Source organism: Brachybacterium sp. SGAir0954 (genome assembly GCF_005490785.1).
GTDB lineage: Bacteria > Actinomycetota > Actinomycetes > Actinomycetales > Dermabacteraceae > Brachybacterium > Brachybacterium rhamnosum.
The window spans coordinates 1-57,671 of sequence record NZ_CP027295.1 but is presented as its reverse complement, the minus strand read 5'-3'; the positions used below and the strand labels follow the sequence as shown (position 1 = coordinate 57,671).

Below are 57,671 nucleotides of genomic sequence, written 5' to 3'. Positions count from 1 at the left end.
CGAGCGAGGCGGAGTAGAAGGTGTCCCAGTCGAAGGACGAGGTCATGGGGGTGTCTCCCGGGGAGAGGGACCCGCAGGAGCTCAGCGGGTCGAGGGGTGGTGGAGGACGGCAGGGGTCAGCACGGTGACAGCCATGGGGTCCTCCTCTCCTCGGGGCGCGCCCCGCACGGGGCGGCGACTGCGCACACCGTAGCCGGCGACCGTCGGCCCCGTCGAGCGAATAATCGTTTACGGCGGGATCGGGCGGAACGGACGCGGCTCAACCGATTCAGCGGATCCCCCTTCCTCGTGGGAATTGATCGTTGGGTTCGTCGCAGCCCGACCCGCAGGAGCCACATCCCATTTCCCCTCAGGAGGAGGCGACGATGACGTCAGCCCCGCACTCCCGCTCCCTTCCCGCCCTCCGCCGCCGCCCCGGCCGACGGGCCCGGCCGCGGCGTCCGCTGGCGCAAGGACCACGTGTTCCCGAGCTTCCGCGGCGCCGGCACCGTGCGCGTCGCGGACCTCCGCGAGCTCGACGGCTTCGACCGTCTGCTGCTCATCACCCTCCAGGGCCTCGCCAACCGCGAGAAGCCCCAGCTGTACCTCATCGCCGACCCGGTCGACGAGACCTGGGTCGAGGACCTCGGCGTGCGCACCCTGCGCGAGAAGGACCCGCTCGATCTCGTGGACCGCTACCGCGAGCGGATCGGCGGCGCCGTCGTCCACGACATCGACGTCCCCCACACCATCAACCTCGCGACCACCATCGCAGGCCTCCAGGGCCTCGTCGTCGCCACCGCCGAGCAGGCGGAGACCCACGGGATCGAGATCGTCGAGAACCTCCGCGGCCGCTTCGAGGACGATCCCGCCGCGATCCACGACTGGGCCATGGCCCACCTCTGGGAGCAGTGCACCCACAAGATCCTCGTCGGCCTGCCGCCCACCCACACCGTCGCGGTCGAGGGCGCCCGGTGGACCGAGCTGCTGCGGGAGACCGAGCGCGTCACCGACTCCTCCAACCTCGACACCTACACCCTGGACCTCACCGGACACGGCGGCGAGGGGGCCTGTTCCTCAAGGTCGGCGACTCGTTCTCCGACGACGGCTGGGGCGGCGCCGTGCACCACGTCGAGATCACCGCCGACGGCGAGGTCCTCGCCTCCTTCGTCCCCGGCACCGCCGAGGAGGAGCCCTCGAAGCCCTCGCAGCGCCGGCCCGAGGACCGCGTTCTACGTCACCCTCACCGTGGGCGAGGGGGACAACATCCAGTACTGCCAGCGGCACATGCGCGAGCTGTGGGACGACCCGAACCGTGGCCAGGTGCCCCTGAACTGGACCGTCACCCCGCTCCTCGAGGACATCGGCCCCGCGATCCTCCACCACTTCCAGCGCACCGCCACCGAGGACGACCTGCTCGTGTGCGGGCCCTCCGGCGCCGGCTACACCTACGGCGACTCCTGGCCGCAGGACGAGCTCGGTGTCTTCACCCGGCTCTCCGGCCTGTACCAGGAGCGCACCGGCCTCGACGTCGTCTACGCGTACTCGACGCCCGAGCCCGGCGAGGCGCCGCTCGTGCTGCCGGACCGGGTCCTCGAGGCCTACGCCCGGGACGTGCCCCTGCGCGGCATCATGCAGACCGACGAGGCCGGGACGATCTCCGAGCCCGACGCCGCCGTGCCGCTGATCGGCATGTTCTACCCGCCCGGCGGCGTCGACGTGTTCCGCGCGGCGCTGCGGAAGAAGATCGAGGAGCACGGCGGGACCGGGCCGCTGTTCATCGCGGGGCTCATCAACGCCTGGAGCTGGACGCCCAGCCACGTGCTCGAGCTCGTCTCCGACCTGCCGGGCGAGGTCGAGGTCGTCCTCGCCGAGAGTTCTTCGATCTGTTCTCCCGCACGGCATGATGCCCGGGTGACCACTCCTGACACCGCCCCCGCGCAGCTGCTCGCCCTCTACGACGCGCAGCTGCGCGAGGGCACCGAGGTGCTCGGCGCCGGGTGGTCCGCGCGGCTCGGTCCGCTCACCCTCGCCGTGCATCCCGGCGGCGGAGGCTTCGTCACCTACCGCACGCTCGCGGGGGAGGCGGACCTCCCCGCCCTCGTCGGCGCCGCCGTCGAGAGGCTGCGGGAGGCCGGCGCCGGCGAGATCGAGTGGAAGACCCGCGGGCACGACCACGTCCCCGGCCTCGAGGAGGCCCTCGCCGGCCACGGCTTCGCGGCGGAGGAGACCGAGGCGATCATGATCGGCCCGCTCACCGGACTCACCGGCGAGGTCCCGCTCGCTCCGGGCTCCCGCGTGCGGCGCGTGCTCGCGGCGGAGGACGTGCGCGCCGTGAGCGCCATGACCGACCGCGCCTTCGGCCAGCAGGTCGACCCCGCCCGGGCCGACGCCCTCGTCGGGGCCGTCGCGGCCGGGGACGGCACGCAGCTCTGGGTCGCCGAGGTCGACGGCGAGATGGTCTCCGCCGGGCGGCTCGTCACCGTGCCCGGCACGGACTTCGTGGGCCTCTGGGGCGGCGCGACCCTGCCCGCGTTCCGTGGCCGCGGCCTCTACCGCGCGCTCACCGCCGCCCGCGCCCGCGCCGCCCTCGCGCAGGGCTTCCGCTTCGCCCACAGCGACTCGACGCCCTTCTCCCAGCCCATCCTCGAGCGCTCCGGCCTCGCGCGAGTCTCCACCACCACGCCCTGGGTGCGCGCGAGGAGTCGCGATACCTTCACGGAGTGAGCTCTCCCGACCGCCATCGCCGTCTCCTCGCCGTCCTGTTCGGGGGGATGGGCGTCCTCCACTTCGCCGCGCCGTCCGTGTTCGACCAGATCGTGCCCCGTGCGCTGCCCGGCCGCGCGCGGTCCTACACCCTCGCCTCGGGCGGTGCCGAGCTCGTCGTCGCAGGGCTGCTCATGTCGCCCCGGACCCGGGGCTGGGGCAGTGTGGCGGCGGTGGCCCTGCTGGTCGCCGTGTTCCCGGCGAACGTCCAGATGGCGCTGGACTCCCGTGACGCCTCTCCGCTGCGTCGCGCGGTCGCCCTGGGTCGACTGCCGCTCCAGGGGGTTCTCATCGCCCAGGCTGTGGGAGCCGGGAGACGCTGATCGGCCGGCGACCTCCGACCCTCAGCGGGAGAAGGCGAGGCCTCCGGCGACGAGGGTCGCGAGCGGGCGCACCGCGCGGAGCCGCGCCGCCGCCTCGCGGGCGGCGGTGTCCACGAGGAGACCATCGGCCCCGAGGGGCACGTCACCGAAGGGATCCTCCGCGAGCAGCACGAGGTCCGCGGGGCCGCCCACGGCGAGGGAGCGGATCCCGTCGGTCGAGGCGGCGAGCGCCTCGCGCGGCTGCAGCTGCTGGGCGGGGAACCAGCCGGGCCGGTGATCGGCGCTGCGGTGCACCGCCGCGGCCATCGCGAGCCACGGGTCCACCGGCGCGACCGGCGAGTCCGAGCCCAGCAGCAGCTCCACCCCCGCCTCCGCCAGGTCGCGGAAGCGGTAGGCGAGGTGCGCGGCGCCCGGCAGGAACTCCTCGGTGGGGTCACGGTCGTCCAGCAGGTGAGCGGGCTGCACCGAGGCGCGCACCCCGAGCGCCGCCATCCGGGCCACGTCCTCCTCCGCGAGCAGCTGCGCATGCTCGATCCGGCCCGTGACGCCCGCACCCGCGAAGGCGTCGAGCACCACGCCCACCGCCGCGTCGCCGATCGCGTGGACCGCCGGCTCGAGACCGAGGGCCGCCGCACGGCCCAGCAGGGCGGGCAGCTCGTGGGCGTAGTCGCTGAGCACACCGACCGGACCTCCGGGATGGCGGCAGTAGGCGGAGCGGGAGCCCAGGGAGCCGTCCGCGATGACCTTGAGCGGGCCCATCGTCACGAGACCGTCGGCCGTGAGCGGCGTGCCCGTCGGCCCCGGCACCGTGGCGAGCCCCGAGGCGTAGGTCGCCGCGCGCACCCGCATGCGCGCCCCGCGCCCCTGCCACAGCCGCCAGTTCTCCGCCCACTCCATGTCCGTGAGCCCCACGAGCCCGCAGGCCAGCGCGTCCTCCTGCAGGCGGACGATGCCCGCGGCGAGGCCGGCGGCGACGCCGGGCAGGTCGTCGAGGTGCGGAACCGCGTCGAACCACTCGTCCTCCGCGACGATCCCCGTGCGCGGCGGCAGGCCCAGGCCCCGGAGCGCGGCGGAGCTCATCCAGGCGTGGTGCGCGTCCCCGCCGATCAGCACGATCGGCACTCCGCTCCCCTCGTCACCGCCGATCGCGTCGAGCGCGGCGACCGTCGGCTCCCCGGTGAGGTCCACGAGCCGGTGCCCGAAGCCCACGAGCGCGGAGCGGTCGTGCGGCTCCCGCGCCGCGAGCGCCTCCTGTGCCAGTCGCACGACCTCCTCCGCGGAGCTCGCGGCGGAGGTGTCGAGCCGGGCGTAGCCCTGCGCCGTCTGCCCCGCGTGCACGTGGTGGTCCCACAGGCCGGGGATCGCGATCGCGCCGCCCGCATCGAGGATCTCCTCGCCCTCCCGCGGCAGGTCGGGGCCGATCGCGGCGATCAGGCCGTCACGCAGCAGCAGGTCCACGGGGGAGGAGGCGCCGAGCAGGCGCACGTCACGCACGAGCACCCCGGCAGGGTACCCATGACAGCCGTCATGGGCAGGTCGTGACGGCGGCCGATGGGCCCGCCCCGCCTCCCCGGCGGAGGGTGGAGCCATGAACGACACGACCCCCGCCCTCGCTCTCACCGGGCTCACGAAGAGCTTCGGCGAGCTCACCGCCGTGGACCACGTGGACCTCACCGTCCCCCGCGGCCAGATGCTCGCCCTGCTGGGCCCCAACGGCGCCGGCAAGTCCACCACCACCGAGATGATCCTCGGCCTCGCCACCCCGGACTCCGGCACCGTCGAGGTGTGCGGCACCGCCCCCGTGACCGCCGCCCAGGAGGGACGCGTCGGCGCGATGCTCCAGAACGGCACGCTGCTCGAGGACGTGCCCGTGCGGTTGCTGCTCTCGCTCGTCGCCGGGGTCTGCGCGCATCCGCTCCCGCTCGACGACGTCATCGAGCGGGCCGACGTCTCCGGCCTGCTCCTCAGGAGCACCTCCCGCCTCTCCGGCGGCGAGGCCCAGCGCGTCCGCTTCGCCCTCGCCCTCCTGCCGGACCCGGAGGTGATCCTGCTGGACGAGCCGACGGTCGCGATGGACGTCGAGACCCGCCGCCGCTTCTGGGAGCGCATGCGCCACGTCGCCGCGGAGGGCCGCACCGTCGTCTTCGCGACCCACTACCTCGAGGAGGCGGACCAGGAGGCCGGCCGCGTCGTCGTCATGGACCGCGGCCGCATCGTCGCCGACGGCACCGGCGCCCAGATCAAGGAGCGGATCGGCGGGCGGGTCCTCACCCTCGCCCTCCGCGGCGGCGCGACCGACGCCGCCCCGCTCGCGGCCCTGCCCGGCGTGAGCGCCGTCGACCTGCTCGAGGACGGCCGGCTGCGCCTCGCGACCACCGACTCCGACGCGACCCTCGCGGCCCTGTTCGCGCCCGGGGGCCTCGGCGCGACCGGCGCGGCGCGCGACATCGCCGTGACGACCCCGAGCCTCGAGGACGCGTTCCTCCAGCTCACCACTCACTGACCAGCCCGCATCCCGACACCCAGGAGCCCGTCATGACCGCCGTCCCCGCCGCCGCGGAGCCCGTTCCCGTCTCGCACACCCTCGCCGGGCCGCGCACCGTCCCGCAGCTCGTGCGCACCGCCCGCTACGCCGTCGCCACGACCCGCACCACCCTGCGCAACGGCATGTTCGTGTTCTTCACGATCGCCCTGCCCGTGCTGCTGTTCCTCATGTTCAACCAGATCTACGGCACCCAGGCCTCCGGGGAGGCCGGGCAGAGCGTCGGCACCTTCATCATGGTGAACATGGCCGCGTACGGCGGCCTCGGCGCCGCGATCAACGCGGGCGCGATCATCCAGACCGAGCGCAGCAACGGCTGGCTGCGCCAGCTCATGGTCGCCGGGCTCATGCCCCGCAGCTTCGTCGCCGGGAAGCTCGTCGCCGCGATGGTCGTCGTGCTGCCCGCCCTGTTCGGCGTGTTCCTCGCGGGCATCCTGCTCGCCGGGATCAACCTCAGCGCCCTCGAGCTCACGCGCTCCCTGCTCACCCTCTGGGTCGGCATGGTCCCGCTGGTCCTGCTGGGCCTCGCCGTGGGGCTCGCGCTCAAGCCGAGCGCCGTCGGCCCCGTCACCACGATCGGCATGATGATGCTGGCCCTCGTGGGCGGCCTCTGGTTTCCCTTCGAGATGTTCCCCGACTGGCTGCAGAGCGTCTCGCTGTACACGCCCACCTACTGGCTCGGCCGGCTCGGCGCCTGCGGGATCATCGGAGAGGACCTGCCCGTGCGCGGCGTCGTGACGCTCGCCGCGTGGGCGGTCGGCCTCGCGCTGGTCTGCGCGCTGCTGCTGCGCCGCGCCGCCCGCGGCGCCTCCCGACGCTGACGCCCCGCCACCGCGGCGGAGCAGGAGAGGGGAGACTGGGGCCATGACCACCGAGACCGCGCGCCGGCGACGACGACGGTCCCGCACGGCCGGCGCCGTCGGGCTCGAGTTCCCGCGCACGCCGCGCGGCGTCCACCAGGCGGCGCGGGCCTCCGGGGCCCTCGCCTACAACGCGCCCTCGCTGCTCTTCCTGCTCTACGTGCTGATCCCCGCGTGGACCGAGCTGTCGCCCGTGCGGGCCGTGGTCGTCACCGCGCTGTGCCTCCTCTACGCGCTGCTGTTCGCGTACACGGCGGGGATGCGCGCCTACCCGGTGCGGGACCGCCTCGTCTGGCTCGGCGCGAGCTGGGTCGTGCTGGGCCTGCTGGGTCTCCTGATCCACGGCGAGATCCTCTACATGATCATGTTCGTGCAGGTCATGCACGGGATCCTGCTGCCGATCAGGGTGGCGAGGTTCGTGGTGCCGGGCCTCGCCGCGGTCGCGGTGCCGATCGCCGTCGTCCTTGAGCAGCCGATCGCGATCATCCTCGCGCTCGTGGGCGTCGTGCTCTCCCTCGGCGTCGCCGAGGGGATCGAGCGCTCGATCCTGCAGGAGAAGCTCGACGCGGCGGAGCGGCGCAGCGCCGTCCTCGCCGTCGCCGCGGAGCGCGAGCGGATCGGCCGCGACCTCCACGACATCCTCGGCCACTCCCTCACCACCATCACGGTCTCCGCGCAGCTCGCCCAGCGGCTCCTGGACGCGGACCCCGCCGCGGCGAAGGCGCAGCTCGCCGAGATCGAGAGGATCTCCCGGCAGTCCCTCGCGGACGTCCGCACCACGGCGAGCGGCATGCAGCAGGTGCGCGCCGCGAGCGAGATCGCCTCCTCCCGCAGCGTGCTCGAGGCGGCGGGCGTGAGGCCGGAGGTGCCCCCGGCCCTGCCCGCACTGCCGGACGACCGCGCCGAGCTGTTCGGCTACGTCATCCGCGAGGGCGTCACGAACGTGGTGCGCCACGCCCGCGCGTCCCGCTGCATGATCCGTCTCGAGGAGGACCTCGTGCAGGTCGCCGACGACGGCGCCGGCATCCCCGAGGGTCGCGCCCGCAGCGGCCTCGCGGGCCTCGCGCGCCGCGTCGAGGAGCACGGCGGCACCCTCGACGTGGACTCCGACGACACCGGCACGCGGCTCACCGCGCGCCTCCCGCGCCTCACCGAAGGAGTCCCCGCATGACCGCCCCGCTCCACGTCGCGCTCGCCGACGACCAGGCCATCCTCCGCAGCGGCCTCGCCGCGCTGCTCCGCCTCGAGAGCGACCTCGAGGTCATCGGCGAGGCGGCGACCTGCGCGGAGACCCTCGACCTCGTCGAGGAGGCCCGGCCGGACGTCCTGCTCCTGGACGTGCAGATGCCTGCCGGCACCCGGGCGGGCGGCGAGCCCGGCCCGGCCGACGGCCTCGAGGTCGCCGAGCGCCTGCACGCCTCCGGCTCGCCGACCCGCGTGATCGTGCTGACGACCTTCGGCCGCGCCGGCTACCTGCGCCGGACCCTCGAGGCCGGCGCAGGCGGCTTCATGGTCAAGGACGCCCCCGTCGAGCGGCTCGTCGACGCGGTGCGGCGCGTGCACCAGGGCCTGCGCGTCGTGGACCCCGAGCTCGCCGCACAGTCCCTCGCCGCCGGCCCGAACCCGCTCTCCGCGAAGGAGACCGAGGTGCTGCGCGCCGCCGCGCTCGGCGGGACCACCGGTGACATCGCGGCGCGCGTGTTCCTCTCCGAGGGGACCGTGCGCAACCACCTCTCCTCCGTGATCGGCAAGCTCGGCGTCACCAACCGCGCCGAGGCGGTGCGCTCCGCCACGGACAACGGCTGGCTCTGACGCCCGGCACCGGGGCCGCGTAGGCTTCTGCGGTGCGTGCGATCGAGGACATCCTGGTGGGGCTGATCCATGTCAGCGTCCCCGTCTTCGCGATCGCCTCGATGCTGTCGATGGGGCTGCGCACACCGCTGCGATCCTTCGGCGCCCAGCTCCGGGACCGCCGCACCGTGCTCGCGGTGCTCGGCGCGAACTTCGTCGTCGTCCCCGCCGTGGGCACGCTCGTGCTGTGGCTGCTGAGCGGGATCCTGCCCGCGCAGACGGGGGAGGGCTTCGTCATCGCCCTGTGCGCCGCCGGCGCCCCCTTCGTGCTGCAGCTCGGGGCGATGGCCCGCATCCCCTACGGCGAGACCGCGGGGCCGATGACGGTGCTGCTGCTCGGGTCGATCGTCTTCATGCCGATCGTCGTGCCCTTCCTCCTGCAGGACGTCGAGGTCGACGGCTGGGCGGTCGCACGGCTGCTGCTCGGCACGATGCTCTCGCCGATGATCGCGGGGATCGTGCTCGCCGCTGTGTTCCCGCGGCGCGCGGACCGGATGGCCCGCGTGGCCGGCGCCGCGGCGGCGGTCTCCGCGGTGCTCATGTTCCTCTCGGGCTTCGGCGCGAACTCGGGCGTCGTCATCGAGCTCATGCTCTCGCCCGCGCTGCTCGTCGCCGCCGGGCTCGTGGCCATGGCCTTCGTCGCCGGCCGCGCCGCGGGGGACCTCGCCGGCCCCACGCTCACCGTGCCCGATGGCCCCGCGATCCTCTCGAGCCAGCGCAACATCGCCGCCGCGCTGCTCGTCGCCCGCGGGGACGGCATCGACCCGTCGGTGGTCGTCGCGATCCTCGTGCTGAGCGCCGTGGGCTTCGTCCTGCTCGTGCCCTACGCCCTGGTCACCGGGACGGTGCGACGCCGCCGCGACGGGGAGAGGATCACCGTCGGCGTGCTGCTGGGGATCGTCGGCCCCCGCTCGGACTGACCGCCCCCGCCCGCTCACCCTGCGGTCGAGCGACGTCTGCTTCCCCTGTCGGGAAGCAGGCGTCGCTCGAGTGTCCGCGTCCCCGCGCCGTGCCCCGTTAGCCTCGGTGCATGCCGTCGCTGTCCGTGCTCGTGATCCTCGAGGGCATCTTCACGCAGGCCACCTACGGCCCCATGATGCAGGGCCTGCTCGCCGGCCACGACGGCCCCGCGCTCGTCTACTACCTCGACGTGAGCCTGCCCGAGACCCTCCGACGCCATGCGACCAAGCCCATCGCCGGGCACGTCGACGGGCCGACGGTCGCCTCCTGGTACGAGCCCCACGACCTGCTCGGTGCGCCCGGCGAGGTGGTGCTCGGCGAGGAGCTCTCGGAGCACGCCATGGTCGAGCGGCTGCTGGCGGACCTCGCCGCGCTCTGAGCCGTTCCGCGCTCGGTGAACGGGAGGGCCCGGCCGCGTCGCGGGTCGGTCCCAGCGCCTAGCCTGGGACCGTGTCGTCCCTCCTCCGCATCGTGCGGTTCACGCGCTCCCTCACCCCCCTCTACCTGACGATCATCGCGGCCTCGGTGCTCACCGCCGTCGCGAACCTCGCCGTCCCCTTCATCATCGGCCGCGCCACGGACACCGTCGCGGGCGCCGTCGGCGGCGACCTCGCCACCGGTGACGCCGTGCGCACCGTGCTCTGGCTCGCCGGGGCGCTGCTCGCCGTCGAGCTCGCCACGACCGTCGTCTCCAACGTCGGCGGCTGGTTCGGCGACGTCATGGCGAACCGCCTGCGCACGATCCTCTCGGTCCGCTACTACGACAAGCTGCTGCATCTGCCGCAGCGCTGGTTCGACACGGAGCTGACGGGCACGATCGTCGCCCGTCTGAACCGCTCCATCGCGGAGATCTCGCAGTTCGCGAAGACGATGTCGAACTCGTTCGCGACCATGCTCATCACGACCGCGGCCGTGCTCGGCATCAGCGCCTTCTACTTCTGGCCGCTCGCGGTGCTGCTGATCATCGTGTTCCCGATCTACGTCTGGCTCACCTCGCTCACCTCGGTGAAGTGGCAGAGGCTCGAGGGCGAGAAGAACACCGAGATCGACATCGCCTCGGGGCGCTTCGCCGAGGTGATCGGCCAGATCCGGGTCGTGAAGTCCTTCGTGCGCGAGCGCGGTGAGCTCGGCGATTTCTCGCGCCGCTTCCGCTCCACGGACGCCACCACCCGCGCCCAGTCGACGCACTGGCACTCGATGGACGTGCTGCGCCGCGCGGTCCTCAACATCATCTTCTTCGCGGTGTACGCGATCATCTTCACCCGCACCGTGCAGGGCCACTTCACGCTCGGCGAGATGGTGCTGCTGATCCAGCTCATGAGCATGGCCCGCCAGCCGGTCGAGTCGATGAGCTGGGTCATCGACGCCTCGCAGCGCGCGATCGCCGGCTCGAAGGACTACTTCCGCGTCATGGCGACCCCGGTCGACGCCCGCACCGCGGCGATGCTCGCCGCCCAGGAGGACGCCGACAGCTCCGACGGCTCCGGCGGGGCCGGGGCCGAGGAGCCGCGGCGCGCTCCCGGCTCCGCGGCCGTCGGCACCCTCGACTCGGTGCCCGGTGCTCCCGTCATCGCCTTCCGCGGCGTCGACTTCGCCTACGAGGACGGCGAGGACGTGCTGCACGGGATCGACTTCGCGGTGGACCGCGGGGAGAAGGTCGCGCTCGTGGGGGAGTCCGGCGGCGGCAAGTCCACGATCGTCAACCTGCTGCTCGGGCTCTACGAGCCGCGCGAGGGCCGGGTCGAGGTGGGCGGCCTGGACACGGAGCAGCTGCCGCTGGACGCCCTGCGCTCGCGGATCGGCGTCGTCTTCCAGGACGCCTCGCTGTTCTCCGGCACGATCGCGGAGAACATCGCCTACGGCCGCCCGGGGGCGAGCCAGGAGGAGGTGGCGGACGCCGCGCGCCGCGCGAACGCGGACGCCTTCATCCGCCGCTTCCCCGGCGGCTACGAGCAGCTGATCGGCGAGCGGGGGCTCAAGCTCTCGGGCGGTCAGCGCCAGCGCATCGCCGTGGCCCGCGCGATCCTCAAGGACGCGCCGGTGCTCGTGCTCGACGAGGCGACCTCGGCGCTCGACACGAAGGCGGAGCGGCAGGTCCAGCGGGGCCTGGACGAGCTGATGGAGGGGCGCACCTCGCTGATCATCGCGCACCGCCTCTCGACGATCGCCGCGGTGGACCGCATCATCACGCTCGAGGACGGCCGGATCGACGAGATCGGCACCCCGGCGGAGCTCGCGGCCTCGGGCGGCATCTACGCACAGCTGCTCGCGCTGCAGGACTCGGGGCAGACCAAGCGCCTGGCGAAGTTCGGCATCACCGGCTGACGGGCGCGGCGAGCATCCGGGCGAGGCGGGCCGCCTCGGGGGTGCTCACGAGGATCTCGTCCACGCCGGTCACGTCCCGGTCCACGGCGAGGCGCAGCAGCGGCATGCCGCGGCGCATCGCGACGAGCCGGCGGGTGCCGTCCGGGTGGCGGAAGGTGCCGAGCTTGCGGAACCCGGAGACCACGAGCCCGCTGCGGATCCCGAGCACCTCGTGGGTCCACCCCTCCTCGGCGCGGACGCCGCGCACCGCGGTGAGCGGCACCGCCATCCGCGACCGGCCGGTCATCATCGCCTCCCATCCGGGGAACTCGATGGTGAGCTGGGTGCTCTCGAGCCTGGTGTGCGTCATCGTCCTCACCGCTCCTTCTCGTGACCCGTCCCGATAGACTGGTCTCATAACGAGAACGTTATCAGTGTGAGAATGATTGGGGAAGGCATGCCCTCGGATCCCTCCGCCCTCGACCTCGTCCTGCACCCCGTGCGCTCGCGGATCGTCCAGCAGCTCGGCGGCCGCACGCGCACCACCGCCCAGCTCCGCGAGGCGCTGCCCGACGTCACCCAGGCGACCCTCTACCGCCACGTCACCGCGCTCCTCGACGCGGGCGTCGTCACCGTGGTCGAGGAGCGGCGCGTGCGCGGCGCGACCGAGCGCACCCTCGCCCTCGGCGACGCCCTCGCCCACGTGGACCAGGAGGGCCTGCGGGCCATGAGCACCGCCCAGCTCGCCTCCGCCCTGCGCGTCTTCCTCGCCGACCTCGCGGCCGACGCGGACCGCGCCCTCGCGGCCGACGCCCCCGCCCTGCGCGAGCTCTGGGGCTTCGGCCGCGGGCCGATCCACGTCGACGCCGACGACCTCGCCGCGATCCAGGAGGGCTTCGCCGCGCTCCTCGCCCCGTACCTCGAGGACGGCGGCGAGGGGAAGCACCGCGTGAGCCTCGCGACCGTGCTGCTGCCCGAGCCCCCCGAGCCCCCGTCGGCCGCGAGCACTCAGGACTGAACCCCGGGCCCGCCGGGAGCTCGGGCCCAGCTGCTGTCCTGCTGATGTCCAGGGCCCGCCGCTACGATGGTGCGCGTCACATGACGGGGGATATCGAAGGAGACACCATGGGCTTCATCCAGGCATTCAAGGGCGCTCTCGGCGGCATGCTCGCGGACCAGTGGAAGGACTTCCTGACGGTCCCCGACGGCCTCCCGCCGACGGCGGCGCTGTTCGCCGCGGTGCCGCGGGGGACGAACGCGGGGCGCGGCTCGAACACCCGCGGCAGCGAGAACGTCATCACCAACGGCTCGAAGATCGTGGTCCCGCAGGGCTACGGCCTGATCACCGTGATCGACGGCCGCGCGACGGCGCTCATCACCGAGGCCGGCGGCTACGAGTTCTCCGACTCCTCACCGGACGCCCAGTCCGTGTTCGCGGGGGAGGGCTTCCTCGCCTCGACGATCGGCATGTCCTGGGAGCGGTTCAAGTTCGGCGGCCGCCCCACCTCCCAGCAGCTCGCGTTCTACGTGAACCTCAAGGAGATCCCGGACAACCGCTTCGGCACGCAGTCGGAGATCTACTGGGACGACGCGTACCTCAACGCCCAGGTGGGCGCCGTGACCCGCGGCTCGTACACGCTGCGGATCGTGGACCCGCTGCTGTTCGTGCACAACTTCCTGCCCGCGACGTACCTCTCCGCGAACGCCCCGGTCTTCGACTTCGGCGACGTGGACAACCCCGCGGGCGGCCAGCTCTTCCAGGAGGTCGTCGGCTCGCTCGCCGCCGCCTTCTCGAAGTACACGAACGATCCCGACAAGGGCAACCGGATCACGAAGATCCAGGGTGACTCCGTGGGCTTCGCGCAGTCGCTCTCCGCCGCCGTCGAGGAGAACTACCGCTGGTCCACCGATCGCGGCCTCGCGATCGTGAAGACCGCGATCGTCTCCATCGAGTACGACCAGCGCACCCGCGAGCTGCTCACCGAGGTGCAGAAGGCCGATGCGCTCTCCGGCGCCCGCTCGCAGTCCTACCTCAACCAGTCCGTCGCGCGCGGCGTGCAGGCCGCGGGGGAGAACGGCGGCGGCGCGGGCCTGGCCATGTTCGGCGCCGGCGCGGGCGCCGCGGGCGGCCTCGTGAACCCCGTCCAGCAGACCGGCGTCCCGCAGCAGCAGCCTCAGCAGCAGACGGCCCCCCAGCAGCAGGCGCCCGCCCAGGGCCGCGGTGACGACCCGGTCGCGAAGCTCGCCCAGTACAAGCAGATGCTCGACCAGGGGCTCATCTCCGAGGCCGATTACGAGGCGGCGAAGAAGAACGCCCTGGGTCTGTGACCGGAGGCCGCTGAACCGTCATGTCCGTGCCCCCGCAGCAGCCGCCCTGGCAGCAGCCGTCGGGCCCCACCCAGGGGCCCGGCGGCCCGCCCGCCCCGCAGCGGCAGCCCACCCCGCCGCAGGGGGAGCGGTCGCCTGCGCCCCCGCAGCAGGCCGCCCCTCCGCAGCAGCCCGCCGACCCGCAGGTCCCGACGGGACCGCCGGCAGGCGGCGACCGCGTCGTCGACACGAGCTCCTCCGTGGGCGACGGCCTGCACAAGTGCCCGCGCTGCGGCAGCGCGGAGATCCGCTACTCGATCCCCGCCCGCGCGCTCGAGTGCGCGTACTGCCGCCACCACTGGAACGAGGAGGTCGCGGAGCAGAAGTTCGGCCTGGACTCCTCGATCGCGGAGCTGCAGGGCCACACCCTCGCCTCCGGCACGGCCGACGTCCGTGAGGACCTCACCACCGTCACCCTGAAGTGCCAGGGCTGCGGCGCCGAGGTCGTCATCAACATCGCCGAGCAGATGCAGTCCCGCTGCCACTGGTGCCGGCAGACCCTCTCCGTCAACAGCCAGATCCCCGGCGGGGCCGTGCCCGACGCCGTGCTGCCCTTCCTCCTCACCCGGGAGGAGGCCGTCGAGCGGATCTCCGCCTTCGTCGACAAGCGCCGCTCCTTCGCGAGCCCCCGCTTCAAGCGCGAGTTCGTGCCCGAGAACGTCATGGGCGTCTACATCCCCTACATGGTGGTCGACGGCAACATGCACGCCGAGCTGCGCGGCACGGGCGAGGTCACGACCCGCTCGTACACGGTGCGCCGCAAGGTGGGGGACAACTACGTCACCGAGCAGTACTACGACGCGGACGTCTACCAGGTCCAGCGCGGCTTCGACCTGCTCGTCAACGACCTCGCCGTCGAGTCCGCCCGCCGCTTCCAGGCGGAGGACGCCTCCCAGGCGACGAACAACGTCCTCAATGCTGTCCAGCCGTACGACACGGCGAACGCCGTCGTCTACAACTCGAGCTACCTCACCGGCTTCACCTCCGAGCGCCGTGACCTCAACGTCCGCGACCTCGACCAGGACGTCGAGGAGGACTTCCTCGCGATCGCCCGCTCCAAGGTGCAGCCCACCGTCGCGAACTTCGACCGCGGGGTGCGCTGGGAGCAGGAGGGCGTCGCCGTGCGCGGCACCCGCTGGGTGTCCGTGTACGTGCCGGTGTGGCTGTACAGCTACGCGGACAGCGCCAAGGGCGACGGCTCCCTGATCCACTACATCGCCGTCAACGGCCGCAACGGCAACACGATGGGCTCCGTGCCCGTCTCCCACCCGCTGATCTTCGCGCTCTCGTGCGTCCTCGGGACGCTCGCCGCCGTGATCGGCGGGGCGATCGGCCTGGCTTGGTTCCTCAGCTGAGCTCGCACCGGAAGGACAGGACCCCATGAACGACCTGCTGCTCGCCCTCACCGGCGATCCCGGCGTCACCACGCTGCTGGCCGGGAACTCCTCCGGGGACGGCTCCGCCGGGATCCTCTTCCCCTTCCTCGCGGGGCCCGCCGTCTTCATCGCGGTGTACCTCGGGATCTATCGCTTCTACCGCAACACCGACAAGCGCCACGAGTTCGAGCGCAAGACGGAGGTCTCGGTCGGCAACCTCAGGAGCGCCGATCGTCGCGTGGGCTCGAACAACCGCCAGCGCTCGCGCCGGATGAACGGCTCCAACGAGGACGACCACCTCGTGCGGGTGCAGCGGATCCAGGTGCGATGACCACCCCGCGCGGGGCCGGTGCGGGCGAGGCCGACGCGATCGTCGTCGGCGCCGGGCTCGCCGGCCTCGTCGCGGCGTGCGAGATCGCCCGGGGCGGGCGGAGCGTGCTGCTGCTCGAGCGGGAGGGCGAGCAGGACCTCGGCGGGCAGGCCTGGTGGAGCTTCGGCGGGCTGTTCATGATCGACACCCCCGAGCAGCGCCGCCTCGGCATCCGCGACAGCCTCGACCTCGCCCGGCAGGACTGGCTCGGCACCGCCGCCTTCGACTCCCCCGAGGACCACTGGCCCCGCCGCTGGGCGGAGGCCTACCTGCAGTTCGCGGCGGGGGAGAAGCGCTCCTGGCTGCATGCCCTGGGGCATCGCAGCTTCCCCGTCGTGGGCTGGGCGGAGCGCGGCGACGGCCGCGCCGAGGGGCACGGGAACTCGGTGCCCCGCTTCCACGTCACCTGGGGCACCGGTCCCGGCGTCGTCGAGCCTTTCGCCCGCCGCCTCGCCGAGCTCCGTGCGAGCGGGCAGGTGCGTCTGCTCACCCGGCGCGCGGTCACCGAGGTGCTCGTCGAGGGCGGTCGCGCCGTCGGCGTGCGCGGAGACGTGCTCGCCGAGGACCCCGCGCCGCGCGGCAGCGGATCGAGCCGCGAGGTCGTGGGGGAGTTCGAGCTCCGCGCGCCCGCGGTGCTCGTCGCGACCGGCGGGATCGGCGGGAACGCGGAGCTCGTGCGGGAGCGCTGGCCCGAGGAGCTCGGCACCATGCCGCACGACATCGTCCACGGGGTGCCGGAGAGCGTGGACGGCAGCGGCATGATCGCCGCCCACGCCGCGGGCGGCAGCTGGATCCACCAGCGGCGCATGTGGCACTACACCGAGGGCGTGAGGAACTGGGACCCGGTGTGGCGCGGGCACGGCATCCGCATCCTCCCCGGCCCCTCCTCGCTCTGGGTGGACGCCCGCGGGCAGCGACTGCCCGCCCCGGCCTTCCCCGGCTTCGACACCATGTCGACGCTGCGCCACCTGCGCACCACCGGCCACGACCACTCGTGGTTCGTGCTCACCCCCGCGATCATCGCGAAGGAGTTCGCGCTCTCCGGCAGCGAGCAGAACCCCGATCTCACGGGCCGCGACTGGCGGCAGGTCCTCGCCCGGGTGCGCCCCGGGGCGCCCGGGCCCGTGCAGGCCTTCCTCGACCACGGCGAGGACTTCCTGCAGGCGGGGAGCGTCCCCGAGCTCACCGCTGCGATGAACGCGCTCGTGGGGGAGGAGCTCGTGGACGCCGTCGCGCTCGAGCGGACGATCCGCGCCCGCGATGCCGAGGTCGTCAACGCCTTCGGCAAGGACGCGCAGATCACCGCGCTGCGCGGCGCCCGTCGCTACCTCGGGGACCGGCTGATCCGCACGGCCGCCCCGCACCGCCTGCTGGATCCGGCGGCGGGCGGGCTCATCGCGGTGCGCCTGCACGTGCTGCTGCGCAAGACCCTCGGCGGGCTCGAGACGGACCTCGGCGGGCGCGTGCAGCGGGCGGACGGCACCGGCACCCTGCCCGGGCTGTACGCGGCGGGGGAGGCGAGCGGCTTCGGCGGCGGCGGCATGCACGGCCACAGCGCCCTCGAGGGGACCTTCCTCGGCGGCTGCCTGTTCTCCGGCCGGGAGGCCGGCCGCGGGATCGTGGCGGACCTCCGATGAGCGCGGGCCCCGGGCACGGCACCGGCCGCGCGCTGCTGATCACCGGCGCGGTGGGCGTCGGCAAGACGACCACGGCCGACGCGGTGGGCGACGAGCTCGAGGAGCGCGGGATCCCCGGGGCGGTCCTCGACGTTGACGCCCTGCGCCGCGCCTGGCCCGCCCCGCCCGGCGACCGCTTCCACGCGGCCCTCACCCTGCGCGCCCTCACGGCGCTCTCCGCGATCCACCTCGAGGCCGGGGCGCAGGTGCTCGTCGCGGCCGAGGTCATCGAGGAGCGCTCCGCCCGCGACGCCTACGAGCAGGCCATGGGCCTCCCGCTCACCGTGGTGCGGATCCGCACGCCGCGGGAGCTGGTGCGGGAGCGGCTCCGCGAGCGCCACGCTCTGGATCCCGAGGGCCTCGCCTGGCACCGTGACCGCTTCGACGAGCTCACCGCGATCCTCGACGCCGCCGCCGTGGAGGACGTGTCCGTGGAGCAGGTCGGCTCCCCGCGCGAGACGGCCCGCGCGGTGCTCGCCGCGGCGGGCCTCTGAGCGGGAGCGACCGGTCTCAGTCCGCGGTGCCGCGTGCCCCCGGCAGGAGCACCGTCGAGAAGTCGTGGTCGCCGTGTCCCGCGGCGATCTCCGCGTCGAGGGAGGCGAGAGCCCCGCGCAGGGCAGGGAGGTCCGCGCCGGGGCGGCAGCCCTCGGCCCCGTCGGACGCGGAGGCGACCGTGTCGATCATGAGCCGGGCGTCCTTCGCGATCGCATCGGCCGTGAAGTCACCGCCCTCCGTGCCGCGCTCGCCGCGCACGAAGGAGCCCTTCATGCCGGCGATGAAGGCGAGGCCCGTCGAGCCGAGCATGTCGAGGGTCTCCTCGTCGCTGACCCCGGCGGCCGCGCCCAGGGCGAGCGCCTCCCGCAGGCCCTGCGCGCTCACCGCGAGGGCGAGGTTCGCGAGCAGCTTCCCGGTCGCCGCGGCCCGAGCGGAGGCCACGCCCCGCAGCCGCTCCGGATCCGCCCACGGCGCCACCAGACCGAGCACCTGCTCGCGCAGGGCGTCGTCCGGCGTGCCCACGTAGACGCCGAGCGCACCGGCACGGGCCGGGCCGAGCGTGCCGACCACGGGCACGGCGACGTAGGTGGGGACCGCGGCCGCGAAGTCGTCGGCATCGGCGGGGGAGACGGTCGTCGTGTCCACCCACGGCACGCCCGCGGGGACCAGCCCGGGCGCGAGCACCGTCTCGCGCACCGCGTCGGGTCCGAAGAGCGAGGTGACGATCAGCTCGGCGCCGTCCACGGCCTCCGCCGCCGTCGGCGCCACCCGTGCTCCCGCCTCCGCGAGCGGGGCGGTGCGGGCGGCGGTGCGGTTCCACACCGTCAGCTCGTGCTCGGTCAACAGGTGACGGGCCAGCTCGGTGCCCATCCGTCCGGTTCCCAGGAAGGCGATCCTCATGCCGCCAGTCTCGCACCGTGACCGTTCCCGGCGACGGCCGGTCCGGCGCTCGGGAGGCGCAGCGGACATTCTCGGAGTGTTCACCCACGACGCCCGGCCCGGCTGGCGAGCCGCACCGGGAGCCGTGCATGATGGAGACCATGACCTCGAAGATCACCCGTCGTGGAGCTCTCGCCGCCGCAGCCGCCGCCGGGCTGGGGGTGCCCGTCGCGGGCACCGCGGCCCGCGCCGCCCAGCCGGCCCTCGGGCGTCGCGGCGAGGGGGTGCGGATCGCGACCTACAACGCCTCGCTGAACCGCGCCACCGCCGGGCAGCTCCTGAAGGACCTCGAGTCCGGGACCGACGCGCAGATCCGGGCCGTCGCCCAGGTCATCCAGATGAACAACCCCGACGTGCTGCTCGTCAACGAGTTCGACCACGACGAGGACGGCCGCGGCGCGGACCTCTTCCGCAGCAACTACCTCGAGGTCAGCCAGAACGGCTGCACCCCCGTGCACTACCCCTACGTGTACTCCGCACCGGTGAACACCGGTGTGCCCAGCGGCCTCGACCTCGACCGCGACGGCACCGTGGGCGGCGCGAACGACGCCTGGGGCTACGGCGAGTTCCCCGGCCAGTACGGGATGCTGCTGCTCTCGCGCTTCCCGATCCTCACCGAGCAGGTGCGCACCTTCCAGAACCTCCTGTGGAAGGACATGCCCAGCAACCTCCTCCCCACCGAGTTCTACGGCGAGGAGATCTCCGCGCAGCTGCGGCTCAGCTCAAAGTCCCACTGGGACGTGCCCGTGCAGATCGGCACCTCGACGCTCCACGTGCTGTGCGCCCACCCCACCCCGCCCAGCTTCGACGGGCCGGAGAAGCGCAACCGGCGGCGCAACAACGACGAGATCCGGCTGTGGGCGGACTACCTCCGCGCCGGGAAGGTCTCCCGCTGGATCGTCGACGACGCCGGGGTCGCCGGGGGCCTCGACACGAGCGCCTCCTTCGTGATCCTCGGCGACCACAACTCCGACCCGCTCGACGGCGACTCCTGGCCCGGCGCGATCGACCAGCTGCTCAAGCACCCGCGGATCCAGGACCCCCGCCCCACGAGCACCGGCGCGGTCGAGGCCGCGACGGAGCAGGGCGGCGTGAACCTCGAGCACGGGACCGACCCGAGGTACGACACCGCGGACTTCGCCGAGAACCCGCGCCCCGGGAACCTCCGCGTGGACTACGTGCTCCCCTCGAAGAACCTCAAGGTCACCGACGCCCGCGTCTTCTGGCCGAAGAAGGGCGAGGCCGGCAGCGAGCTCACCGGCGAGCATCCCTTCCCGACCTCCGACCACCGCCTCGTGCGGGTGGACCTCCGGATCACCGGCCGCTGAGCCGGCTGCCCGGCCGAGGGGGAGCGGGCGCTAGGGTCGGGCCATGACTGACGCGCTGCCCCCGGTCCTCGACGTCCCCGCCCTCCACGAGCTGCTCGCGCAGGAGGGGGCGGCGGTGCGCCTGCTCGACGTGCGCTGGGCGCTCGACGGCTCCAAGGGCCACCACTCCTACCTCGAGGGGCACCTGCCGGGCGCGGTCTACGTCGACCTCACCACCCAGCTCGCCGCCCCCGCGGATCCCGCCGCCGGCCGGCACCCCCTGCCCTCGCCGGAGGCGTTCGCGGCGACCCTCCGCGGCCTCGGGATCGACGAGGGCACCCGGGTGGTCGCCTACGACGACACCGACCGCTCGCCCTCGGCCCGCCTCGTGTGGATGCTCCGCGCGATCGGTCAGGACGCCTCGCTCCTGGACGGCGGCCTCGCCGCCTGGGACGGCCCGCTCGAGCGGGAGGACGTGCGGCCGGAGCCCGGTGACGTCGGCCCCCGGGAGTGGCCCGCGGCCGCGATCGCCGGGATCGACGAGGTCGCCGCGGCGGAGGGCCCCGTGCTCGACGCCCGCGCCGCCGAGCGCTACCGCGGTGAGGTGGAGCCCGTGGACCCGCGCGCCGGCCACGTGCCCGGCGCGCTGAACCTCCCCTACGCCGGGAACCTCGACGAGCAGGGCCGCTTCCTGTCCCCGGAGGCGCTGCGCGAGCGCTTCACCGGCGCGGGCCTCGACCCCGAGCAGGAGGTGCTCGTCTACTGCGGCTCCGGCGTCACCGCGACCCACGACGTGCTCGCCCTGCAGCGTGCGGGGTTCTCCCGCGTGCGCCTGTTCCCGGGCTCGTGGTCGCAGTGGAGCAGCGACCCGCAGCGCCCGGTCGCCACCGGCCCCACGCCCTGAGCACGACCCGCTGAGCCCGGCCCCCGCGCGCCGGGATCAGCCGCGGGCGACCTCGCGGATCGCCCTCACGATCCGCTCGTGCCGGCGCCGCTGCTCGTGCTCGCCGCCCGGGGCGACGTCCTGGCCCAGCACGGCGGCCCAGATCGGCACCATCTCCTCGCGGTAGGAGTGCCCGTGCCCACCCTGGGCGCGGACCGAGAGCGGCATGTCCAGGGCGACCTGCCAGAAGGTGATCCACGGGGACCAGCGCATCGCCGGCGTGACGTCGTGCCCCACGCGCTCGCGCAGCCAGTCCGGCTCCTCCCACAGCAGGGACGGCCGCCACCAGGCGACCGGGTCGGAGGGGTGCTGGGCGTAGACCACGCGCGGGGACCGCCACGGCTCGTACAGCCCGCCCCAGTAGTTGCGGTGCAGGTCCCGGGGCCGGGTCACGACCCGCACGTGCCGGCCCTGGTCGATGATCGGCGCGATCGCGGGGGAGCCCGGCCGGGAGCGGGCCACGACCTGCTGCCACAGCGGCGTGAAGGACGGGGTGCCCGTCCAGACGGCGCCGTCGACCTTCGCGAGCAGGTCCGGGAGGTCCCGGAACGCGGCCTGCCCGCCGAACGAGCCGAGCGACTCCCCGGCGACGAACAGCCGGGGCCGGCTGGCCGGCTCCATCGCGTCCAGCCGCCGCCGCACGGCCTGGAAGAGCAGGCGCCCGGCCTGCTTGGGACTGCGCCGGTCCACGACGTAGCTCAGGCCCGAGGTGTAGACGGAGTACTGCATCGACGCGGTCGCGCAGTCCCCGGCGGTGAGGAACTCGATCGCGGAGAGCGACCACTCCTGCAGCCAGCCGGTCCCGGTGCCCGTGAACAGCACGAGCACCTCGCGGTCCCAGGCGCCCGTGCGGTCCAGCTCCGCGAGCACCGCCTGCACCGTCTCCTCCATCGTGCGGGAGGTCGACTTCCCGGCGTACACGCGGATCGGGTCCATGGCGCGCGCGCCGATCGCCGCGGAGATCGCCTCGGGGCTCGCGCCGCCCGAGACGATCTTGCGGCCGGGGGCCCCGAGCGAGGGCCACGACTCGTGGGAGGCGGGGCTGCCGGAGCGGGCGGGGGAGTCCGGGCGCGGCACGTTCGGGGAGATGAGCCGGTTCGCGGCCTCCGCCTGCTCGATCATCTGCTCGAGCACGCGGCCGCGGATCAGGCGGTCCACGGCGACGGCGACCGTCGCAAGGGTCAGCACGAGGGACACCACGCCCAGCAGGCGGGTGGGCAGGTACGGGCGCAGCAGGGCGCGGTAGAGATCCGCGGTCGCCCCGATCGCGCGCACCGCCGCGAGCACGCCGAGCGAGGCGCCGAGTCCCGCGGCCGTCCCCACGAGGTGCGTGGCGAGGTTCTGGGGACGCTGCTGGACCAGATGGCTGATCTCGCGCTGGCGCAGCACTCCCCGCACCCACGAGTAGGCGGAGATCCCGACCAGCGCGGACGCGCCGAGCAGGCGGGCGCGGCGGCGGTGGTCCTCGGCGATCCCGACCTCGAGGCCCAGCGCCGCGGCGCCGCGGCGCACGAGCCGCTCGGCGAGCACACCGGTCGTGTAGCCGTAGGACTGCGACAGCCCGATGTTCACCGCCCACATCCACCACGTGCGCGGCAGCATCGACGGGGTGGTGGCGACCCAGCCCGCGGCCGCGGCGCCCAGGAAGCCGCCGCTCGAGAGCGGCCGGGTGACCTCCGCACGGCGCACCCCGCGGCGGGTCGCGCGGGTCACCGAGCGGAGCGTGCGGGCGGTGCGGGTGAGCAGGTGGGCGAGGCGGGGAGCGGAGGGGCCAGGGCCTGGTCGCATGGTTCGAGGCTAGTCCACGGGCCCCCGTCGGACCCCCTGCGAAGGTCCATCCCCGTAGGCTGGGACGATGAAGATCCTGCTCCCGGACACCATGCCCCTGGACCCTGCGCTGCCCGAGGGCTGGGAGGCGGTCGAGGTCGACGCGCGCGCCCCGATCCCCGCCGCTCACCACGACGCCGAGGCGATCGTCCTGTGGGGGCCCAGCCGCTCCCACCTCGAGTCCGCCGCGCGGGACCTCACCGGCGTGCGCCTCGTGCAGTCGCTCTCCGCCGGGGTCGAGAACATCGTCGCCGCGGGCTTCCGCGACGGGGCCGTCGTCACGACCGGGGCCGGCCTGCACTCGCTCACCGTCGCCGAGCACACCGTGGGCCTCGTCCTCGCCCTGCTGCGCAGCCTCCCCGCCTCCCTCGCCGCGCAGTCGCGCCACGAGTGGGACCGCTCGATCGGCGGCCTGCAGCCGCTCAACCCGCCCGAGCGTCTCAACAGCCTCGTCGGCGCCGAGGTGCTCATCTGGGGGTTCGGCCAGATCGGGCAGACGGTCGCCCCGGTGCTCGCCGGGCTCGGCGCGCACGTGCGCGGCGTCGCCCGCAGCGCGGGGGAGCGGTCGGGCTTCGAGGTGATCGCGGAGGCCGACGTCGCCGCCGCGCTGCCCGCGACCGACGTCCTCATCGACATCCTCCCCGCGACCGGGAGCACCGCCCACGCGATCGACGCGGCCGTCCTGGACGCCCTCCCGGACCGCGCCGTCGTGGTGAACGTGGGCCGCGGCGCGACCGTGGACCAGGCGGCGCTGCGGGAGGCGCTCGTCGCCGGCACGATCGGCGGCGCCGCGCTCGACGTCACCGACCCCGAGCCGCTCCCGCAGGACGACCCGCTGTGGGACGCGCCGCGGCTGATCATCACCCCGCACTCCGCGGGCGGGAAGCCCGTGGGCGCGGACGATCGGATCGCCGAGAACCTCCGTCGGCTCGACGCGGGGGAGGAGCTGCTGCACCCCGCGGGCTGAGTCCCCTCAGCCGCGGGCGAGCCGCGCGGCGAGCTCCTGGACCGCGAGCGCGGAGGTCCGCGCGACCTCGTCGAGCTCGAGGTGGAACTGCTGGCCGGCGGCGGGACCGCACAGGTCGGAGACGGCGCGCAGCGCCGCGAAGGGCACCCCGAGCGCCTCGGCCGTGCGGGCGGAGGCCGTCGTCTCCATGTCCGCGCTGAGCGCCTCGGGGAAGCGCTCGCGCATGGGGGCGGCGAGCGGGGCCGTGACGAAGGCGTCCCCCGCGAGCATGAGCCCGCGGCGCACCCCCGCGCCCTCGTCGACCGCCCGTGCGGAGGCCTCCGCGAGATCCGCGATCGCGGCCTCGGCGACATGGCGCTCGGGCCCGCCCGGCACCTGCCCCGGCGCGTAGCCGAAGGCCGTGGCGTCCGCGATCGACCAGGTGAAGGCGTCGCCCACGATCAGGGTGCCCACCTCGACATCGGCGGCGAGACCGCCGCACGAGCCGGCCGCGACCGCCGCCCGCGGGCGCAGCGAGAGGATCGCCCAGGTCGCCGCCGCGGTCGAGGCCGCGACGCCGATCCCCGTGGTGACCACGGCGGTGTCCTGGCCGCCGAGGGCCCCGCGCACGGCCGCGACCCCGGCGAGCGGGACCGCGAGCGGCTCGGCGTCCGCCATGAGCGCGGTGATCGCGGCCGCCTCCTCGGGCATGGCCGCGAGGACCAGCAGCGGTCCGGCGGGACGGGCGGGGGCATCGGGGCCGACGGGCACGTCGGAGGCATGGGTCATGACCGTGAATCTATCGTGCAGGCGGGTTCGTTAGGCTGGGGGCGACCGTCGGCGAGGCGACCTGCGGGTCGCGGGCAGGAGGCAGCAATGGGACGCATCGGGGACGTCGTGCTCCAGGGGGCGCGCACCGTGCGCCGGATCCCGATCCCCTCGGCGGTGTCGCTGCCCGCCCTGCGCGAGGCGCGCCGTGCGCGCCCGCAGGCCGGGGTGCTCAAGCGGCACGGCGTCGAGGTCGAGATGATCGGCCGCACCCGCTGCGTCTGGCTCGACGAGCACCGCGCCGACCAGGGCGTCATCGTGCACCTCCACGGGGGCGCCTACGTCTCCGGCCCCTTCGCCTCGGACTGGGCGTGGCTGTCGCGGCAGGCGGAGGCGCAGGGCTGCGCCGCGCTCATGGTCGACTACCGCACGGCCCCCGACCACCAGCACCCCATCGCGATCGAGGACACCGAGTCGGTGCTCGCCGCGCTCGCCGCCGCGGGCCGTCTCGAGGCGCCCTGGGTGCTCACGGGCCAGCACTCCGGCGGCGGCGTCGCCCTCACCGTCGCGCGGCGCCTGATCGAGCGCGAGGACGTGCCGTCCCCCGGCGGGGTCGTCGTCATGTCGCCGTGGCTGGACCTCGAGCTCGCGAACGCGGGCATCTCGGAGACGGGCGAGTCGGATCCCGTGCACGAGCGCCGGGCGCTGCGCGACGCCGCCCGCGCCTACGCCGGCCGCACGCCGCTGGACGACCCGGAGCTCTCCCCGATCAACGCGGGCCATCGCGGCCTGCCGCCGGTGCACCTCGGCGTCGGGATGAAGGACCTGTTCCTCTCCGACGTCCGCGTGCTCCGCCTCCAGCTCGAGGAGGAGGGCGTCGAGGTCGCCCTGCGCGAGGTGAGCGGCCGCCTGGGCCTGCAGCTGTGGCAGCGGCGCGGCGAGGACGTGGACCGCCTGCACCGTGAGCAGTCCGAGGCGATCGGGCGCGCGCTGGGCCGCTGAGGCCGGGCGTCCCGCCCGGAGCGGGAGTGCGCTCTAGCTCTCGACGATGACGAGGGCGGCGCCGGACTGCGCGGGCGTCCAGCGGCGCGAGGGCAGCAGCTGCACGATCCCGGCGACGAGCAGTCCGTGGCCCGCGATGTACGTCGCCATGACCCACACGTCGCTCATGGGGATCGCGGCGCCCGGGAGGAACCAGTCCATCGCGAGCACCGAGCTCGAGACGAGGAACAGCGTCCCGCCGACCCAGGTCAGCGGGTTCCCGCCGGCCGCGATGAAGGCGGTCACGCCGAGGCCCACCGCATAGGCCGCGACGAGCGGGAGCTGGCTGCCCGCGCCGTCCGCGCACGCGACGAAGAGCCCGATGACGACCGCCCCGTAGGGGATCGCGAGCGCGAGGCGCATGGGGTCGCGGCTGTGCGCCCACTGCGGGGCCAGGGCCGCCGCGTAGAGCAGCAGCGCCACGAGGAAGGCCACGGGGGCGATGAGGTGGCTCGGGTCCGGGACCAGCTGGCCGAGCGAGTCCCCGGCCCAGGCGGCGACGAGGCCGCCGAGGGTGAGGACGGTCGTGCGCTGCATCCGCGGCGCGGCGGTGAGCACGGCGGCGATGAGCAGCGGAGCCAGCAGCGGCTGGGTGAGCCGGCGCAGCGTCTCGGCCTCCGCCGCGACGGCGAGCACGTGGATCACCCCGATCAGGGCATAGCTCCCCCAGATCGCGACATGAGCTCGTCGACACAGGGGCACGGCTCCAGGCTATGGAGGTTTCCGCCGCCGTGGCCAGCGGGAATGCAGGGTGCGCGGGGCACGGCTTGGTAACGGCCGGGCACGGTCGGGTAACGGTCGCGTCACCCGAGGCCGTGCCCGGCGCCGTCACATCTGCTGCGGGGCGGTCACGCCGAGCGCGTCCAGACCCTCCACGAGCACCCGCTCGGTGAGACGCGCGAGGGCGAGGCGCCCGGCGCGGACGCCCTCGTCGCTCTCCTTGAGGATGGGGGAGGCGTCGTAGAAGGCGGTGAACGCCTGCGCGAGCGAGAAGAGGTACGCGGCGAGGCGGTGCGGCTCGTAGGCGGCCCCCACCTGGGCGAGGACCGGGCCGTACTGCAGCAGCTGCAGCGCGAGCGCCCGCTCCGCGGCGTTCTCCACGAGCGGCACGGCGGCGGCCGTCACGCCCTGCGCCTCGGCGCGGCGCCCGATCGAGCGGATGCGCGCCACCGCGTACTGCAGGTACGGGGCGGTGTTGCCGGTGAGGGCGAGCATCCGGTCCAGGTCGAAGGTGTAGTCGGAGTCGTGCGCGGTGGAGAGGTCCGCGTACTTCACGCCGCCGATCCCGATCGCCCGGGCGATCTGCGCGCGCTCGTCCTCGGGGAGGTCGGGGCGCAGCTCGTCGATGACGGTGCGGGCCTTCGCGACGGCCTCTTCGAGCAGGGCCGCGAGGCGCAGCGAGGCGCCCGAGCGGGTGCGGAGGATCTTGCCGTCCTCGCCCAGCACGGAACCGATCTTCACGTGCGTGGCCTCGACGTCCTCGGGCAGCCAGCCGGCCTCGCGGGCGGTCTCGGCGACCATCGAAAGGTGCAGCTCCTGCGAGGTGCCCACGACGTAGGCGATGCGGTCCGCGCCGAGCTCCCGCACGCGGCGGCGCACGGCGGCGAGGTCCGTCGTCGCATAGCCGTAGCCGCCGTCGGACTTGCGGACGATCAGCGGCAGCGGCTGCTCGTCGCGGCCGGTGAACCCCTGCGGGAAGACGCACAGGGCGCCGTCGGAGATCCGCGCGAGGCCGGCCGCCTCGAGCTCCGCGCACACGGTCTCGAGGTCCGCGTTGTAGGTGGACTCCCCGGCGAGGTCGTCGTCGGTGAGGGTCACGTCGAGCAGGTCGTAGATCCGGTGGAAGTACTCCTTGGACATGCCCACGAGGTCCGTCCAGATCCGCAGCGACTCCGCGTCCCCGGACTGCAGGGTCGCGACGCGCGCGCGGGCCCGCGCGGCGAAGCCCGTCGCCTCCGGGTCCGCGTCGAACTTCGCGCGGGCGGCCTGGTAGAAGGCGTTGGGGTCGGTCGTCAGCAGGCCCGCCTCGTCGCTGTCCTCGCCCACGTCGAGGAGGTGCTCGATGAGCATGCCGAAGGGGGTGCCCCAGTCGCCGATGTGGTTCTGGCGCACGACCGTGTGGCCCAGCTTCTCCAGGGTGCGGGCGATCGCGTCCCCCACGACCGTGGTGCGCAGGTGGCCCACGTGCATCTCCTTGGCGACGTTCGGCGCCGAGTAGTCGATGACGACGGTGTCCACGTGCTCAGGGACGGGGACTCCGAGCGCCTCGTCCTCGGCGAGCTCCGCGGCCTGCGCGGCGACCCAGTCGGTGCGCAGGCGGATGTTGAGGAAGCCCGGTCCGGCGATCTCCGGCGTCTCCGCCACGTCCTCGAGGTCCACGGCGGCGAGGATCTCCGCGGCGATGTCGCGGGGCTTGCGTCCCAGGCGCTTGGCCAGGCCCATCGCGGCATTGCACTGGAAGTCCGCGAACTGGGAGGGACGGATGATCGGATCGGCGTCCGCGTACTCCGGCCCGAAGGCGGCGACGAAGGCGGACTGGAAGCGCTCGGTCAGCGCGATCTCGGGAGCAGGCATGGGATCCAGCGTACTGGGGAGCGGACACGGGGGCCCTCCCCCTGTCGGCCCGGCCACACCGCCCCTACCGTGGAGGCCATGCGCTCCCTCATCACCCTGGTCCTGAACATCATCTGGCTGCTGACCGCCGGCTGGTCCCTGTTCCTCGCCTACGTCGTCGCCGGCCTCCTCGCGTGCCTGCTCGTCGTGACGATCCCCTTCGGCCTCGCCTCCTTCCGCATCGCCGGTTTCGTGATCTGGCCCTTCGGTCGGGAGGTCGTGGACACCGGCCGGGCGGGCGCCGCGAGCGCGATCGGCAACGTGATCTGGTTCCTCGTGGCCGGGTGGTGGCTGGCCCTCGGGCACGTGGTCACCGCCGTCGCCCAGGCCGTGACGATCATCGGACTGCCCCTCGCGTGGGCGAACGTGAAGCTGATCCCCGTGACCTGCTTCCCCTTCGGCAAGGACGTCGTGGACTCCTCGTCGCTGCGCGCGCAGATGTTCCCGACCGCCCGCTGACCTGCCTCCCACGCGGCGCGCCGTCGCCTCCGAGCGGGCCGACGCTTCGTAGAATCGCCCCGGAGGAGTGCGCATCGGCGCACACCGGCTCGCAGGACGAGGAGACGCAGGGACGATGGCAGGGACGAGGACAGGCGATCCACGCCGCGGGGACAGCCCGGACGACGCGGACTGGATCTTCGCCTCCTCCGATCCGCGCACGCTCCCCACGGAGCGCCTGCCCTCGCGCTCGGAGTTCGACCGCTACGCCGCGCCCCTGCTCGCCCGCCGCGAGGAGCCCGCGCTGCCGCCGGGGGAGGGCGAGACCGCGGACCTCTCCGAGATCGACGCCGCCGCCCTCCGCGCCGCGGGCAAGCCCCGTCGGCCCCGCCCGGCCGTGGGCCGCGGCGACGAGCCCGACGCCGCCACCGGCGTGATCCCGGCCGTCGACGGCGAGGACGGGGACGCCGCCGAGGCGCCGCGGCGCAGCTACGCGCGCTCCGGCACGACCCCGAACGCGGAGGACGACGGCCGCGCCCAGCTCTCCACCATCACCATCCCCGCACGCTTCCAGGACCTCGGCATCTTCGACGCCCTCCGGGACGTGCTCGCGCTGATCTGCCTGCTCGCGGCGCTCACCACGAGCTTCACCCTGGGCGCGCTGCCGGTCGTGGACCTCGTGGGCCGGATCGCGCTCGGCATCGCCCTCGTGGCCCTCGTCGCCGTGCACCTGCTGCGCTGGATCCCGGCCACCCCGAACCTGCGCCTCGTGCGCGCCGTGCGGATCATCGGGCTCCTGCCCGCCCTGCTCACCGCGATCGGCACGATCGTCGCGGACCTCGTGCTCTCCGTGCCCGTGCTCTTCGCCTCGCTGCCCGACGGCCCCCCGGTGGGCCTCGGCGTGGGCGTCTCGCTGCTGCTGCTCGGATCGGTCGTCGGCATCGAGCCGCGCGCGCACGAGGGCTACGTGCCCCAGCAGCGGGCCCGCGCCTGGTCCCGCCGTCTGCTCGGGGGCGTCGCCGGCGCGGCGGCCCTCGCGCTGGTCGTGGCGCTCGTGATGATCGTGGGCCGCGTGTTCACGACCGGCTGGCAGTACTCGCTCAACACCTTCGGCAGCACCGTGATCTCCGTGGTGCTGCTGGGCATCGTGCTCGGCTCGGCGCTGCGGCCGGACCTCCTGGGCCGCGACCGCTCCTGGTTCGTGTTCTCGACCGGGGCCGTGGGCGGGCTCGTGGTCCTCGCGCTCGCGGACAACACCGTGCGCCTGCAGTTCGCGGCGCCTGCGAGCTTCGCGACGGGCTACGTCTACCTGCCGTTCCTGTTCGCGGCGTTCGGCCTGATGATCTCCCGCTCGTTCGTGCGCTCGATGCCGGTCTCCTTCCGCCGCGCGGACTGGCTCGTGTACACGGTGCGGGCGATGGAGTTCAGCGCCCTCCTGCACGCCGCGGCGGTGCTGTGGCACCTGCTCGCCGCGATCACCGGGACCGCCGGGATCACCCTGGGCGGCCCTGTGCTGCACCTCGTCGACGCCGCCGTCTGCGCGTGCTTCGTCGCGGTGTCGCTCTTCGCCCGGAAGGCGCTGCTCGAGCGGCCCGCGGCCCTCGCCCGCGCGACGGGCGTCGTGGCGAGCGTGGTGCTCGTGGTCGTCGGCTTCCTCGACATCATCGTCAACTCGATCGCGATCGGCGCCGGTGCGGGCCTGACCACCGGCGGCACCGCGCTCGCGGTCGGTGTGGCCGCGGCGCTCATGCTCACGGTGCCCGCCCCTGTGCGCGACGAGTTCGGCGCCCCGGACCTCTCCCGGATGTTCGCGGACTTCCGCGCCCACGGCTCCGGCCGCGAGTCGCTCCTGGCGCGCGTCCCGGACGTCACCGAGGAGCGCTCGCGCAAGAAGAGCTTCCCCGGCTCCTGACCCTCCGCCCGGGGTCCTGCCGCCGGCGGGACCTGCCGGCGGCCCCGTATCCCCCTCCCGCTCCTCCCCTCAAGGACGCCCCATGTTCCGCTGGACCCTGCACGGTGACGGCCGCACCGTCGCCCCCACCGCGATCGTCCGCCCGGAGGAGCGCCTCGCCTGGCCGCTCACCGTCGGCATCGGCGCGCAGCACGTGGTCGCCATGTTCGGCGCGACCTTCCTGGTGCCGGTGATCACGGGCTTCCCGCCCTCGACCACGCTGCTGTTCTCCGGCCTCGGCACCCTGCTGTTCCTGCTGCTCACCCGGAACCGGGTGCCCAGCTACCTGGGCTCCTCCTTCGCCTTCATCGCCCCGATCACCGCCTCCACGCAGGCGGACTCGATGGGCGCGGCGCTCGGCGGCGTGCTCGTCACCGGCCTGCTGCTCGCGGCGCTCGGCCTGGTGGTGCAGAAGGTCGGCACCGGCTGGATCTCCCGGCTCATGCCGCCGGTGGTGATGGGCTCGATCGTCGCGCTGATCGGGCTGAACCTGGTGCCCTCGAGCTACGAGAACAACTTCTCGAAGGCCCCCGTCACCGCGGCGCTCACCCTGGTCGCGATCATCCTCTGCACGGCCCTGTTCAAGGGGCTGCTGGGGCGCATCAGCGTGCTGATCGGCGTGATCGTCGGGTACGTCATCGCGGTGCTGCGGGGCGAGGTGGACTTCTCCCCGGTGCGGGACGCCGACTGGCTGGGCCTGCCCGAGTTCCACCACCCCACCTTCGACCTCACGCTGCTGCCGATCTTCCTGCCGGTGATCGTGGTGCTGCTCGCGGAGAACGTGGGCCACGTGACGAGCGTCGGCCTCATGACGGGGAGGAACCTCGACCACATGGTGGGGCGGACCCTCACGGCCGACGGCCTCGCGACCGCGCTCTCGGCGACCTTCGGCGGCTCGCCCACGACCACCTACGGCGAGAACATCGGCGTCATGAGCGCGACCCGCGTGTACTCCACCGCGGCCTACTGGGTCGCGGGCGTCGTGGCGATCCTGCTCTCCCTCTCGCCCAAGGTCGGGGCGGTCATCAACACGATCCCGGCCGGTGTGCTGGGCGGCGTCACCTTCGTTCTCTACGGCCTCATCGCGATCGTCGGCTTCCGCATGTGGGTCGACGGCAGGGTCGACTTCTCGCGCCCCAAGAACCAGATCACCGCGGGCGTCTCGCTCACCATCGCGATCGCGGACCTCCACTGGCAGCTCGGCGGCTTCGCCTTCACCGGGATCGCCCTGGGCACTCTCGCGGCGCTCGCGATCTACCACGGCATGAGCGGCCTGGGCCGCCTCACGGGGACCGACGCCCCGGCCGGGGACGCGGCCGCGGAGCCCGTCGCGGCGGGTCCCGCGACGTCGCAGAGCTGACCGGGCGGCGCCCGGGAATCCTCTGGCGTCGCGGCCCGGCGCCGGGGGAGGATCGGGGGCATGACCACCCACGAGCCCGCCTCCTACGACCCCGCCTCCGGTGACCCCGTCCTCACCGGCATCGCCGACACCCGGGACGGCGGCCCGAAGCTCGGCGGGGAGCGTGAGCTCCTGGACTCCTGGCTCGAGGAGTACCGCCTGACCGCACTGCTGAAGGTCCAGGACCTCACCCCTGCGCAGCTCGCGGAGCGCTCGTGCCCGCCCTCGACGCTGAGCCTGCTGGGCGTGCTGCGCCATCTCACCGAGGTCGAGGCGTACTGGCTGCGGGAGGTGCTCCACGACCTCGACGTCCCGGACCGCTACTCGACGCCCGAGCGGCCCGACGGCGATCTCGAGGGCGCCGCGGGCGGCACCGCGGCGGCGGATGTCGAGGCCTACCGCGAGGAGGTCGCGCTGGCCCGGGAGTCGGCAGCGGCCTGGACGGATCTCGATGCTCCGGTGCGCGGGCTGCGGAAGGGCGAGCAGCTGAACCTGCGCTGGATCCTCACGCATCTCATCGAGGAGTACGCCCGGCACCTGGGGCACATGGACCTGCTGCGGGAGCGGGTGGACGGGGCGACCGGCTACTGAGGCCCTGTCGCCGAGCGTCGTTGCCGAATTGACGCATGGACCCGCTTTCGTAATGAGGTGAGGCGAGGCTAAGCTCGCTCGCGTGCCCCAGTCCGCCGCCCCCGCCCCGACCGTCCCCGCCCCGGCGCTGATCGGCGAGGAGCTCGTGCTCCGCTACGGCCGCACGCCCGTCGTCCACGGGGTCGACGTCGCGCTCCGGCCCGGCACGGTCACCGCCCTCCTGGGCCCCAACGGCAGCGGGAAGTCCACCGTGCTGCGCGCGCTCGCCCGGCTCCACCCGCTGAGCGGCGGCGAGGTGCGCCTGCAGGACCAGGCCGACGGTGGCCCCCGCGAGCGCTCCACCGCGCTGCTGTCCCCGATGGAGCTCGCCCGCGCGATGACCCTGTTCACCCAGACCCGCTCGAGCCCGCAGGGGCTCGCGGTGCGCGAGGTCGTGGCCTTCGGCCGCCATCCCCACCGCCGACGCTTCGCCGGGCTCTCCCCGGCCGACCGCGCCGCGATCGACCACGCCATGGCGCTCACCGGGATCACCGCCCTCGCGGACCGCGGCGTCGGCGAGCTCTCCGGCGGCGAGATGCAGCGCGTCTGGCTCGCCTCCTGCCTCGCCCAGGACACCGGCATCGTGCTGCTCGACGAGCCCACGAACCACCTGGACCTGCGCTACCAGATCGAGACGCTCGACCTCGTGCGGGACCTCGCCGAGCTCCACGGCACCGCCGTGGGGATCGTGCTCCACGACCTCGACCACGCCGCCCGCATCGCCGACCAGGTGCTCCTCCTGTGCCGCGGCGAGGTCCACGCCGCGGGCGGCGCCGCGGAGGTGCTCACCTCCGAGCACCTCACCGCGGTCTACGAGATCCCCGTCGATGTGGTGCAGGAGCCCGGGACCGGGCGCCTGCGCATCGACGCCCGCGGCCGGCACGCCCGCCGCGAGCAGCCGGGACGGGACGCCGCGCACACCGGCGACCGCTCCGGCGACCCCGCGCTCAGCGCCGCGGCAGCCCGCGCCTGAGCACCCCGCGCCGAGGACCCCTCCGCGCGCCACCCCACCCTGACCCGAGGACCCAGATGACCCCCATGCCCCGGCGCCTCGTCGCCGCGCTCGCGAGCTCCGCCGCCGCCCTCACCCTCGCCGCCTGCGGCACCACCGAGGTCGCCGATCCCGCCACCGGCTCCGGCTCGGACGACGGCGGCGCGGCCGCCGCGATCTCCGAGAGCTGCGCCGCCGACTCGACCGCCACGAGCACCGACCCCGTCACCCTCACCGACGGCGTGGGCCGCACCGTGGAGCTCGAGAAGCCCGCCCGGAAGGTCGCCGTCCTCGAGTGGCAGCAGACCGAGGACCTCCTCAGCCTGTGCGTCCCGCCGGTCGCCGTCGCCGACGTCGAGGGCTTCACCACCTGGGACACCGCGGAGACCCTGCCCGAGGGCACGACGGACGTCGGCACCCGCGGCGAGCCCAACCTCGACGCCCTCGCCGGTGCGGACCCCGACCTCATCATCGTCGAGGTCTCCTCCGCGGACGAAGAGGTCATCGCCCAGCTCGAGACGCTCGGCGTGCCGGTCCTCGCGACCGTCGGCGCCGATGCCGCGGACCCGGTCGGCCACATGAAGGAGCTCTTCACGCTGATCGGGGACGCGACCGGCCGCTCCGAGCGCGCCGACGTCGTGCTCGGCGAGTTCGACGAGCACGTCGCCGCCGCGAAGGAGGAGGTCGCCTCCGCGGACCTCCCGACCACCGACTTCGTCTACTTCGACGGCTGGGTCGACGGCGGCACCGTCTCGATCCGCCCGTTCGGCAAGGGCGCCCTGTTCAGCGCCCTCGGCGAGGAGCTCGGGCTCACCGCCGCCTGGACCGGCGAGACCGACCCGCAGTACGGCCTTGGCCAGACCGACATCGAGGGCCTGACCACGGTGGGTGAGGCGAACCTCTTCTACACCGGCACCGACGACCCGGCCGGCGACTACGTCGCCGAGCTCGAGAAGAACGAGCTCTACGCGAAGCTGCCCGCCGTGACCGAGAACCGCGCCCACGCGTTCCCCACCGGCATCTGGACCTTCGGCGGCCCGCGCTCCGCGGAGCAGGCGATCGACGCCTACGTCGACGCCATCGCCGGCTGATGCCGCGCACGGCGAGCGCACCGACAGCGACCGGGGGCCGCCCGGCCCCCGCGGGCGGGTGGCCCGCCGACGGCGCCCCGACCCCCGGCGCGATGCCGGGGCGGACCGGCGTCGCCGGCCTCGCGGGAGGGGTCCTGACCCTCGCGCTGCTCGCGCTCGCCGTCGCGGCCGTCGGCCTGTGGCACCTCACCCAGGGGACCTCCGGCATCGGGGTCGGGGACCTGCTGCGCCACCTGCTCGGCGCGGACCGCCCCGGCACCGGGCCCGCGATCGGGGAGATCCTCACCGCCTCCCGCGTGCCCCGGCTGCTCGCGGGCGTCGTCGTCGGCATCGCCCTCGGCGTCGCCGGCGCGCTCCTGCAGTCCGTCTCCCGCAACGCCCTCGCCTCCCCGGACACCCTCGCGGTGACCGCTGGCTCCTACTTCGCGATCTGCCTCGTCGCCGCGCTCGGGCTCTCGGTCCCGCTGTGGGCCTCGGGCGGGGTCGCCTTCGTGGGCGGCCTGCTCGCCGCGGGCGCCGTGCTCGCCCTCGCCGGCGGCGCCGGCACCTCGACCACGCGCCTCGTGCTCGCGGGATCCGCCGTCGCCATGGCGCTCCAGGCGGGCACCTCGATGCTGCTGATCCTCTTCGAGCAGGAGACGACGGGGCTGTACGCGTGGGGCAGCGGCTCCCTCTCCCAGCTGAACCTCGACGCCTCCCTGCGCGCCCTGCCGGTGATCGCGCTCGTGCTCGCGATCGCGCTCCTGCTCTCCCGCCGCCTCGACGTGCTCGGCGCGGGGGACGACACGGCCGCGACGCTCGGCGTCCCGGTGCGGCGCACCCGCGTGCTCGCCGTGCTCGCCGCGGTCGTGCTCACCGCGACCGCGGTGACCGTCGCGGGGCCGCTCGCCTTCGTGGGGCTCGGCGCCCCCGTGCTCGCCCGGCTCGCCGCCTCGCGGGTGCCCGCCCTGCACCGCCATCTGCTGCTGGTCCCCGCGGCGGGCCTGATCGGCGCGCTCGTCGTGCTGCTCGCCGACGCGACGGTCCGTGCGGCGCTCGGCGCGACCGCCGCGGCGAGCATCCCCACGGGGGTGCCGACGGCGCTGCTGGGCGCCGTGGTGATCGTGGTCCTCGCCCGCCGGATGCGGGACGCGGGCCCCGCCCGCCGGCCCCCGGAGGCACGGACGGGCCTGCGCTCCTCCCGGAGATTCTGGATCGTGGGCGGTGTGCTGCTGGTGCTGCTGATCGCCGTCGCTATCGGCGGGCTGCTCGGCGGGAGCCTCCTGCTGCGCACGGGGGACCTGCTGCTGTGGATCCGCGGCGACGCCCCCACCCTCGTCTCCCGCGCGCTCGGGGAGCGCCTGCCGCGGATGTCCGCCGCCGTGCTCGCGGGCGGCGCGCTCGCCCTCGCCGGCGGGATCGTCCAGTCCACCGTCCGCAACCCGCTCGCGGAGCCCGGCCTGCTGGGCATCACCGCGGGCGCCGGCCTCGGCGCGGCGCTCGTCGTGACGACGATCGGCGGCGGCCGGCCCGCGATGGTCGCGCTCGCCGTGGTCATGGGCCTCGCGACCTTCGCCCTCACCGCCCTCCTCGCCCGGCAGGGCACGGGACTCGCGCCCGAGCGCTTCGTGCTGATCGGGATCGGCGTGGGCTACGGGATGACGGCGCTGACGACCTTCGTGCTGCTGCGCTCGAACCCCTTCGACACCCCGCGCGTGCTCACCTGGCTCTCCGGCACCACCTACGGCCGCTCCCTCGCGGACGTCGTCCCGGTGCTCGTCGTGCTCGTGCTCGCCCTGCCCGTCGTGCTCGCGCTGCACCGGGAGCTGGACCTGCTGACGATCGACGAGGACACCCCGCAGATCCTCGGCGTGCCCCGCGAGCGGGCGCGCCTCGTGGTGCTCGCGCTCGCCGCGGTGCTCGCCGCGATCAGCGTGGTCGCGGTCGGCGTGGTCGGCTTCGTGGGCCTCGTCGCCCCGCACCTCGCCCGTGCCCTCGTGGGCGGCCGGCACCTGCGCATGCTCCCCGTCGCGATGCTGCTGGGCGGGGTGCTCGTGGGCGTCGCGGACCTCCTGGGCCGCATGCTCATCGCCCCGGCGCAGGTGCCCGCGGGACTGCTCGTCGCCGTGATCGGCGCGCCCTACTTCCTCTGGCTGCTCTGGCGGTCCCGGGCCTGAGTTGTCGGGGCGAGCGCCGCGACGTCGGAGGCGCCGGCGTCACGGGACCGGCGCGAGCACGTCCACGAGCGAGAAGAGATCCTTCGGGTCGTCGGGATCGGCCACGAGGTCCACGGAGGCCTCCAGGTCCGTGCCCGCGGTCGCGTCGCGTGCGCAGCGCAGGGCGGAGAAGTCCGAGATGGCGAAGCCCACCGAGTCGAGCACCGTGATCTCCTCCGCGTCGCGGCGTCCCGGCGCGGCGCCCGTGAGCACCTCCCACAGCTCGGTCACGGGGAAGTCCGGCGCCAGCTGCTGGATCTCGCCCTCGATGCGGGTCTGCGGGGTGAACTCGACGACCACGCGGGCCCGCTCGAGGAGCGCGGCCTCGAGCTCGGTCTTGCCGGGGCAGTCGCCGCCGATCGCGTTGACGTGCACGCCGGGCCGCACCTGGTCCGCCCGCAGCACCGTCGCCCGGGTCTTGTCCGCGGTGCAGGTGGTGATGACGTCCGCCCCGTCGACCGCCTCGTCCACCGTTCCGGCGTCGTGGATCCGGAAGCCGAGCGGCTCGAGGTTCCGGCGCAGCTTGGCCATGGCCGCCGGGTCGACGTCGACCACGCGCAGCTCCTCGATCCCCAGCAGTCCGCGCATCGCGAGGGCCTGGAACTCGGACTGCGAGCCGGCGCCCACGAGGGCGAGCACGCGGGAGTCCGGGCGGGCCAGGTACCGGGCCGCGAGGGCGGAGAGCGCGGCCGTGCGCAGCGCCGTCAGCAGCGTCATCTCCGCGAGGAACACGGGATAGCCGTTGTCGACGTCGGCCAGGGCGCCGAACGCGGTGACGGTCTGGAAGCCGCGGGCGGGGTTCGAGGGGTGGCCGTTGACGTACTTGAAGGAGTACGTCTCGCCGTCGGAGGTGGGCATGAGCTCGATGACGCCGAGCGGCGTGTGGCTCGCGATGCGCGGGATCTTCTCGAAGCTCTCCCAGCGCCGGTAGTCCGCCTCGAGGTACTGCGCCATGCGGGTGAGGATCCGCTCCGCGCCGTCGCGCCGGATCCATCGCGCCGCACCCGTCACGTCGAGCAGCTGGGTCATCGTCCTCACCTCCGGGGCGGGCCGGTCGGGGGCCGGCAGGGAGTCCTGGCCGTCATCGTAGGACCCCGCACCGGCCGCCGCCGCGGGAACGCACGGACGGGCCCGGCCGCCCCGAGGGAGCGACCGGGCCCGTCCGTGGGGAAGGTCCGGCGGGGAGGTCAGTACTCGATGACCACGCGGCCGTCGATCTTGCCCTCCTTCATCTCGCCGAGGATCTGGTTGATGTCCTCGAGGGGGCGCTTGGTGAAGGTCGGGTGGATCTTCCCGGCCGCGTAGAACTCGATCGCCTCCGCGAGGTCCTGACGGGTGCCGACGATCGAGCCGCGGATCGTGAGGCCCTTGAGCACGATGTCGAAGATCGGGGCGGGGAAGTCGCCCGGGGGCAGGCCGTTGAAGACGATCGTCCCGCCGCGGCGGGTCATGCCGATCGCCTGGCCGAACGCCTTGGGGTGCACGGCCGTGACGAGCACGCCGTGGCTGCCGCCCACCTTCTCCTGGATGACGGCGACCGGGTCCTCGCTCGACGCGTCGACGACGATCTCCGCGCCGTGCTTCGTGGCGAGGTCGAGCTTCTCCTGGGCGATGTCCACTGCGATCACGCGCATGCCCATCGCGACCGCGTACTGCACGGCGATGTGGCCGAGGCCGCCGATCCCGGAGATGACGACCCACTCGCCGGGGCGTACCTCGGTGCGCTTGAGGCCCTTGTAGACGGTGACGCCGGCGCACAGCACGGGGGCGATCTCGTAGGGGTCCGCGCCCTCGGGGATGCGGGCCGCGAACTTGGTGTCCACGAGCATGTACTGGCCGAAGGAGCCGTCGACGCTGTAGCCGCCGTTCTCCTGCTGCTCGCACAGCGTCTCCCAGCCGGTGCGGCAGTACTGGCAGTCGCCGCAGGCGCTCCACAGCCAGGCGTTGCCGATCGTGTCGCCGACCTCGACGTCCTCGACGCCCTCGCCGATCTTCTCGACGACGCCCACGCCCTCGTGGCCGGGGACGAAGGGCGGGGAGGGCTTCACGGGCCAGTCGCCCTCGGCGGCGTGGAGGTCGGTGTGGCACACGCCGGAGGCGATGAGCTTGACGAGGGCCTGGCCGCGGCCGGGCTCGGGGAGGGTGTAGTCCTCGACGGTGAGCTCGCTGCCGAACTCGTGGACGACGGCGGCGGTCATGGTGCTGGTCATCGTTCTCTCTCCTTGATCGGCCCGTCATCGGGCGCGGGGTGAGGGCGGGACGTCGGCAGGGTGCCGGCGGACCGTTCGTGCTGTCTTCGGTCGGACTCCGCGACGGTGGTCGCCGCGGTGCTGCCGACGGGGGCGGGGCGGGCGCCGGGCGGCGCGGCTCGGCCGCCCCCGTCGGGGCTCGGGGTCGGCTCAGAAGAAGCCGAGCTTCTGCTCCGAGTAGGAGACGAGGAGGTTCTTCGTCTGCTGGTAGTGGTCGAGCATCATGAGGTGGTTCTCGCGGCCGATGCCGGAGGACTTGTACCCGCCGAACGCGGCGTGCGCGGGATAGGAGTGGTAGTTGTTCACCCACACGCGGCCGGCCTGGATGGCCCGCCCGGCGCGGTAGATGGTGTTCTGCTGCCGGCTCCACACGCCCGACCCGAGCCCGTAGAGGGTGTCGTTGGCGATCGAGATCGCCTCGTCGTAGTCGGAGAAGCGGGTCAGGGCGAGGACAGGACCGAAGATCTCCTCCTGGAAGATCCGCATCGAGTTGTCCCCCTCGAACACGGTGGGGGTCACGTAGTAGCCGCCGGAGAGGTCGCCGCCGAGGTCGGCGCGCTCGCCGCCGGTGAGCAGCTTCGCGCCCTCCTGGGTGCCGATGTCGATGTAGGACAGGATCTTCTCGAGCTGGTCGTTGCTCGCCTGCGCGCCGATCATCGTGTCGGTGTCCAGCGGGTCGCCCTGCTTGGTGGCCTTCACCCGCTCGAGGCCGTCGGCCACGAAGGAGTCGAAGATGCTGTCCGGGACGAGGGCGCGCGAGGGGCAGGTGCAGACCTCGCCCTGGTTCAGGGAGAACATCGCGAAGCCCTCGAGGGCCTTGTCGTAGTAGGAGTCCTTCTGCGCGGCGACGTCCTCGAAGAAGAGGTTCGGGCTCTTGCCGCCCAGCTCGAGGGTCACCGGGATGAGGTTCTGGCTCGCGTACTGCATGATCAGGCGGCCGGTCGTGGTCTCACCGGTGAAGGCGATCTTCGCGATGCGCTTGTTCGAGGCGAGCGGCTTGCCGGCCTCGACGCCGAACCCGTTGACGATGTTGACGACGCCCTCGGGGAGCAGGTCGCCGATGAGCTCGAAGAGCACGAGGATCGAGGCGGGGGTCTGCTCGGCGGGCTTGAGCACCACGCAGTTGCCGGCCGCGAGGGCGGGGGCGAGCTTCCAGACGGCCATGAGGATCGGGAAGTTCCACGGGATGATCTGGCCGACCACGCCGAGCGGCTCGTGGAAGTGGTAGGCGACCGTGTCCTCGTCGATCTGGGAGAGCGCGCCCTCCTGGGCGCGGATCGCGCCGGCGAAGTAGCGGAAGTGGTCGATCGCGAGCGGGATGTCCGCGTTGAGGGTCTCCCGCACGGGCTTGCCGTTGTCCCAGGTCTCGGCGACGGCGATGTGCTCGAGGTTCTCCTCGATGCGGTCGGCGATCCTGTTGAGGATCACCGCGCGCTCGGCGGGGGAGGTCGTGTTCCAGGTGGGGGCCGCGGCGTGGGCGGCGTCGAGCGCCAGCTCCACGTCCTCCGCGGTCGAGCGGGCGACCTCGGTGAAGACCTCGCCGGTGACCGGCGTGGGGTTCTGGAAGTACTCGCCCTTGGTGGGCGGCACCCACTGGCCCCCGATGTAGTTCTCGTAGCGGGAGCGGAAGGAGACCTTCGCTCCCTCGGTGCCGGGGCGTGCATAGACGGTCATGAGGTTCCCTTCGTCGCGAACGTAACTGCCGTCCGTTCCGTCGCCGGGGACCGATCGGGGTCCGACGGCGGCGTCGGAGTAGGTCGACTGTAATCCGGGTCACGTTGCGGCGACGTTGCGCGGCCGCTGCGGTGCTCAGAGGCCGGTGCCGCGCAGCTCCTCGAGCCGCACCACGGCCTCCGCGCGCTCGGGGGCGTCCGGCGGGGCGAGGGACAGCACCGCCATGAGCACGTCCTCGCCCTCCCGGGCCTCGGGGAGCTGCGAGTACCTCCACAGCTGGTCCCAGCTGCCGTTGTCCATGAGCAGCTGGTGCACGAGCGCGGCCGTGCGCTCCCGCAGGTCACGGATCGCGGGGGCGTCGGAGGAGGGCAGCAGCGCGCCGCGGTAGCTCGCGAGCACCTGGTCCACGTCACCGCGGGTGATCGCCTCCCGCGCCTCGTGGAGGTCGCTCGTGATCCCGCCCGTGAGGCGGTAGGGCCGAGAGGCGAGGCCGGGCCGGGAGGCCTCGGGGCCGGGCAGCGCGGCGAGCACCTTGCGCAGGCGCACGAGCTCCGCGCGCACGGTCCCCTCGGCAGCGCCGGAGTCGTGGACGTCCTGGGCGATCTCCCCGCCGCTCAGGCCGTCGCCGGCCCGGTGCAGGAGCGTGAGCAGCTCCGCGTGCCTTCCGCTCAGCTCCACCTGCTCCCCGCCGACGACGAGCAGGGGCGTGCGCCGGCCGAGCACGAGCAGCCGCGCGGCGGGGGACGCCTCAGCAGCGGGCCGGGCCGAGACGATCGGGAAGGACCGGGGGGAGGAGGCCGTCGGCACGGTGGAGTCGGAGCCGGAGCCGCCTCGGCCGGCGGACTCCTCGGCGAGCAAGGAGCGCAGCTCCTCCTCCGCGGCGCGGGCGGCGGAGGCGAGCAGGGGCAGCACGAGCGGGGCGACGGCGTCCTCGCCGCCGGTGACGTCGATGACCCCGAGGGTCTGCCGGGTGAGCGGATGGAGGACGGGCACCGCGGAGCAGCTCCAGGGGTGGACCGCCTCGACGAAGTGTTCCGCGCCCACGACCTGCGCGGCCGCGCTCGTGGAGAGGGCGAGGGCGGGGGCGGAGGTGCCCATCGCCCGCTCGGACCAGTCCACGCCGGGGGCGAAGCCCATCCGCTCGGCCCGGGAGAGCATCGACCGCTGGCCCTCGACCCACAGCAGGCGGCCGCCCGCGTCGCCGAGGGCGACCACGAGCCCGGCGGAGACCGCGGGGTCGATGAGCCGGTCGCGCAGCAGCGGCAGCACGCGGGCGAAGAGGTGCTCGCGCCGCAGCTCCTCGAGATCGTCGTCCACGACCGCCGGGTCGACGGCCGCGGCGCCGCGGGCGGCGAGGCTCGCGATCGAGCGCACCCAGCTCTCGAGCACGGGCGCGCGGACGGCGCCGAGAGTGCCCCGTGCGGGATCGAGCGCGGAGCGCAGGTCCTCGTGGGCGCGCAGCACCTGCTGCTGGTAGGCGCGCTCGGTGGGCGGGACCGGGGAGGCGGTCATCGCGCTCCTCGGTCGCCGATGCCGCCGTGGTCGCGGCGGTCTGACCCGCGCGCGCAGGCGCCCGCGAGCCGTGCTCGGTCGGTCACGATCCACCTCGTCGTCCGTCGTGCCGGGAATGGTCCGACGGTACCCGCGGCGACGGGGGAGGGCAACGGTGCCCGGCACCGACGGGGAGGCGGGGGAGAGGACGCGCGAGGGGCGAGGCCCCGCGCGCGGTGATCATGCGGTGACCTCCGCGAGCAGCTCGAGCACGTGGCGGTACTCCTGCCCGGTCGCGGCGTGCATGCCCAGCTCGCAGGTACGGTTCGCGCTCACGTACGCCGCGGTGGGGCGGGCGGCGACCTCGGCGGCCTCCGCGGCGGTCGCGGAGGCGGTGAGCTCGGGGTGCAGCATGCCGCGGTCCCCGGCGTAGGCGCAGCATCCCCAGGCGACGGGCACGACGACCTCCTCCGCCGCCGCCTCGGCGAGGGCGACGAGGTCCTCGGTCGCGCCGAGCGCGGTCGTGGAGCACGTGGGGTGCACGGTCACCGAGGGCACGCGCCGTCTGACCTCGAGGAGGGGGAGGAGGTGACGGCGGGCGAAGGTCACGGCGTCGATCACCTCGACGTCCACGCCCTCGCGGTGCAGGCTCTCGAGGGCGCCGAGCACGCCCTCGGTGCAGCTCGCGGCGTCGACGACGACCGGCAGCGCTCCGTCCTGCGTCGCCGAGCGCAGGCTGCGGCGCAGGTGCTCGTGCATGCGCTCCTTCGCCGCGGTCATGCCCTTCGAGGAGAACGGCGTCCCGCAGCACAGGGAGGCGGCGTCGTCGGGGACGGCGAGGCGCACCCCGGCCCGCTCGGCGAGCACCGCGAGCGCCCCGGGGGCCCCGGCGCCGGCCGTGCCCCCGGTGCTCCCGGAGCCGAACATCGTGTGGACGCACGCGGGGAGGTGCACGGCCGCGGTCACGGCGGAGGCCCGGCCCCGACCGCCGGCCTGGCGCACGGCCCCGCCGCGGCGGGGGAGCTCCGCCGTGTAGGCGGGCACGCGGTCCGCGCCGAGCAGCGCCCGCGCCGCCCCGGTGGCCGCGGCGGGGAGGGCACGGGGCAGCGCTCCGGCCGCACCCATCGCGAGGGAGGCTCCGCGCGTGACCGTGTCCCAGCTCCCGGCCGCGGCGGCCCAGGCCGCGCCCTCGAGCGGGCCGGCCTCCTCGGCGCGCAGGCGTCGTACGAGGTCCCCGGTGTTGATGCCCACGGGGCAGGCGCTCTGGCACATGCCGTCCGCCGCGCAGGTCGCGAGGCCCTCGTACGGGTAGGCCTCGCGGATCGCACGGGCGGTGCCCTCGTCCCCGGAGCGCTCCGCGGCGCGCAGGTCGCGGCGCAGCACGATCCGCTGCCGCGGTGTGAGGGTGAGGTCGCGGCTGGGGCACACGGGCTCGCAGTACCCGCACTCCACGCAGCGGTCCACCTCCTCCTCGACCTCGACCACGGGCTTGAGATCACGCATGTGGGCCCGGGGGTCGTCGGTGAGCACCACGCCGGGGTTGAGGATCCCCTCCGGGTCCACGAGCGCCTTGATCTCCCGCATCACGGCGTGCAGCGCGGGGCCGTACTGCCGCTCCACGAAGGGCGCCATCACGCGTCCCGTGCCGTGCTCGGCCTTGAGGTTCCCGCCGTGGTCCAGCACCAGCTCGACCATGTCCTCGGTGAAGGCCTCGAGCCGGTCCCCGCGGTCCAGGTGCTCGTCGAGCAGGAAGTGGATGTTGCCGTCCTTCGCGTGGCCGAAGATCACCGCGCCGTCGTAGCCGTGGCGGGTGAAGAGATCCTGCAGTCCCGCGCAGGTCGCCTCCAGGGCCGGCACCGGCACCGCGACGTCCTCGAGCAGGGCGGTGGAGCCGGCGGGCCGGGCCCCGGCGACCGCCGCGTACAGCCCCTTGCGGGCCGTCCAGAGGGCGGAGCGGCGGCCCGGATCGATGGTCATGGCGAAGCCGGCGGCGGGGTCGAGAACGCGAGCGAGCTGCTCCGCCCTGCCCACACGGTCCTGGAGCTCCGCGGGGTCGTCGGCGCGCTGCTCGAGCAGCAGCGCCGCATGACCGCGCACGTCGAGCGCGGTGATCTCCTGCGGGGCACCCGGGAGGGCGCGGGCGACCTCGAGCGAGCGCGCGTCGAGCAGCTCGACGGTCGCGAAGCCCTGCTCGGTGAGGGCGGGCAGCGCGGCCGTCGCGCGGCGCAGGTCCGGCAGCACGAGCAGCCCGGTCGCGGTGTGCGCGGGCACGGCGACCGTCCGGAAGACCGCCGAGGAGACGAAGGCGAGGGTCCCCTCGGAGCCGATGACGAGGTGGGCGAGCATCTGGGCGGGCTCGTCGAAGTCGAGCAGCGCGTTGATCCCGTAGCCCATCGTGTTCTTCAGGGCGAAGCGCTCGCGGATCACGCGCACCGCCTCCGGATCCGCCCGCACGCGCGCCGCGAGCGCGTCGAGGCCCGCGTGGAGGGCGGGCTCCGCCTCGCGCAGGAGGGCGTCGGCGCGGGGGTCGGAGGTGTCCAGCACCGTGCCGGAGGGGAGCACGCAGCGCAGCGACTCGAGGGTGCGGTACGTGTTCTCCGTGATGCCGGCGGCCATGCCGGAGGAGTTGTTCGCGATGATCCCGCCGATCGTGCACGCCGCCTCCGAGGCCGGGTCCGGCCCCAGGCGCCGTCCGTGCGGGGCGAGGCGCGCATTGACCTCGCGCAGCGTCGCACCCGGTCCCACCCGCACCCGGGCGCCGCCCTCGAACACCTCGACCCCGCGGAATCCGCGGCGCACGTCGGCGAGCACCGAGGAGGTCTGCGCCTGCCCGGAGAGGCTCGTCCCGCCGGAGCGGAAGGTCACCGGGCGCTGCTCCTGCACCATCCGTGCGAGCAGCGCCGCGACCTCCGCCTCGTCCCGGGGCACCGCGACCGCCGCGGGCAGCAGCAGGTAGTGGGAGGCGTCGTGGGAGAGCGCATGGCGGGTGACGGGCGAGGTGTCCAGCGACGGTGCGGGGCTCATGCGCCCACGCTATCCCCGCACGGCCCGCCCCTCCGGCGCGGGGGACCGGTACGGTCGGGGCGTGACCAGCGCACTGAGCACCTACCTCGACCGCCTGACCACCGAGCTCTCCGCGGCCGCGTGCACGGAGACCGACGACGCCGCCCCGCAGGACGCGGTGCTGCTGGACCGCGGCATCATCGGCTCCGCGGAGGTGGCCGGTGAGATCCCCGAGCTGTCCCGCCTCTCCGGCGCCCGGGAGGACCACGTCGGCGTCGCCCTGTGCGGGATCGACGGGGAGATCCTCGGCGCCGGGAACGGCCGCGAGCACGCCTTTCCCGTGCAGTCGATCTCGAAGGCGTTCGCCTACGGCGCCGCGATCGACCTCCACGGCATGGAGCACGTGGACTCCGTCGTGGACGAGGAGCCCACGGGGGAGGAGTTCAACGCCCTCAGCCTGGACCCGCACACCAAGAAGCCCAAGAACCCGCTCGTGAACATCGGCGCGATCCGCACCCACGCGATGCTCGGCGCCGAGCAGTCCGAGCGCACCCAGCGCCTGCGCGCCGTGCTCGACGCCGCGGCCGGGCGCCCGCTCGAGCTGCACCGTGAGACCTTCGAGGAGGAGCTCGGCACCGCGGACCGCAACCTCGCGCTCGCCTACATGCTGCGCGCCGCGGGTTCGATGGAGGAGGACGCCGCGGAGGTCGTGGGCGGCTACGTCGAGGGCTGCGCCGTGCTCACCACCGTCACGGACCTCGCGGTGATGGCCGCGACCCTCGCCTCCGGCGGCACCAACCCGCTCACGGGGGAGCGCGTCTTCTCCCGCGTCGCGGCGCGGCAGGTGCTCTCCGTGATGATGACCTGCGGCATGTACGACAACGCGGGGGACTGGGTGAGCGACGTCGGCCTGCCCGCGAAGTCCGGGGTGGGCGGCGGGATCATCGCGGCGCTGCCCTCCCGCTTCGGCGTCGCGAGCTACGCCCCGCAGCTGGACCTCCACGGGAACTCGGTGCGCGGCACCCTCTTCTTCGAGCGGTTCAGCGCGGACTTCGCCCTGCACCTCCTGGACGGCGTGCCCCCGTGGGACCTCCACGAGCGCGCCGAGGAGCTGATCCGGGAGAGGCACGTCGAGCACGGGGACGATCGCTAGACTCCCGTCCATGAGTTCTGCCGCGAGCAACGACCTGGTCCGACGTCCCTTCGAGGGGCTGCCGAACGAGCGGGACCTGGTGGCCATGCGCCAGCTGGTCCCCGCCGCGACCGCCCCGGCGCGCACCACCGCCGAGCACGGGGACGTCCCCGTCGTGCTCGCGACGATCCTGCCGATGGCCTGGCCCGCGGTGCGCCGCTCCGACGGCTCCGTCATCGTCGGCGTCCAGGCGAGCTACCCGGGAGGGGACCTCTCCCGCGGGATCGGGCAGGCGCTCGCCTCCGCGCTCGCGTCCGAGCCCGGCACCCCCGTCACCGCCGTCGAGGTCACGGCGGAGTCCCCGCGGCTGCAGGACCTGCTGGACCCCGCCTCGATCGGCGAGCTGGCCGTGCACGACACCTTCGACTTCTGGCTGGACCCGGGTGCCGAGCGCACCGCGGAGATCGAGCACTCCCTGCAGCACGCGAACGAGTCGATCATGGCGACCGCCGCGGTGGACGGCCTCCCGTCCGCGTTCTGGGTGGACGCCGGGGCGAAGGAGCACCTCCGCTGGGTGCTCGATGCGGACGAGGACCGCGTCATCGACGCCGTCACCCGCCTGCACGCGCGGCGCGAGTCCGCGATCGGCGAGGGCACGAAGTACGTGGGCTCCTTCCGCGCGGAGGGCATGACGATCCCTGTCTGGGACCTGCCCAAGGGCTACGGGGCCGCCGGCGTCGCCTCGGAGGCGGAGGCCTTCCGCTCCCGCTTCGAGGAGGCGCTCGCGAGCACGGACCCGCTCACGCCCGCCGAGCGGCGCGCCCGCGGCGGCATCGTCGCGCGGCAGGTGACCCTGCGATGAGCACCGCGGGGCCGCTCGCGGCGAACCGTCCTGAGCGGGTCGCCGTGGTGATCCCCGCCAAGAACGAGGCGGAGCGGATCGAGGCGACGATCGACGCGGCGCGCACGCTCGTGGGCGTGGACCTCGTGGTCGTCGTCGACGACGGCTCCACCGACTCGACCGCCGCGATCGCCATGGGCGCGGGCGCGGTCGTCGTCCGCCACCGGGTGAACCGGGGCAAGGCCGCCGCGATGGGGACGGGCGCTCAGCTCGTGGCCCTGCGGGAGGCGGCCGCGACGGCCGACGGCGGTGCGGACTTCACCGAGGAGATCCACGCCGAGCCCCGGGTCGCCGGCCACACGGGCCCGCTGCCGGTCATCGTCGACCATGAGGCCGACGACGCGCCCGTGCAGCGGGCACTGCTCTTCCTCGACGCGGACATGGGGGCCTCCGCCTCCGCCGCGCAGCCCCTCGTGGACGCCGTGCTCGTGACGGGGGTCGACATGGCGATCGCGCTGCTGCCCCCGCAGGTGGGCGCCTCCGGCATGGGGATCGTGGTGCGCACGAGCCGCAACGGGATCCGCCGGGCCACCGGATGGGAGCCGCAGCAGCCGCTCTCGGGCACCCGCTGCATCACCCGCGAGGCGTGGGAGGCCGTGCAGCCGCTCGCCGGCGGGTGGGGTGTGGAGACCGGGCTCAGCATCGACGCGGTCACCGCGGGGTTCTGGGTGAAGGAGATCCCCTGCGACCTCCACCATCGGGCGACCGGCAAGGATCTGCGCGGGCAGCTGCATCGCGCCGCCCAGCTCCGGGACGTGGTGCGCGCCCTCGCCGCGCGTCGGCGCCTGTCCCCGGAGATCTCGGGGGAGGAGGCCGACGGCGCCGTCGTCGAGGACGGCACCTCTCCCGAGCCGTCCGCGGTCGAGGCTCGTGCCGTCACCGCGCAGGACGACCCCGAGGGGTCCGTGGCGCCCCTCGGACCAACGGCACCCGGCACGGTCATGACGGAGGACGCCGAGGCCCCGAGCTCTCTCGCCCCTCCCGCCGCGTCACGCCCCGGGCCCCGCGCCGTCGAGACGGTCATGGGTGAGCACACCGGCGCGTCCGGCGTGGCCGACGGCGAGGAGGCCGACGCGCTCGGAAAGGGCGAGGACGAGCGGACCGACGCGCGCGCCGATCAGGCAGCAGCGATCGCCGAGGAGGGGGAGGAGCAGCCCCCGGCGCCAACTCACTCCCTGGACGCGGATCCCGACACCGCTGAGGTCACCGCATCCGAGCCTGCACCTGCACCTGCGGCCGCTGATGCCCTCGCACCCGCTGCTCTCCCTGCCCCGGGCCCGGCACCGTCCTCCTCGAGCCCGAGCGCCACCGCCGCGGCCGGCGCCGGCCGGCGCGCGGGGACGACGGGCGGGACCGCCTGGGTGCGCCCCACCGTTCTCAGGGAGCGCCTCGCCGCGCTCCCGGTGGACGGCGAGTTCTCGGAGGGCGACGTGATCCGCCTGGAGGACACGGACATCGAGGCGCTGGACCGCGCGCTGAGGGGTCTCCCTGTCGAGGGGCTCTTCGACACCGACGACATCGCCTATCTGGCGGGGGTGGATCTCGACGCTCTGGCCACCCGGCTGCACGCCGCCCCGGTGACCGGGCCGTTCGCGCCGATCCACGCGGTGATCATCGCGTCCCACCTGGGATCGCCGGAGCCCCGGATCCCCGAGGCGCTGCGCGACTCCCTCGCGGCGGACGAGTACACCTCCCTCGTGGTCCATGAGGCGGTGGACGCCCAGAACAGCGCCCCGTCCGAGGGCGGGGACCGAGATCGCCCGTCCCGCTGAGCGATTCGAGGGCTGGATCCGCCTCTGACCTGCGGTGATGTAGCTCGGGGCGGGAAAGTGGCCGAGGCCACTCCGAAAAGGGGCCTCTCGAGTTGACCGGGCCCGGGGATCCACGTAATGTTCTTCCTCGTGCCCGGGAGATCGGGACAGCGGGAAGGCCAGCAGTGGCGGAACGCGAAATCGACTCCCACCAGGCTCTTCGGATAACTTCAGAACTGATGAGGCGCGGTTCACACCGCACCGAATTGACATGGAGAACCGGATCCCCTAAGTTATAGGGGTTGCCTCGGAGTGAGGAACTCGGAAGGGTTCTGATACTGAGTGCGCGTGTTGCTTGATATCTCAATAGCGTGTCTATTTGTTGATGCCAATATTTGATTGGCAGAATATACGGATGATTAGCAGTTAAATGCTGGTTGTTTGTTTTTTTGTCAGGTTTATAGTTTTTCATGTTTTTCATGGAGAGTTTGATCCTGGCTCAGGACGAACGCTGGCGGCGTGCTTAACACATGCAAGTCGAACGATGACGACCGAGCTTGCTCGGTCTGATTAGTGGCGAACGGGTGAGTAACACGTGAGCAACCTGCCCTTCACTCTGGGATAACCTCGGGAAATCGGGGCTAATACCGGATATGAGCTCCTGTCGCATGGCGGGTGTTGGAAAGTTTTTCGGTGAAGGATGGGCTCGCGGCCTATCAGTTTGTTGGTGAGGTAGTGGCTCACCAAGGCGATGACGGGTAGCCGGCCTGAGAGGGCGACCGGCCACACTGGGACTGAGACACGGCCCAGACTCCTACGGGAGGCAGCAGTGGGGAATATTGCACAATGGGCGAAAGCCTGATGCAGCGACGCCGCGTGAGGGATGACGGCCTTCGGGTTGTAAACCTCTTTCAGCAGGGAAGAAGCGAAAGTGACGGTACCTGCAGAAGAAGCGCCGGCTAACTACGTGCCAGCAGCCGCGGTAATACGTAGGGCGCAAGCGTTGTCCGGAATTATTGGGCGTAAAGAGCTTGTAGGTGGCTTGTCGCGTCTGCCGTGAAAACCCGAGGCTCAACCTCGGGCGTGCGGTGGGTACGGGCAGGCTAGAGTGTGGTAGGGGAGACTGGAACTCCTGGTGTAGCGGTGAAATGCGCAGATATCAGGAAGAACACCGATGGCGAAGGCAGGTCTCTGGGCCATTACTGACACTGAGAAGCGAAAGCATGGGGAGCGAACAGGATTAGATACCCTGGTAGTCCATGCCGTAAACGTTGGGCACTAGATGTGGGGAACATTCCACGTTTTCCGCGTCGTAGCTAACGCATTAAGTGCCCCGCCTGGGGAGTACGGCCGCAAGGCTAAAACTCAAAGGAATTGACGGGGGCCCGCACAAGCGGCGGAGCATGCGGATTAATTCGATGCAACGCGAAGAACCTTACCAAGGCTTGACATGCACCGGACGACTCCAGAGATGGGGTTTTCTTCGGACTGGTGCACAGGTGGTGCATGGTTGTCGTCAGCTCGTGTCGTGAGATGTTGGGTTAAGTCCCGCAACGAGCGCAACCCTCGTTCCATGTTGCCAGCGCGTAATGGCGGGGACTCATGGGAGACTGCCGGGGTCAACTCGGAGGAAGGTGGGGACGACGTCAAATCATCATGCCCCTTATGTCTTGGGCTTCACGCATGCTACAATGGCCGGTACAAAGGGTTGCGAAACTGTGAGGTGGAGCGAATCCCAAAAAGCCGGTCTCAGTTCGGATTGGGGTCTGCAACTCGACCCCATGAAGTCGGAGTCGCTAGTAATCGCAGATCAGCAACGCTGCGGTGAATACGTTCCCGGGCCTTGTACACACCGCCCGTCAAGTCACGAAAGTCGGTAACACCCGAAGCCAGTGGCCCATCCTCGTGAGGGAGCTGTCGAAGGTGGGATCGGTGATTGGGACTAAGTCGTAACAAGGTAGCCGTACCGGAAGGTGCGGCTGGATCACCTCCTTTCTAAGGAGCTACACCAATGATTGGTGGCTGTCTGCTCACCCGCGTGTGGTGAGGATGGTTGCTCAAGGGTGGAACATCAACGAAGAGGCACTTCGCCGGCGGTGACCGGCTCCAGTACGACCTGCTCTCGAGTGGGTGTGGAACGAGCGGTGGTCATGGTGGGTTCGAGGTGGAGGCACGCTATTGAGTTGTGAGGCTGCACGCAGCCCTGTCACTGGTCTTCGGGTTGGTGCGGGGTGTGTGGCTGGTCCTCCCCTGCATGGTCGGCGCGGTTGCGTTGGTGGTGTGGGTGTGGGGTTGCTTCTTGAGAACTACATAGTGGACGCGAGCATCTTGTAAGCAATTTTAGTGTCTTTGTGTTGCCAAGTCTTAAAGGGCACACGGTGAATGCCTTGGCAAGAGGAGCCGATGAAGGACGTGGGAGTCTGCGAAAAGCCTCGGGAAGGTGACAACCGACCTGTGATCCGAGGATGTCCGAATGGGGAAACCCACCAGGGGTCATGCCCTGGTACCCGCCACTGAATGTATAGGTGGTGTGGAGGGAACGCGGGGAAGTGAAACATCTCAGTACCCGCAGGAAGAGAAAACAAATAGTGATTCCGTGAGTAGTGGCGAGCGAAAGCGGATGAGGCTAAACCGAGCCTGTGTGATACCCGGCAGGGGTTGCAGGTTGGGGGTTGTGGGACGTGCTGGACTGTTCTGCCGGACGGTCGACGTGAATGTGTGATGGTAGTCGAAGTCGTGTTGAGTGCGACGGCGTAGAGGGTGTGACCCCCGTAGACGAAACTGTTGCATGGCGTTGAGTGCTGTTCCCGAGTAGCACCGGACCCGTGAAATCCGGTGTGAATCTGCCAGGACCACCTGGTAAGCCTGAATACTACCTCTTGACCGATAGCGGACAAGTACCGTGAGGGAAAGGTGAAAAGTACCCCGGGAGGGGAGTGAAATAGTACCTGAAACCGTGTGCTTACAATCCGTCGGAGCCTTACGGGGTGACGGCGTGCCTTTTGAAGAATGAGCCTGCGAGTTAGTGGTCGGTGGCGAGGTTAACCCGTGTGGGGTAGCCGTAGCGAAAGCGAGTCTGAACGGGGCGTTCAGTCGCCGGCTCTAGACCCGAAGCGAAGTGATCTATCCATGGGCAGTGTGAAGCGCGGGTAAGACCGCGTGGAGGCGCGAACCCACTTCAGTTGAAAATGGAGGGGATGACCTGTGGATAGGGGTGAAAGGCCAATCAAACTTCGTGATAGCTGGTTCTCCCCGAAATGCATTTAGGTGCAGCGTTGCGTGTTTCGTGCCGGAGGTAGAGCACTGGATAGGCGATGGGCCCCACCGGGTTACTGACCTTAGCCAAACTCCGAATGCCGGTACGTGAGAGCGCAGCAGTGAGACTGTGGGGGATAAGCTTCATAGTCGAGAGGGAAACAGCCCAGAACATCAGCTAAGGCCCCTAAGCGTGTGCTAAGTGGAAAAGGATGTGAAGTTGCTGAGACAACCAGGAGGTTGGCTTAGAAGCAGCCACCCTTGAAAGAGTGCGTAATAGCTCACTGGTCAAGTGATTTTGCGCCGACAATGTAGCGGGGCTCAAGTACACCGCCGAAGCTGTGTCATTCCGGTTCTGCCGGGATGGGTAGGGGAGCGTCGAGCAGCCAGCGAAGCCGCGGGGGAACCCAGTGGTGGAGGCTGTTCGAGTGAGAATGCAGGCATGAGTAGCGAAAGACGGGTGAGAAACCCGTCCGCCGATTGATCAAGGGTTCCAGGGCTAGGTTAATCCGCCCTGGGTTAGTCGGGACCTAAGGCGAGGCCGACAGGCGTAGTCGATGGACATCGGGTTGATATTCCCGAACCGATCGTAGGAGGACCCATACCGAGGCAGTCGATGCTAACCACCCGATCAGTCCTCTTGCCCTTCGGGGTGAGGGATGCTGTGAGGCTGGGAACCAAGGTTGTAGTAGGTCAGCGCGAGGGATGACGCAGAGAGGTAGCTTCCGCGGACTTAATGGAATAGTCCGTCTAAGCGTGCAGCCCGACCCCGGGTAATGCTGGGGTCATCAAGGGTGAGACGTGATGGGGATCCCGTATGGGCGTAGGTGAGTGATCCTGTACTGCCAAGAAAAGTTCCGGCGTGACGAATACGGTCGCCCGTACCCTAAACCGACTCAGGTGATCAGGTAGAGAATACCAAGGCGTTCGAGAGAATCGTGGTTAAGGAACTCGGCAAAATGCCCCCGTAACCTCGGGAGAAGGGGGGCCTGAAGGGTGAGAGCCCTGAGGGCCGCAGAGACCAGGGAGAAGCGACTGTTTACTAAAAACACAGGTCCGTGCGAAGTCGTAAGACGCTGTATACGGACTGACGCCTGCCCGGTGCTGGAAGGTTAAGAGGACCGGTTAGCTCTTTGGAGCGAAGCTGAGAATTTAAGCCCCAGTAAACGGCGGTGGTAACTATAACCATCCTAAGGTAGCGAAATTCCTTGTCGGGTAAGTTCCGACCTGCACGAATGGCGTAACGACTTCTCCACTGTCTCAACCGCGAACTCGGCGAAATTGCATTACGAGTAAAGATGCTCGTTACGCGCAGCAGGACGGAAAGACCCCGGGACCTTTACTATAGTTTGGTATTGGTGTTCGGAACGGCTTGTGTAGGATAGGTGGGAGACTGGGAAGCATTCACGCTAGTGAGTGTGGAGTCGTTGTTGAAATACCACTCTGGTCGTTCTGGATTCCTAACCTCGGTCCGTGATCCGGATCAGGGACAGTGCCTGATGGGTAGTTTAACTGGGGCGGTTGCCTCCCAAAAAGTAACGGAGGCGCTCAAAGGTTCCCTCAGCCTGGTTGGCAATCAGGTGTTGAGTGTAAGTGCACAAGGGAGCTTGACTGCGAGACAGACATGTCGGGCAGGTGCGAAAGCAGGAACTAGTGATCCGGCACCTCATTGTGGAATGGGTGTCGCTCAACGGATAAAAGGTACCCCGGGGATAACAGGCTGATCTTGCCCAAGAGCTCATATCGACGGCATGGTTTGGCACCTCGATGTCGGCTCGTCGCATCCTGGGGCTGGAGTTGGTCCCAAGGGTTAGGCTGTTCGCCTATTAAAGCGGTACGCGAGCTGGGTTTAGAACGTCGTGAGACAGTTCGGTCCCTATCCGCTGCGCGCGTTGGATATTTGAGAAGACCTGTCCCTAGTACGAGAGGACCGGGATGGACTGACCTCTGGTGTGCCAGTTGTTCTGCCAAGAGCATGGCTGGTTGGCTACGTCGGGAAGGGATAACCGCTGAAAGCATCTAAGCGGGAAGCCTGCTTCAAGATGAGATATCCGTGCCCCTTGTGGGTGAGAGGCCCCCAGTAGATGACTGGGTTGATAGGCCAGATGTGGAAGCACAGCAATGTGTGGAGCTGACTGGTACTAATGGCCGATGACTTATCAACATCAAAGTTTTTGTTTGCTGGTGTTCGCGTCCACTGTGTGGTTCTGGAGAAGCAACTCCTGCCACTGCGTCCCCTGGTCGGGGGTGTGGTTGGTCAGGGCTGGTTGGTCTCGCCGTGTTACGGCGGTCATAGCATCGAGGAAACGCCCGGTTCCATTCCGAACCCGGAAGCTAAGCTCGATTGCGCCGATGGTACTGCACTCGGGAGGGTGTGGGAGAGTAGGTCGCCGCCGGACATCTTCATCGGGAAGGGTGGAGGACGTCGCTGGGGTGCTCGTGAGAGTGTCTCGCCGTTCTCTGCCCTTCCCTTTTTTCATGTCCAGTTTCCGGGCCGGCTCAGACGCCCGCGCGTGGTGAGCCCACCGGACGTCCACGAGCACGGCGACAGTCACCATCGCCATCAGCTGCACGTTGCCGTTCGCGTCCCCATCGACAGCGCGCTGAGGCGCGCGAGCCCATCGCATCGAAGCACGCGGGTCCCATCCCCGTCCCGGGGCCCGTACAGGGCTCGGAGGCCAGGGCGCTGAGAGGTGCGGCTCGACGGGGAGAGAGCGGGCCGAGGCCATCGCTCCCTGAGGATCCCCGGAGACGGCGGCCCGCTGACGCACCGGCTCAACTGCTCTCTCGTCCTCCGGCACATGGCCTCGCCGCGTCATGGGCCTGAGGACGTGTCTGCTCCCTGGCACGTGGATTCCGTGGCTGTTCGGCTCGCTGCTGTCTCGTGCCCTTCCCACGTCGTCCCCCGGCGGGAGAAGGGGACGAGAGCGTGAGAGGCAGCGGGGCGGGGGACTGGGGCGGGCGCAGCGTCTGATGACGCATCAGGTGCGACAGCGGTCTCGGATTCGTGTTGGAGCGTTGTCCAGGGCTGGTCAGCGCTGGGGGTGAGGCGCTCCTGATGGGAGGCTCAGGCGGCCCGCCGCACGCGGGGCGGCCCCACGCATCGCCACCGGCATAGGATCCGCCGTGTGTGGCTCCTCTCAGCGTCCCTCGGTGCTCAGGCGGACGTTCGTGCTGTCATCGGCTCCCGTGCCGGTGGCATGGGCCGTCGGCTCGTCGCCGGGTGAGGGGAGCGCCGGAGGGAGCAGCACGAGTGCGATCCCGAACATCGCCGCGACGAGCACCGGACCGGTGTCGTTCACCGCATAGCCCAGCCATCCGCCAGCGACCACCGCGATCATCGTGTGCAGGGCGTAGGGGTGCTCCTCGTACAGCGCTGCGAGTCTGGTGAGCCGAGCACGGCGGGGCATGAGCGCGGCCACCGAGCAGGCGAGCGCGAGGATCAGGAGCACCGTGAGCGCGGGATAGCCGAGCGTCATGCCCACGTTCTGCGCGAGCTTGCGGACCACGACCGCCACGAGCTCGCCCGAGAGCAGCTCGTTGATGAAGCGCCCCAGATGCGTGCGGTCCTCGGGCGGCCGCAGCCAGTCCAGGAAGGAGACCCCGAGCACGAGCACCGCGCCGCCGGCGAGCAGCGAGACCACGTGCCACGGGCGGAGCCGGATCCCCGAGACGAGCAGCGCGAGCAGGCCGAACGTCGGAACCGTCGCGAGCATCGACCCGAAGTCCGCACCCATCGACGGCGTCACGCACACCACCGCGACCGCGACACCCACGCCGAGCGTCCACAGCACCCGTGCTCGCGCCGTGCGGAGCAGCGTGAACAGGCACAGCAGGGCGATCAGCGACGCCGCGAGGACGATCCCGAACAGGTGGTTGGACAGCCCGTAGAAGCGGCCGCCGGAGATCGGCTGCGCGCCCAGCGGGGAGCCCAGCTGCAGCCGGGAGCCCGTCGCGGACTCCAGCAGGACGATGCCGCCCACGAGCGCCGCGCTCACCGCGACCGAGCCGCGGGGGACCCGCCGCCAGGGACCCGCGAGCACCACGAGCGCGAGCAGCGCGGAGCCCGCCCAGACGACGCCCGTGAGCGCGAGCGCCGGATGCTCCGCGCGCCACCAGGGCACGAGCGAGGCCATGAGGCCCACCGGCAGGGCGAGCGGGGCGATCGTCGTCAGAGCCCGGCCGAGGGCTTGCAGCCGCGGGCGACGGCCGAGGGCCGGGACGAGCAGCAGGACCAGCCCCATGACCCCGAGGGCGAGCCAGGAGCCCAGCGCCGGGATCGTCGCGTCGTCCACCTCGAGGGCGGCGAGCGAGCGGTCCTTGACGAGCTGCTGCGGGTCTGCGCTCTCCGTCCCCCGCAGGGGCTGGCCGTTGAGGAGACCCTCGGAGCTCGCCCCGTAGGACGCGAGGATCGTGGGCGCGACGTCCGTCAGCATGACCACGCCCGGCTGCTTCGTCGCCCCCGAGGTGAGGGCGCGGCCCGGGAGCGCGGAGTCCATCGCGACCTGCAGCCCCGCCGAGCGGGAGGCCATCGCCCCGGTGCGCTCCGAGGCGTCCGGATCCGCCGGGTCGATCGCCGCGACGGAGAGGGTGAGCGTGCGCGGCAGCGAGTCCGCGTCGCAGCCCCCGGCGGCGTCGATCACCTCGCCCGCCCGCGCGTCCAGGGCGGTGAGGGCGTCGGCACGCTCCGGGTCGGAGCGGTCCGGCAGACCGCCGAGGTCCACGAGGACGATCCCGTCCTCCGCGCCGAGGCCCTCGGAGATCTCGTCGGCGGCGCCGTCGGGCAGGGTCGCCGCGGTGGAGACCGCCGGGTCCGCGGGCTCGTCGGAGCCGGCGTCGTCCGGCCCGCCGCCTCCGTCGACCTCCGTCACGGGCACCCCGAGCTGCTCCCACTGGTCGACGGCCGGGTCCGGGATGCCGGCGGTGCGGGGGGCGTCCGCCGCGAGGCCGCGGTAGCCCGAGCGGATCGTCTCCATGCCCTGGCGCATCGTGGAGACCACGGAGACCGAGGTCGTGTTCATGGCGCCGAGGCCCGAGCGGTCCGCGAGGCACTGCAGGTGCGGCGTGAGCTCGGGGGTGACGTCCCGCCAGTCCAGGCCCGCCGTCGCGATGACCAGGCGGACGGGCTCGTCCGCCGTGATCGCGCCCTCCCCGTCCGCGCCCGCGGCCCGCGCCGACGGGGCGCCCGCGAGGACCAGCGTCGCCGCGCAGAACAGGGCGAGGAGCAGGGCCGGGAGCGCGGTGACGGGGCGGGGGAGGGACGGCAT

43 protein-coding genes and 3 rRNA genes (1 of these 46 running past the window's edge) are annotated in these 57,671 nt (G+C 72.4%); 32 read left to right on the top strand and 14 right to left on the bottom strand.

Translation table 11 applies throughout. The annotated features are described in order from the left end of the window. Nucleotides 1–46, bottom strand: partial view of a serine protein kinase RIO gene (locus tag C1N80_RS00225; protein ID WP_137768919.1) — the beginning only. Its footprint begins 896 nt before the window's first position; the window shows 46 of its 942 coding nt (coding positions 1–46); the start codon lies at nucleotides 44–46; its stop codon lies beyond the left edge, outside the window. 413 nt (nucleotides 47–459) lie between these two features. Between C1N80_RS00225 and C1N80_RS00220 the strand changes: the two genes are divergently transcribed. Together C1N80_RS00220 and C1N80_RS00215 are read left to right on the top strand one after the other, a co-directional pair. Beyond that, on the top strand, nucleotides 460–2,706 hold the full coding sequence (locus C1N80_RS00220) for a GNAT family N-acetyltransferase (RefSeq protein WP_137768918.1): 2,247 nt from the start codon (nucleotides 460–462) through the stop codon (nucleotides 2,704–2,706). A gap of 47 nt (nucleotides 2,707–2,753) precedes the next feature. After that, the gene (locus tag C1N80_RS00215; RefSeq protein WP_137771579.1) at nucleotides 2,754–3,068 is read left to right on the top strand and encodes a hypothetical protein; all 315 of its coding nucleotides are present in this window, start codon (nucleotides 2,754–2,756) and stop codon (nucleotides 3,066–3,068) included. A 21-nt stretch (nucleotides 3,069–3,089) separates the two neighbouring features. Here C1N80_RS00215 and C1N80_RS00210 read toward each other — a convergent pair whose 3' ends face one another. Continuing rightward, nucleotides 3,090–4,568, bottom strand: coding sequence for an amidohydrolase (locus C1N80_RS00210; protein WP_137768917.1), 1,479 nt, complete (start codon nucleotides 4,566–4,568; stop codon nucleotides 3,090–3,092). Nucleotides 4,569–4,656: 88 nt separating this feature from the next. Here C1N80_RS00210 and C1N80_RS00205 point away from each other — a divergent pair, with 88 nt between their 5' ends. From C1N80_RS00205 to C1N80_RS00175, 7 genes are all read left to right on the top strand, one after another. Next, complete coding sequence (locus C1N80_RS00205) at nucleotides 4,657–5,571, top strand: ABC transporter ATP-binding protein (protein ID WP_137768916.1); 915 nt, start codon at nucleotides 4,657–4,659, stop codon at nucleotides 5,569–5,571. Nucleotides 5,572–5,603: 32 nt separating this feature from the next. Next, nucleotides 5,604–6,431: an ABC transporter permease gene (locus C1N80_RS00200; protein WP_137768915.1), complete on the top strand. Its 828-nt coding sequence runs from the start codon at nucleotides 5,604–5,606 to the stop codon at nucleotides 6,429–6,431. A gap of 43 nt (nucleotides 6,432–6,474) precedes the next feature. After that, nucleotides 6,475–7,641, top strand: a complete 1,167-nt coding sequence (locus tag C1N80_RS00195) for a sensor histidine kinase (RefSeq protein WP_137768914.1) — start codon at nucleotides 6,475–6,477, stop codon at nucleotides 7,639–7,641. Then, complete coding sequence (locus C1N80_RS00190; RefSeq protein ID WP_137768913.1) at nucleotides 7,638–8,282, top strand: response regulator transcription factor; 645 nt, start codon at nucleotides 7,638–7,640, stop codon at nucleotides 8,280–8,282. Before C1N80_RS00195 ends, C1N80_RS00190 begins: the two co-directional genes overlap by 4 nt. A 32-nt stretch (nucleotides 8,283–8,314) precedes the next feature. Then, nucleotides 8,315–9,241 (top strand): bile acid:sodium symporter family protein, encoded by a 927-nt coding sequence (locus C1N80_RS00185; RefSeq protein ID WP_137768912.1) that lies wholly within the window; start codon nucleotides 8,315–8,317, stop codon nucleotides 9,239–9,241. A 110-nt stretch (nucleotides 9,242–9,351) separates the two neighbouring features. Beyond that, a complete protein-coding gene (locus C1N80_RS00180; protein WP_205750653.1) occupies nucleotides 9,352–9,660 on the top strand; it encodes a hypothetical protein in 309 nt (102 codons plus the stop codon). A 71-nt stretch (nucleotides 9,661–9,731) separates the two neighbouring features. Further along, complete coding sequence (locus C1N80_RS00175) at nucleotides 9,732–11,606, top strand: ABC transporter ATP-binding protein (protein WP_137768911.1); 1,875 nt, start codon at nucleotides 9,732–9,734, stop codon at nucleotides 11,604–11,606. On the opposite strand, the gene C1N80_RS00170 is transcribed toward C1N80_RS00175, so the two are convergent. Next, nucleotides 11,596–11,955: a hypothetical protein gene (locus C1N80_RS00170; protein ID WP_137768910.1), complete on the bottom strand. Its 360-nt coding sequence runs from the start codon at nucleotides 11,953–11,955 to the stop codon at nucleotides 11,596–11,598. The two genes, C1N80_RS00175 and C1N80_RS00170, sit on opposite strands and share 11 nt — an antisense overlap. 87 nt (nucleotides 11,956–12,042) lie before the next feature. Here C1N80_RS00170 and C1N80_RS00165 point away from each other — a divergent pair, with 87 nt between their 5' ends. The 6 genes from C1N80_RS00165 (at nucleotide 12,043) to C1N80_RS00140 (ending at nucleotide 17,868) form a co-directional block, all read left to right on the top strand. Next, the gene (locus C1N80_RS00165; protein WP_137768909.1) at nucleotides 12,043–12,603 is read left to right on the top strand and encodes a helix-turn-helix domain-containing protein; all 561 of its coding nucleotides are present in this window, start codon (nucleotides 12,043–12,045) and stop codon (nucleotides 12,601–12,603) included. Between the two features lie 107 nt (nucleotides 12,604–12,710). Then, nucleotides 12,711–13,913, top strand: coding sequence for an SPFH domain-containing protein (locus C1N80_RS00160; RefSeq protein WP_137771578.1), 1,203 nt, complete (start codon nucleotides 12,711–12,713; stop codon nucleotides 13,911–13,913). A gap of 26 nt (nucleotides 13,914–13,939) precedes the next feature. Further along, nucleotides 13,940–15,307, top strand: a complete 1,368-nt coding sequence (locus C1N80_RS00155; RefSeq protein WP_240811168.1) for a TFIIB-type zinc ribbon-containing protein — start codon at nucleotides 13,940–13,942, stop codon at nucleotides 15,305–15,307. Between the two features lie 25 nt (nucleotides 15,308–15,332). Continuing rightward, nucleotides 15,333–15,659 (top strand): hypothetical protein, encoded by a 327-nt coding sequence (locus C1N80_RS00150; RefSeq protein ID WP_137768908.1) that lies wholly within the window; start codon nucleotides 15,333–15,335, stop codon nucleotides 15,657–15,659. Next, complete coding sequence (locus C1N80_RS00145; RefSeq protein WP_137768907.1) at nucleotides 15,656–17,335, top strand: FAD-binding dehydrogenase; 1,680 nt, start codon at nucleotides 15,656–15,658, stop codon at nucleotides 17,333–17,335. Before C1N80_RS00150 ends, C1N80_RS00145 begins: the two co-directional genes overlap by 4 nt. Further along, entirely contained in the window at nucleotides 17,332–17,868 is a 537-nt protein-coding gene (locus C1N80_RS00140) for an AAA family ATPase (protein WP_137768906.1), read from the top strand. The genes C1N80_RS00145 and C1N80_RS00140 overlap by 4 nt, the downstream gene beginning before the upstream one ends. Nucleotides 17,869–17,884: 16 nt before the next feature. On the opposite strand, the gene C1N80_RS00135 is transcribed toward C1N80_RS00140, so the two are convergent. Then, nucleotides 17,885–18,769, bottom strand: coding sequence for an NAD(P)-dependent oxidoreductase (locus C1N80_RS00135; protein ID WP_137768905.1), 885 nt, complete (start codon nucleotides 18,767–18,769; stop codon nucleotides 17,885–17,887). A gap of 140 nt (nucleotides 18,770–18,909) precedes the next feature. Between C1N80_RS00135 and C1N80_RS00130 the strand changes: the two genes are divergently transcribed. Both C1N80_RS00130 and C1N80_RS00125 read left to right on the top strand, forming a co-directional pair. Then, complete coding sequence (locus C1N80_RS00130) at nucleotides 18,910–20,136, top strand: endonuclease/exonuclease/phosphatase family protein (protein WP_137768904.1); 1,227 nt, start codon at nucleotides 18,910–18,912, stop codon at nucleotides 20,134–20,136. A 43-nt stretch (nucleotides 20,137–20,179) separates the two neighbouring features. Then, nucleotides 20,180–21,019: a sulfurtransferase gene (locus tag C1N80_RS00125; RefSeq protein ID WP_137768903.1), complete on the top strand. Its 840-nt coding sequence runs from the start codon at nucleotides 20,180–20,182 to the stop codon at nucleotides 21,017–21,019. A 36-nt stretch (nucleotides 21,020–21,055) separates the two neighbouring features. Here C1N80_RS00125 and C1N80_RS00120 read toward each other — a convergent pair whose 3' ends face one another. Beyond that, nucleotides 21,056–22,846, bottom strand: coding sequence for an alpha/beta-hydrolase family protein (locus C1N80_RS00120; protein ID WP_137768902.1), 1,791 nt, complete (start codon nucleotides 22,844–22,846; stop codon nucleotides 21,056–21,058). A gap of 67 nt (nucleotides 22,847–22,913) precedes the next feature. On the opposite strand from C1N80_RS00120, the gene C1N80_RS00115 reads away from it, so the two are divergent. Next, nucleotides 22,914–23,852 (top strand): NAD(P)-dependent oxidoreductase, encoded by a 939-nt coding sequence (locus tag C1N80_RS00115; RefSeq protein WP_137768901.1) that lies wholly within the window; start codon nucleotides 22,914–22,916, stop codon nucleotides 23,850–23,852. A 6-nt stretch (nucleotides 23,853–23,858) separates the two neighbouring features. On the opposite strand, the gene mtnN is transcribed toward C1N80_RS00115, so the two are convergent. Next, nucleotides 23,859–24,620, bottom strand: a complete 762-nt coding sequence (gene mtnN / locus C1N80_RS00110; RefSeq protein ID WP_137768900.1) for a 5'-methylthioadenosine/S-adenosylhomocysteine nucleosidase — start codon at nucleotides 24,618–24,620, stop codon at nucleotides 23,859–23,861. An 87-nt stretch (nucleotides 24,621–24,707) separates the two neighbouring features. Here mtnN and C1N80_RS00105 point away from each other — a divergent pair, with 87 nt between their 5' ends. Beyond that, on the top strand, nucleotides 24,708–25,601 hold the full coding sequence (locus C1N80_RS00105; protein WP_137768899.1) for an alpha/beta hydrolase fold domain-containing protein: 894 nt from the start codon (nucleotides 24,708–24,710) through the stop codon (nucleotides 25,599–25,601). A gap of 33 nt (nucleotides 25,602–25,634) precedes the next feature. Here the strand turns inward: C1N80_RS00105 and C1N80_RS00100 are convergent, their stop codons facing one another. Together C1N80_RS00100 and argS are read right to left on the bottom strand one after the other, a co-directional pair. Further along, nucleotides 25,635–26,342, bottom strand: coding sequence for a lysoplasmalogenase family protein (locus C1N80_RS00100; protein ID WP_137768898.1), 708 nt, complete (start codon nucleotides 26,340–26,342; stop codon nucleotides 25,635–25,637). Between the two features lie 126 nt (nucleotides 26,343–26,468). Then, entirely contained in the window at nucleotides 26,469–28,214 is a 1,746-nt protein-coding gene (argS, locus tag C1N80_RS00095; protein ID WP_137768897.1) for an arginine--tRNA ligase, read from the bottom strand. 78 nt (nucleotides 28,215–28,292) lie between these two features. On the opposite strand from argS, the gene C1N80_RS00090 reads away from it, so the two are divergent. The 7 genes from C1N80_RS00090 to C1N80_RS00060 all read left to right on the top strand — a co-directional run bounded on the left by C1N80_RS00090 (nucleotide 28,293) and on the right by C1N80_RS00060 (nucleotide 36,909). Continuing rightward, nucleotides 28,293–28,712 (top strand): YccF domain-containing protein, encoded by a 420-nt coding sequence (locus tag C1N80_RS00090; protein WP_137768896.1) that lies wholly within the window; start codon nucleotides 28,293–28,295, stop codon nucleotides 28,710–28,712. Nucleotides 28,713–28,827: 115 nt separating this feature from the next. Continuing rightward, nucleotides 28,828–30,603: a hypothetical protein gene (locus C1N80_RS00085; RefSeq protein ID WP_137768895.1), complete on the top strand. Its 1,776-nt coding sequence runs from the start codon at nucleotides 28,828–28,830 to the stop codon at nucleotides 30,601–30,603. Nucleotides 30,604–30,685: 82 nt separating this feature from the next. Further along, nucleotides 30,686–32,002, top strand: coding sequence for a uracil-xanthine permease family protein (locus C1N80_RS00080; protein WP_137768894.1), 1,317 nt, complete (start codon nucleotides 30,686–30,688; stop codon nucleotides 32,000–32,002). A gap of 60 nt (nucleotides 32,003–32,062) precedes the next feature. Beyond that, nucleotides 32,063–32,632: a DinB family protein gene (locus C1N80_RS00075; RefSeq protein WP_137768893.1), complete on the top strand. Its 570-nt coding sequence runs from the start codon at nucleotides 32,063–32,065 to the stop codon at nucleotides 32,630–32,632. Nucleotides 32,633–32,714: 82 nt separating this feature from the next. Further along, on the top strand, nucleotides 32,715–33,644 hold the full coding sequence (locus C1N80_RS00070; RefSeq protein ID WP_205750652.1) for an ABC transporter ATP-binding protein: 930 nt from the start codon (nucleotides 32,715–32,717) through the stop codon (nucleotides 33,642–33,644). A 56-nt stretch (nucleotides 33,645–33,700) separates the two neighbouring features. After that, nucleotides 33,701–34,753 (top strand): iron-siderophore ABC transporter substrate-binding protein, encoded by a 1,053-nt coding sequence (locus C1N80_RS00065; protein ID WP_137768892.1) that lies wholly within the window; start codon nucleotides 33,701–33,703, stop codon nucleotides 34,751–34,753. A gap of 92 nt (nucleotides 34,754–34,845) precedes the next feature. Then, complete coding sequence (locus C1N80_RS00060; RefSeq protein ID WP_137768891.1) at nucleotides 34,846–36,909, top strand: iron ABC transporter permease; 2,064 nt, start codon at nucleotides 34,846–34,848, stop codon at nucleotides 36,907–36,909. A gap of 39 nt (nucleotides 36,910–36,948) precedes the next feature. Here C1N80_RS00060 and C1N80_RS00055 read toward each other — a convergent pair whose 3' ends face one another. The 5 genes from C1N80_RS00055 to C1N80_RS00040 form a co-directional block, all read right to left on the bottom strand. Next, complete coding sequence (locus C1N80_RS00055) at nucleotides 36,949–37,977, bottom strand: ornithine cyclodeaminase (protein WP_137768890.1); 1,029 nt, start codon at nucleotides 37,975–37,977, stop codon at nucleotides 36,949–36,951. 158 nt (nucleotides 37,978–38,135) lie between these two features. Continuing rightward, entirely contained in the window at nucleotides 38,136–39,158 is a 1,023-nt protein-coding gene (adhP, locus tag C1N80_RS00050) for an alcohol dehydrogenase AdhP (RefSeq protein WP_137768889.1), read from the bottom strand. A gap of 189 nt (nucleotides 39,159–39,347) precedes the next feature. Next, complete coding sequence (locus tag C1N80_RS00045) at nucleotides 39,348–40,871, bottom strand: aldehyde dehydrogenase family protein (RefSeq protein WP_137768888.1); 1,524 nt, start codon at nucleotides 40,869–40,871, stop codon at nucleotides 39,348–39,350. Nucleotides 40,872–41,006: 135 nt separating this feature from the next. Then, nucleotides 41,007–42,383, bottom strand: coding sequence for a helix-turn-helix domain-containing protein (locus tag C1N80_RS15360; RefSeq protein ID WP_168197979.1), 1,377 nt, complete (start codon nucleotides 42,381–42,383; stop codon nucleotides 41,007–41,009). Between the two features lie 219 nt (nucleotides 42,384–42,602). Beyond that, a complete protein-coding gene (locus tag C1N80_RS00040; protein ID WP_137768887.1) occupies nucleotides 42,603–45,386 on the bottom strand; it encodes an FAD-binding and (Fe-S)-binding domain-containing protein in 2,784 nt (927 codons plus the stop codon). 61 nt (nucleotides 45,387–45,447) lie between these two features. Here C1N80_RS00040 and glsA point away from each other — a divergent pair, with 61 nt between their 5' ends. The 6 genes from glsA to rrf all read left to right on the top strand — a co-directional run bounded on the left by glsA (nucleotide 45,448) and on the right by rrf (nucleotide 54,803). Beyond that, the gene (gene glsA, locus C1N80_RS00035) at nucleotides 45,448–46,518 is read left to right on the top strand and encodes a glutaminase A (protein ID WP_168197978.1); all 1,071 of its coding nucleotides are present in this window, start codon (nucleotides 45,448–45,450) and stop codon (nucleotides 46,516–46,518) included. A 10-nt stretch (nucleotides 46,519–46,528) separates the two neighbouring features. Continuing rightward, nucleotides 46,529–47,359, top strand: coding sequence for a DUF5926 family protein (locus C1N80_RS00030; protein WP_137768885.1), 831 nt, complete (start codon nucleotides 46,529–46,531; stop codon nucleotides 47,357–47,359). Beyond that, nucleotides 47,356–49,170: a glycosyltransferase gene (locus tag C1N80_RS15675; protein ID WP_240811167.1), complete on the top strand. Its 1,815-nt coding sequence runs from the start codon at nucleotides 47,356–47,358 to the stop codon at nucleotides 49,168–49,170. Before C1N80_RS00030 ends, C1N80_RS15675 begins: the two co-directional genes overlap by 4 nt. Nucleotides 49,171–49,625: 455 nt before the next feature. Beyond that, nucleotides 49,626–51,144 (top strand): 16S ribosomal RNA (locus tag C1N80_RS00020). Between the two features lie 360 nt (nucleotides 51,145–51,504). Beyond that, nucleotides 51,505–54,568 (top strand): 23S ribosomal RNA (locus C1N80_RS00015). Between the two features lie 118 nt (nucleotides 54,569–54,686). After that, nucleotides 54,687–54,803, top strand: a 5S ribosomal RNA gene (gene rrf / locus C1N80_RS00010). The 16S, 23S and 5S rRNA genes sit together here, the layout of an rRNA operon. A gap of 741 nt (nucleotides 54,804–55,544) precedes the next feature. Here the strand turns inward: rrf and C1N80_RS15610 are convergent. Continuing rightward, on the bottom strand, nucleotides 55,545–57,671 hold the full coding sequence (locus tag C1N80_RS15610; RefSeq protein ID WP_205750651.1) for a hypothetical protein: 2,127 nt from the start codon (nucleotides 57,669–57,671) through the stop codon (nucleotides 55,545–55,547).

Excerpts from the sequence above, each read along its gene's own strand:
- C1N80_RS00160 (WP_137771578.1), top strand. The coding sequence starts at position 12,711 with ATGGGCTTCATCCAGGCATTCAAGGGCGCTCTCGGCGGCATGCTCGCG.
- C1N80_RS00170 (WP_137768910.1), bottom strand. The coding sequence starts at position 11,955 with ATGACGCACACCAGGCTCGAGAGCACCCAGCTCACCATCGAGTTCCCC.
- C1N80_RS15610 (WP_205750651.1), bottom strand. The coding sequence starts at position 57,671 with ATGCCGTCCCTCCCCCGCCCCGTCACCGCGCTCCCGGCCCTGCTCCTC.
- C1N80_RS00140 (WP_137768906.1), top strand. The coding sequence starts at position 17,332 with ATGAGCGCGGGCCCCGGGCACGGCACCGGCCGCGCGCTGCTGATCACC.
- C1N80_RS00060 (WP_137768891.1), top strand. The coding sequence starts at position 34,846 with ATGCCGGGGCGGACCGGCGTCGCCGGCCTCGCGGGAGGGGTCCTGACC.
- C1N80_RS00120 (WP_137768902.1), bottom strand. The coding sequence starts at position 22,846 with ATGCGACCAGGCCCTGGCCCCTCCGCTCCCCGCCTCGCCCACCTGCTC.
- C1N80_RS00200 (WP_137768915.1), top strand. The coding sequence starts at position 5,604 with ATGACCGCCGTCCCCGCCGCCGCGGAGCCCGTTCCCGTCTCGCACACC.
- adhP (WP_137768889.1), bottom strand. The coding sequence starts at position 39,158 with ATGACCAGCACCATGACCGCCGCCGTCGTCCACGAGTTCGGCAGCGAG.
- C1N80_RS15675 (WP_240811167.1), top strand. The coding sequence starts at position 47,356 with ATGAGCACCGCGGGGCCGCTCGCGGCGAACCGTCCTGAGCGGGTCGCC.
- argS (WP_137768897.1), bottom strand. The coding sequence starts at position 28,214 with ATGCCTGCTCCCGAGATCGCGCTGACCGAGCGCTTCCAGTCCGCCTTC.
- C1N80_RS00180 (WP_205750653.1), top strand. The coding sequence starts at position 9,352 with ATGCCGTCGCTGTCCGTGCTCGTGATCCTCGAGGGCATCTTCACGCAG.
- C1N80_RS00190 (WP_137768913.1), top strand. The coding sequence starts at position 7,638 with ATGACCGCCCCGCTCCACGTCGCGCTCGCCGACGACCAGGCCATCCTC.
- C1N80_RS00150 (WP_137768908.1), top strand. The coding sequence starts at position 15,333 with ATGAACGACCTGCTGCTCGCCCTCACCGGCGATCCCGGCGTCACCACG.
- C1N80_RS00085 (WP_137768895.1), top strand. The coding sequence starts at position 28,828 with ATGGCAGGGACGAGGACAGGCGATCCACGCCGCGGGGACAGCCCGGAC.
- C1N80_RS00130 (WP_137768904.1), top strand. The coding sequence starts at position 18,910 with ATGACCTCGAAGATCACCCGTCGTGGAGCTCTCGCCGCCGCAGCCGCC.
- C1N80_RS00045 (WP_137768888.1), bottom strand. The coding sequence starts at position 40,871 with ATGACCGTCTATGCACGCCCCGGCACCGAGGGAGCGAAGGTCTCCTTC.
- mtnN (WP_137768900.1), bottom strand. The coding sequence starts at position 24,620 with ATGACCCATGCCTCCGACGTGCCCGTCGGCCCCGATGCCCCCGCCCGT.
- C1N80_RS00145 (WP_137768907.1), top strand. The coding sequence starts at position 15,656 with ATGACCACCCCGCGCGGGGCCGGTGCGGGCGAGGCCGACGCGATCGTC.
- C1N80_RS00115 (WP_137768901.1), top strand. The coding sequence starts at position 22,914 with ATGAAGATCCTGCTCCCGGACACCATGCCCCTGGACCCTGCGCTGCCC.
- C1N80_RS00135 (WP_137768905.1), bottom strand. The coding sequence starts at position 18,769 with ATGAGGATCGCCTTCCTGGGAACCGGACGGATGGGCACCGAGCTGGCC.
- C1N80_RS00215 (WP_137771579.1), top strand. The coding sequence starts at position 2,754 with ATGGGCGTCCTCCACTTCGCCGCGCCGTCCGTGTTCGACCAGATCGTG.
- C1N80_RS00125 (WP_137768903.1), top strand. The coding sequence starts at position 20,180 with ATGACTGACGCGCTGCCCCCGGTCCTCGACGTCCCCGCCCTCCACGAG.
- C1N80_RS00165 (WP_137768909.1), top strand. The coding sequence starts at position 12,043 with ATGCCCTCGGATCCCTCCGCCCTCGACCTCGTCCTGCACCCCGTGCGC.
- C1N80_RS15360 (WP_168197979.1), bottom strand. The coding sequence starts at position 42,383 with ATGACCGCCTCCCCGGTCCCGCCCACCGAGCGCGCCTACCAGCAGCAG.
- C1N80_RS00195 (WP_137768914.1), top strand. The coding sequence starts at position 6,475 with ATGACCACCGAGACCGCGCGCCGGCGACGACGACGGTCCCGCACGGCC.
- C1N80_RS00055 (WP_137768890.1), bottom strand. The coding sequence starts at position 37,977 with ATGACCCAGCTGCTCGACGTGACGGGTGCGGCGCGATGGATCCGGCGC.
- C1N80_RS00205 (WP_137768916.1), top strand. The coding sequence starts at position 4,657 with ATGAACGACACGACCCCCGCCCTCGCTCTCACCGGGCTCACGAAGAGC.
- C1N80_RS00040 (WP_137768887.1), bottom strand. The coding sequence starts at position 45,386 with ATGAGCCCCGCACCGTCGCTGGACACCTCGCCCGTCACCCGCCATGCG.
- C1N80_RS00030 (WP_137768885.1), top strand. The coding sequence starts at position 46,529 with ATGAGTTCTGCCGCGAGCAACGACCTGGTCCGACGTCCCTTCGAGGGG.
- C1N80_RS00090 (WP_137768896.1), top strand. The coding sequence starts at position 28,293 with ATGCGCTCCCTCATCACCCTGGTCCTGAACATCATCTGGCTGCTGACC.
- C1N80_RS00075 (WP_137768893.1), top strand. The coding sequence starts at position 32,063 with ATGACCACCCACGAGCCCGCCTCCTACGACCCCGCCTCCGGTGACCCC.
- C1N80_RS00105 (WP_137768899.1), top strand. The coding sequence starts at position 24,708 with ATGGGACGCATCGGGGACGTCGTGCTCCAGGGGGCGCGCACCGTGCGC.
- C1N80_RS00080 (WP_137768894.1), top strand. The coding sequence starts at position 30,686 with ATGTTCCGCTGGACCCTGCACGGTGACGGCCGCACCGTCGCCCCCACC.
- C1N80_RS00065 (WP_137768892.1), top strand. The coding sequence starts at position 33,701 with ATGACCCCCATGCCCCGGCGCCTCGTCGCCGCGCTCGCGAGCTCCGCC.